Below are 43,914 nucleotides of genomic sequence, written 5' to 3'. Positions count from 1 at the left end.
AAAAATCCTCTTGATCAAAAGATCAAGAGGATTAAGTACTCCAAACGGGACAGATATCGAACTTTTTACCAGAAGATTGTGATCTAATTCTTCAATATTCTATCGTATTAAAAAATGCTTGTTTTCTATGAAAAACCATAGAAAACAAGCATTTTTTTTCTTCATTTATTCATCAAACATCATCCAAATGAAAACTTATTTTAATCATCACGATATTCATACCAATCACATTTTTGACTTTGAAACGGATTGTTTTTTTCACGATCCCATAGAATATAAAAAAAGTAAACTAGAAAAATACTTTCTTAACTGATCCAAAAACTGAAATTCAAAATAATATCCTCAGCGCAGTTAGAGGTATTTAAAAGTTATATACATCTAAAACTTGGTTTGAATCTTCGAAAAATTATACATATCTAAAAACATAACTTTGCGGTTTTGTAGTAAACCTATTAATCATGCCTTAATACATGACATACTACCAAGGATGAAACAAATTTTTGATCAAGTAGAGAATAACTTCGTTTATAAACTCTTATTTCTTACAATTTGTATAAAATTGCTGAGATAATATATTTGGATGCTAAAAATATTTTCAGTGAGATGTTCCTGCAGTATTAGCTTTTTTACTTGCAAGGGAATTAGTTCCCTTGCAAGTAAAAAAAAACTAATTAGTAGTAGTAACTGAAGCTACTATTTTTGGTTTTTGAGGCCCTGTTTCTGTTCTGTCAAGATAATATGCCAAAAAAGTAATGGAACTATCTGCCGGAGGAGCATCATTAGAAAAGAAACTAAAAGTTATATTTCCTGAATACTCAGCAGGAACTGAAGATTTTATTCCGAAACTGCCATTAGGGTCTGAAACTTTTGTTTTGTCTAATGTAATAACTGGGTTTGGACCTGTAGGATTATCAGAAGAAAAACTGATATATGTACCTATAGGAATATTTTTGCAGTTTAACTCAAAGCTCATCTCTCTTGCTGTATCACCTTGATTATACGCAAAAGTAGTTTTCCAACGTAATTCAGGTATTGGTGGTGGAGTTGGATTGTTTATGGTCACCTTTGTCCAGCCAACGTTAATATTATTAGCTACATATTTCTCAAAATCAGTAACTCCAGTAAAATCCGGAGTTTTTCCAGATGGAACAACAACACCTATGAGATTATAGGCAGTTCCGCTATCTCTGCTGGGTGGTGTCCATAAATAAGGATTTTGACCTACTAAAATAGAACCTTCACTTTGACCAAGAACAGCATTGAAATAGGAGTTTGCCGAAGTTTTTAGCATATTATCAGCCCATTTTCTTGGGGTATTCAGATCCGTATCTTTTGCGTAATACATATACATATCACCCTTTTGTATCCCTGTAACGAGATCTTTACCTCTCATGTATATGTAGTTTTGCTTAGTCGCCTCTAAATCAGTATTTACATTTTCATCATAATTCCCGATAAAAAAAGATACTGGATCCTCAGCTTTTTCAGTACCGAATGGTATTACATCGGGTGAGTTTGATAAATCCCCAGTACGAGGAGTTGTTCCGTCATCACTTAAAGACACACGGATTAAAATATTTTGTGTTATTGCGTTTTCCATAATAAAGGAGTATTTGTTAAAATTTTATTTCCAATCATAATTATTTTGCCCCACAACAATGAGTCTTTGCGGACCACTACGTACATCTGAGTTTAATTGGGCATGCATATCTGTAAGCTGCTCTAAATATTGTTCATGATGAGGTCTTAATACTTCTCCTTTTTGCTTATTTAAGCCTCGCATTAAGATTGCAAATACCTCATCGGCAGACGGCATTCCCAGTTCGGCTGGAGATTTTGCTAGTGTATAAAGTTCCGAAGTGATATGAGTTGGATACGCAGCTTGTATAGATACCTTAGCCTTTGATAAATCTTTAACCCCAGCTGGTGCCTGTAGGTTAAAATAGATGTCACTTACATAATTAGCAGGAACATCCGCGACAATACCAGTGGTAAAGCTTGGTCCTGTTGAAACAACAGTAGGATCTAAATTAATAGGAGGTATTGGACCAGGTGCCCCTGCAGAAAAGGAAACAGTTGAGCCTATTGGTACGTTCTCACAAATAATAGTAAATTGAATTTTTGCTGCTTCAGTTCCTTGTTCATAATACATTTTTGCTCCTGTAAGGGTAACTACATTAGCATTTTGAACCGATATATTACGCCATGCAATTCCTCCACTTTTTGCTACCCATCCGGCAAAATCACTTATCTGTAAAGTATCAGGTATGGCGTTATCATATCCAGGAGAGGGTACTTGAGCTATCATACAATAATGGTCTGCAGTAATATTATCAGGCACCCATATTAATGGCTCGCTCATAACTCCTACCGCTCCCGCTTCTGTTACCAATGAAACAGGTTTTCTTGAAGGAGTTTGAGTTAGTTCAGTCCACTTATTTGGATAAGAAAGTACAGAAGCAGGTGTCCAAAATAAGTGCGGTCGGGAATCTCCACTGTCATCTATTTTAGACGACGAAAAATTCTTTCCTCGCAAATAAATATAGTTTGTTTGCTGTGCTTGAAGTGTTTTACCTACGTCCTTGTCATAATTATTTTTGAAAAAAGTTTGAGGATCTGACACAGGCTCGGTTCCATAAGGGATAATGTCTGGAGAGCTACTTAATGCTCCCGGTCTGGGGATATTATTTGTCTGTCCAAGGGCAGATCGCATAAAAATTCCATTGTAAGTTGACATAATGTTTGTTTTTAATTAATAGTTAAAAATTCAAAGTTCTTTTAATTAGTTGCAGGTGAGTATGCCCATATATCTTTATTTGTCCCTTCGCTATTGGTTCCCCCTCCAATACACCATAAAGAGTTTTGGTATTCAAGACCAGAAGCTCCTTTGATATTGGAGATTCCTGATCTGGCACTCCAGCGTTTTGAGTTATTCATCATATTCAAATCATTAATTCCTTTTCCATCCTTTCCTATTCCTCCACTCAAATACAAACCGTTGCTTAATGCAGCAACTGCGGGATAATATCTAGCTTGCCAGTTTACTCTTAAAAGGCTCCACTGTTTACCGTTAGTACTATACCACACATCATTTGTTGGGGTTCCATTTTTCTCATCTCCTCCTGTTAGACCTCCTAGTATGTATGCTTCATTATTGTATACCGTAATACCAAATGCCCCACGACCTTTCTCGAAAGCCTGTTCGGTTTCATTAACCCATGTTTTACCGTCTATACTACTCCAAACATCTTTAAGGCAATTGCCTGTAGCGTCAATTCCTCCTACTATAAAAATTTTATCGGCACCAGGTAATACAAAGCATCCAAAGCTTCTGCGTGCAGGCCATGCGGCAGTTCCAGTTTCTTGTGCCCATGTTATTCCGTCTTCAGAACTCCAAACATCATTTAGACAATTTGCTCCACCAGGTATTTGCCCGCCCATTAACCACATCTTGTTTTTAAAAATTATTCCAGCACTATAGCTACGCGGTTGCCAGGCAGTTGCGTTGGTAGCTGGCAACCAGCTTACCCCATCAAAAGAATAGTACACTGAATTCATAAGATTACTGGCCATTGCCCACATATTGTTTTTATATTTTAATACCAATGGGGGCTCAGAAAACTGAAATGGAGCATTTGAGGTAGCTTTATACCATCCTAAGGGCAACGGGAGCAGTTGTAAGCTTGTCATTTCGCTTCCTAAAGCATTTTGTGCAATTAGGGAGTAAGCTATTCCTGTATTGGGTACTATTGTTAGTCTACCATCAGCCAAATTATTCTGTTCTACTTTATGAATGGTACCATATTGTATTGATGCCGATACAGCAGATTTAACATCCCACGAAAGCTCAATAGATTCTCCTAAACGAGCTCCATAATCTGGTGTAGCTTTAAAATTGGTAATACTAACAGGGTTAATAGTTATGGGAACTGTTTTTACGGATGTTTGGTTTCCTTTATTAGTTGCTGTGATAATAAATGTAGTATTCTCCCAAATTTGTACGTCTTTAGTGCCTTCCGCAGATAAGTCATTATAGTTACCTGGTGATATAGCTATAGTATCTGCATATTTTACATCCCATAAAAGGGTAATAGTATCCCCTGCGTTTACCATTTTTTCATTTGAGTCGAAGTTTACAATTTCAGGAGGACTTATTTGTATCGTAACTTGTTTGGATATATTGGGACCTTCGCCGTAGGCAGTTAGGGTATAGGTAGTAGTGATACCTGGGGTAACATCTACAGAATCATTTACTTTAATGGAAGAAAAATCTCCGGGTAAAAGAGTTACTCTAGCCGCTGCATTAGTAGCCCATGATAGTTTGCTAATAGCACCAGAATTTATTTCTACCGGATTGGCGGAATAAAGCGTAATATCTAAATCGCTAGCGATTTTAGTCACTTGCTTTTCCAAAGTAGGGAAATCATTTCCTGCATTTTCGGTAATAGTTAATAAAGCTGTGCCTTTTGCTTCATTTACGGTAATCCCTTGTAATTGAAATGTAATACTTTCTCCTGCCTTAAGCCCTGTTACCGGTGCAATAGGGCTTGACCTGAAAGTAGCATCAGAAAAGTTCTGAAAATCCCATTTTGTGGGTTGAAATGAAACAGGGGTAATGGATGAAGGGTCGCTAGTAAGTGCATTTGCATCCGTTTCGTCTACATTTACGGGTAATGCTATTTCAAAGCCCGCTAAATCAATATCGCTATCAGTGGTATTACTTACTCCAATGGTAAGTACAGCTTTTGACGGGTTGCTTGCATCACGCGTATAATATACCTGGGCAGGCATAACGCTATATTCCAGCTTTATTTTATTTTCGTCAGAAACACTCATTATTTTTTAGTATTATTTTTTATTGCATTTGATAATTTTAACCAGCCGTCTTTCAATACATAGTTATTACCAAAACGAGCTTTTGTATTGGCTTGTCCTATGTCTGTTATTTCTTCCCAAGTGGTTACTCCGGTATGTTGTATCCAGGACCATTTGCCTACTATTTCTGATGGGAGCGGCATAGATAGTTTAGCAGGATCTGTAATTAAAGGGCCTGTACGGAAAGTAACGTTCATGTTGGTTAGCGCATCCTCTACCAAAGGCCCTGGAAGTACATTTAGTTGTACTGGCAAGATGCCTGTTATGGCATTCATATCTCCTCTAGGATCAACCACAATAAACACTTCTTTATCGAGATCCGTTAGGGATAACGATACCGGAATATCTGTTATATAGTCAGACTTTGTTTTGTCTGGTTTTAATAAACTATTGAAAGATGAAAAATCATCGAAGAAATATCCGATTGTTCCATCTTGAGGGTCTTGTAAACAACCTATTTGAACAGGAAAAGGTACTTTTTCATAATCGCCTGTTACATTAAGAGTAGAATTGAGCCAGCTTTGATTATATGTTAAACCATCCCTCAAGGTATATTGCATTTTGGTACGTACTAATGCCAGAGGTCGCCCAATAAAAACCGAAATAAGTTCGTTTTGCCTTCCTCCAAGTGGCTCTACCGTCCAAAGAGTCTCATCGATAATAGACAAGAAATCATTAAAGGCTGCAGCATTATTAGTTTGTTGTAGCAACTTATCCACAAAGTTGAGCATATACTTATTCTCGATAGACTCACTTAGTGGAGCACCAACAGGTACATTTATACCTGGTGATGTATCCCAACGTAACGTTTCATTATTAAAATCTCCTGTAAGTAATAGTTCCCCCATTAAGTCTCCCGTAGGGGTGTATAATGAAAGTCCTTTGTCTAAATGGTTAGGCAATAACCATCCTGCTATTGGGTTTACTGTTTGGTTTTCTTGTAGCGTATCGGGTTTGCCGTCACCACTCAATAAATTAAAATCAAATCTAGCACTTTGTGTAACTCTCGGAGGTAATTGTACTAGATTGGGGTCATTAGAGGTAGTAACTCCAGTACCTAAAACCGGATGATAATTTGCAGGATCTTGACCTACTGCGGCTATTGGGTTAAATACTTGCCCGAAATCATCTATTATCCAAAGTTTGCTGATTTGGAAATGCCCAGCACGGATGGGATAAAATCCTGTAGCTTGATCAGGTACAGGAGATTGTTCTGTCATTTCATCGGTAAGGCGTGCAATATTCTCTGGCGGGGTATTTAATTGATCCGGGGTAAGAGATAATAGCATCTCATTTAGTCCGCTGATACTTTGTGAAAGAAAATCCCAATTACTTACCGTATTTAGAAAGCTTTTCAAACCTGGAAAGCTACCTGTGTCTTCAAAATATTTTTCAAGCTGAGCTTGCATGGCAAAAGTGCTTTTTGGGGTAATAATTGTACTACCGCTTAGCGTAACTCCCGAACCTGACACAGAAGTATTGCTGTTCCAGTCATACTCTAATGTTTCAGCATTAAATGTCCAATTTTTAAGCACATCGGAAGGGGTGGTGGATGAAGGAATCCATTTTATTTCCCACGACATATATAACGGAGACCATGGAGCTGCCCATAGCTGTACTGATATTTTTGAAGGAATAATACCTATAAAACCTGAAGCATCTGTTACTGCTTGTTTATCGAGTCCGTATATATCAGCATTCCAAGCCGATGTTTGCTGTGTGGCTACAATATCTGTATAGGAATCTGTAAAGTCGATTGAAAGTAGTTTGCATGCTTCTTTTGCTATTGTTTCAGCATTAATAGTGTCAAAAAAGTAATCCTCACCGTTTAATCCAACTGTTTCTTTGGGTACCAGATCGAGGGGTATATTTATGGTTGATAGTGTAACATCTGATGCAGTAACTGGCTGTTCATCTTGCTCTGGTAGAGCCACTTTTAAACCAGTAATATTTTGACCTGTAAAGCGGGTGAATAAGGCCCCATTTGAATCAAATCTACCGTCTTCACCATGTCGATACGACCTGTGTGCACCATATACCAGTACTACCGGGTCATTAGCTTCATGGTATCGGTTTCCTGTATTGCTTTTTAATGTCTGTGAATCAGGAAGGTCTTTCTTTATATCAATTTTAAGTTTATCTATTTGATTAGCAAGTGCATCTACATCTTGTTTTAGTTGAGTAACTGCTGACTCATTTGTAGGTAATATATTTTGCAGACTAGTTTGTATAGTAGCCCATTGTTCTTTGGTAACTCCTTGTGGCGGAGTTCCCCAAAATGTACCTGCTTTTCCTGTTTTCCACCAATTGCCAAAAAGGTTTTGGCGGGTCATTTTTAGTAAATGCGTTTTTGTATTGTATATGACTTCTTTTTGGTTAAGTGCTATCAATTGTTGGAGTTTTTCAGAACTTATATCTGGAGTTTCAGGCTTTTTAGTGTCTTCTATATACCAATAAGTTTCGGCATCGTGATTGGCAAACCATGCTTTAAAAACCGCTCTGTAAAGCTCATATTGTCCCCCTTGAGTTTCATATTTATCTAATAGATTATAGTTAAAAGCTTCTAAGAGTTCAGCCGCTGCTTCTGCTGCTTCCTCTGTTTCTCCTCCTTGTATCAATTCATACTTTACCAGTGCTGACAAGGCATCTATAGCGGTATTTGCTATCGCTATCTTGGGTTGCTCATTGGCAGGCATGCCCGGGTCGTATTGTGGTACACCACTTTGCAGTTTACCGTTTTTACCTAACCAGTTTACTTTGTATATCATACCATGACACAATGTGCGGGAAGGATATAGATCTTTTATTTTATCTGGGTCAACCATTATGCCATTGGTCGTTGCCCAAGTTATCCAATTGTTTACGGCACGCTGTAAATCGTTGGTATTACCTATCGTCCATTTTAGGTTGTCCATTAAAACTAACCACTCATCAAGGGTAGTAAAACTGTTCAAAGGATCGTTTTCGGCTTCACTGTACCATCCTGCAACCGAGTAGGTAACCTCCTGAGAGGTGTCTATTATATCGCTCATGTCATCACGAAATGAAAATACTCCATTTATGTTAGAGGTAAAGGCTGCAAAAGCAGGATTACCAGGTCCAATGGCTTGTAAAAACTTTTGTTGTGTAAGTCCTGCTTCTCCTTGCCATTCGCTTCCTGTTATTGTTTTTCCTAGTTTGGTAACCGTAGGTGTATTTTGTGAAGGATCTAGAAAAAGGTTTAAACCATCGCTAGGATTTATATAATCACTTTGCAATACCCACGTTTTGGTTTTGCCTCCATAATAGCGAATTATAAGCCATCGATTTGGTGCCATAGGATAATCGATATTGCCTAATTCGTCTTGTTTTCCATGGGTTAACCCATCTGGTAATGCCCAATGTAGTGTAACACCAATTTCAGGTTTAGTGCCTTGAAACATATTAGGTCGAACACCTTCAAACTTGTTGGTGTTATTGTATTTATAGACATTACAGGCCCAAGGTAAATTGAGAGATGGCGATGTTACCACAAGTGCCTCTAAATCTACGGGAACCATTAGCGATGGGCTGTCCCATAAAAACTTCGCAGTGTTATTGGCTTTTTCTTTTGTCATAGTATCATGCAATTGGTGGTGGTTTTAATAATCGATACAGTCTTTTGGGTTAGGTGTTGTTGGAGTATACCCACTTAAAAACTGTTGTTGCTCAGCTGATTTTATAAGTTGTAGCCCCATATCGGCAGGAGATAAATCGCCACTACTGCTTAGAGCATCGTGTTTTTTTAGTATAGCAATAAGATTGGTTTTAGTTCCGTTTATATCTATGACACCTTTATCACCACTACGGTAGGCAATTTTGGCTTTATTTTCTGGTGCTATACCTCCTACGGGTTGCCCCACAGGTTGACCGACATGATACCCCATATAGCGAGGTATTAAGAAGCCTGAATTCTTTTCCTTACTATCAGTTATACAACCAAATGATAGTCCTTCTTTAGGTTCGTTAAACGCTATCATTTTAGGCATTTTTGCATATAGACAAAGCATTACATCGGGGGCAAGGCGCTCCATGCGCAATGCAGGTATTTTATTAGTAGGTATTGCTTTATTGTTCGTATCGATAGTATAATCTTCATACGCTAGAATCTCTAGCCCTGGCCATCCAGATATAAGCTGCGACCGTATTAATAGTCCAGAAACAGCTAAATCAGTTGTTACTGTTTCGGGCATTTCAGCTTTTGCTATTTTACGACGTACCATTTGCATAGCTCCTTGTACATTTTGTTGCAGTTGAGTGTACACGGCTTCTATCTGTGCTGTATCACGTGAGGAGTGTGAACCAATGCTTAATGCGCCATCCAGCATACTATTGGTCCAGTTAGGATCTACATAAAAAAAACGCAGGGATTCTTTAGGTAGCATACCACTATTAGGTACTAAGTGTTCAAAAGGAACCCCATATAGTAGCGATAGTTTTCCTAACCAGTTTTCTAGGTTTTCGGGCAAGGTGCTTTCATTAAAGTTTGTAGTGACGTGTAAACTGTGTACTGTTTTGGTATTACCTTTTAAGGCTGAAATATATTGTGCGTTGCTGGGCAAGTTCTTTTTCATGATATTCTTTTTTCTATCCTTAAAATCGGTCTTAATAATTATGTTTTTCTTTTAATATTTCCTTCATTTTATGAGCGATATTAGAACCATGTTTTAATAGTTCCACAACCTGTTGTTGATTAAGTAAGCCCGGTAATCCTGCTATCCGGTTTTCTGTCCCTGTTGGATCTGCTTTTTTTACAAGGGGTTGTTTTATGTTATCTTGAGGGCAAACTTTTTGGACAAAGCTTGTGGTTAGGAAATCACGAATCATATAACTGATAGCCTTTTTATTGGGAGCTTTATTACCTAGCAAATTGATATTGGTTTCAAAAGCTCCTTTAAGACGATTATAGGCTTTTTGTTGTTCTAGTTGCAGATTTTGACCTACTTTTTGTTCTTTACGCCATTTCATCAATCCAACTGCAAAATCAGAATCCGATAATGCCAGTAGCCTCCCTATTTGCCATGCAACTGCATATGAAACATCAAATAAGCCCGTGGTTTTGTCATATATCATTCCTGTTTCGGCACTAAAAAAGGGCTCTAGGTTTGCATTGTTTAACTTTACGGGAATACAAGGTCCACGATACCATGCTGCTGTATGTTCACCACCTCGAGTATCGTAGTTTAATGCCACATAGCCATCGTGAAAGGCTGCTGCTACTAGTTTTTCTTCTTCACTTTCTGTTTGTTCCGGTTTGTTTTGTAAGCGTAAAGAGCAGTTATCTAGATTTTGCGCTAAGTTGCCAAAGGTTTCTCCTTTCGCAGGCAATACAGTAAAACTCCAAGTAGCCAATACTGCCATTCGTACTTTTTTATACGTATCTGGTATGGCGGTGCCACCATGCAGGTATTCGCTAAATCCTTCTAATGAAACCAGACAGGCTATATATGAAGTATTCTCATTTTTATCAGTTACTGGAAAGCGGTTACCTACTACTACTGAAAACCAGCCATCTTCGATATCGCCCCTAAGTTCTTTATTTGCCATATCTACTTCACGACAATGTGCTAAATACCGTAGTTCATCTTTAGCCGGTACTATGTCGTTGAAAGTATCAGTGGATACATCTACTATAAGGCATTGAAGGGCTTTTTGCTCATCGGTTACATCTTTAACATCGGGGGGTAGAATACTGTCATCATCCGGAGTAAGCAATTTCGCTACCGTTGAGTTTTGTGCTTTGCTTACTTCTTCTTCAGTAAAAAGCAACACTGCAAGCCAAGGTGTTGGTGGGCCAGTTTGCTGTTTGTCATCTATAGTGCGCTCCCAGGGCAAAGTGCGTTTGGTAAGCACTATATGTGGTAAATTGTTCTCATAATGCCCCTGTTTATTGGCAGGAGGAAAGATAGAGTATACCATTGAAGGATCAAGAGTAAAACGGGGACCGTCTACCAAAAACTGTTGTTGTTTATTGTAGGTTTCATTAAGTGATTTTTTGTTCCAAACTACTTGTTGTTCTGTTTCAATAGTATAGGTAGCTGAAGTTAGTGGAGGTAAGCAATAATCGTATAATTGCATTTGTGGATCCTCTTTTCCGTCTACTGTGCTTTTTATAAGAAATTCAGAGTTTTTCATTTGTTTATTTATTGTGCTATTGTTATTACAGTACCTTTTTGCGCAGGTGCATTTATGCTAGGAACTGGGGGTTGTAATACGACATCTTTCCATTGGTTTTTTACATTATCTATTTCTTCTGTTAGTCCTAAGACACCCGAAATCATGGTGTCATAATCTGTTGAAGTTGCGTATATAAGTGTATAAGGTCCTGTACTACTGGATATATCAAAAAGTAAGGCTGTTTCATACAGTCCGTCTATTACAGCAGAGACGATAACCTCTTTATAATCAATAATTCCGTTATTTAGGAATCCTATTTTTACTATTGGCGACTTGGCGGTGCAGGCTACATGATTATCTTTATTTTTAATCAATACGACTACGGTTTTTAAACCTTGCGGCAAAAGGGTTTCAATACCTGCAAAGTAGGTCTGATTATCCCCTTTAGTCATTACATTTGATAGTACCATATCCAACCCGTTTACCAATCCGTAACCTTGTGTATACCTACCTTTTTTTGCACGTATAGGGCTATCTGGCATTGCTATTGCCCCTACACCTGTGAGTGCATTAGGGTTTACCAATGTAAGTTCAGACGTAACGTGCCAACCATATGCATAGGGCAAGCGGAGTTTTGAAGTACTTAATCCAGTTAAAATCAGTTGTGAAACATACTGTGGCAATTCTGTTGTTTTATTCAATATTTTAGTTCCTTTCAGTTGATTATGATCATCGAACCATGCTCCAAATACCTTTGTATCACCATTAACAGTAAGAGTTGATGTGGATATGGGATCAATGTCTATAAGGATAGATACACCAGGGTTGATGTTAAAGTGTTGTTGTGCTGGGTTTTCATCAGTAGTAAGCTCCACACCTTGTTTTACAGCATTTTCTTTCCACCCATTGGTAAGTGATATATCGTAAAAACTCCCTTTGGAAGGTTGGGTATCTTTAACATCGGTAAGTGAAGCCGAGAAGAACACTGGTGATGGTAAGGGAGGGCGCGCATATTGGGTAGCTATACCACGTAGTTTTGCAGGTTGTGGTGTAGCTGTCACTGTTTTAAGCATTGGCTGTATTGTTGTTGTTTTCAGGCTTAAAGTCGAAGCACCCAAAGCTTCTACACTATTAACTAATGCTATACTGCCTAGTTCCCCCAACATAGGGGGCGACTGGAATGTAAATGAAGCATATGCAGCCATTTGGTCTAATCTACCCTCAACAGTTACGTTTATACCTGCACTTAGAACAGCATTAAGAATTGCTTTACGCTTTATAACGATGGTTGTATTCATAACCGTATTTTCTATTACTTCCAAAGCATTTATATCGGTATGTGCAGCTGCTGTTGGGTGGAGTTCAGGATTATTGGCAAGTGGTAATGTCCGGAATGCCCACCAAACATAATCAAGATTTGAAAGCGGGAACATAGGAGGACCACCTGTTGGCAATTTGTCATCTGTAGATTTTAGGGCTACAGAAAAACCTACCAATGCATTCGGTATTATTTTGGCTCCAATCTCCGTTTTACCATTATTAACTGCTCCCCACATAGATTCGGGAATACCATTTAGACCTTCGGTTATGTTCCATTTATCGAAATCGGTATACGGGCTCCCATCCTGCTTCATTGTGAATTTGAGGGTAGATATTTGCCCTTCTGTTCCGAATACTACGGAACCCATTGGACGAATCCCGAATTTTACATCACTCGTTATAACTTGATCTGAACCAGTAATTGTAATTTTATTAATTGGTATAACAGTAGTTACTTCAAAAGAAAATCCGGTATTACCTATTTGCCATAGGGTCGGACTGGTTTTGCTAATGATAGGATCAATGTTTGGTAACTCTTTCAGCAGACCTTTTAACTGTTTTATATGAGTAACCTGTTGTACAGGTAAATTCGATTCTGCCTTACTTACTGTAGTAACCAAACCTTTTGTTTGGTTTTGAGGTTGTTGTTGTGGAGGTGCGGGAGGAGCTTTTTCATCGGGCAAGAAGCCTGAATTAAAGTCTGTCCAATCAATAATTGTAGTAGTATTTGGGCTGGTACCTGATGCACCAAAGCTTACTGTAAATGATATTACCCACCAATGTATTGTAGCTTTACCTGCCATTTCAGGCCCCCACAAATGGATATTAGCTCCTAATTCTACTTTAAAAGTAGTAGTCCAAATTACTTTTACTGTGTAGGACGCTCCTACACTTATACCTATACTAATATCATAATGGAAAGGATTCCACATAATAAGAAAGTCAGCATACGCAGTGAACCATGCTTTAAGGTTACCGTCTTTGAATACAGCTTCTAATGAGCCGCCTGCCATTACAGCTGAACCTGTAAGGGCAAAGTATGCTCCACCTTTAATACTTATAGTATTGTCTACCTTCCAACTAAAGCCCAATCGGGGTTCGTCAGGAAAGTAAGCAGGCTTTTTAAAGGCAGGATGATATCCTCCCAGTGTAAATACAAACTCCCCAGCGCTGGCACCCGGTTGTGGTTGGTTTTTAAACCAAACGTAAAAGGCTAATCCACCAGTAAGTTTACAGTTGGGATCAATAACATAAGAAGCGGATGTAAGTACGGCTTCAATAGCCAGTAAACCTGATGATGCTTTATATGTGACTTTAAATGCCATTTCTGCACCTACATAGGTATGTCCTTTTTTTGGTAGTTTTAGACCTGAAATCCCTACTAAGGCTATTTCAAAATCATCGCCAAAAATCACCATTAATACCGCTTTTGATTGTATGAGCTCAAAAGAAGCTACATTGAGCCCTGCGGCTAACCAATATGACCCTAATTTTGGCGGTACTATTGTGGTGCCTAATGCTTTTAGAGCTTCTTCGTTGGTAGGAGGCTTGCCATCTGTTCCTCCCAATGCCGAAGGAGAATCAATACCCGCTACGAATGGGAAGTTTTCTATTTGATTCGCAGGTGGTATATTAATGGTACGGTTGTATCCGAATCCACCTGATAATCCATTGATGAAGAAATAAGGAGGTCCACCAATAGGCGCATTGAGGTAAGCAAAAATGAACAATGACGGATGGCTGTCTATCAATGCGTAAGCTCCAAAGGCTCCCACTCCAAAAGTGGATGTTTGTATATGGGCTTGTCCTGTATACTGAATATAACCTGCTGAATCGTCTTTCAAAAAGCCTCCACCAATTGATACAGCTCCTGCGTTGTAGGATATGTCAAGCCCTGCAAGGTCTAAGGTATATTTATCGAATGCAGTTGGATTGGAGATGGGTATTCCAATGTCCAATTCTACTAAATTCATCATCAATCCTGCTAATGAAACCTCGCCATCAAACAAGAAGTCAAGGCGTTTAGGGTCCACATCACCTTTCCACCCGATACCTATTTTACGGCACTGCAAGGGTCCGAAGGCACGCATTATGGAGATCCATATTTTGTCGGTTGGAATGTCGTTTGCATCATATAACTGGAGCTCGAAATTTTTTGAGTTAACCACATATGAAGCTGATATTGAAAACGATGGGTTTATAGGATCTGTTGTTCCTTTATTACCACCAGATGCAACTAAGTTTTGTGCTACCGGATTTGTGTTATCACTTTGGCTGTCAAAACCTGGTCCTAAGGGAACTCCTAAATGATATAGCATTATACCGCCACCAAAATCAGTTTTAAGCCCGTCAATATCTAAGGATACATATGCACGCGGTTGTACGGATTGGATACTTACTCCCTTGGTATTGATAAGTGGTTTTTGGTCGTTTGCACCTGCAAAGTCAAGCCCAATACTTATTAATTCAAATTTAGGAAGGAATGAAAGTGATTTAGTGTCGGTGTCTTGAGTGATAAAATATACTGCCATACCAGGTTCACTATCCAGTCCAGTCCAATTATTGTCTTTGGTTTGGTTTCCAAAATATTTACCTAGTTGTAGCAGTAGTTTAGCACCATCCGTATTTAGTGTGTTGGTAACTTCTATATCGGTAATTTGTATTAGAATACCATAACGTTTGTTGGTGTTTTCCGTTTCACTCTGTACAAATATTCCGCCAGTTTTTATAGGTACCACACATGTACCATCCAATATATTTAGCGCCGAGAATATAAGTTTGGTTACGATATCTAGCGGTTTGGAAAGATCGAAAGCTGTTTTTAGATTACTTAGATAGTAATTATTGTCTTGCTTAGTTAGCAATCCCCAATCGGTTAATACCTTTCCTGGGATGCCTTCTATACTACCAATAGTGGTTTTGTCGAGCCAGTTTTTTATGGATGTGATTGAAAGAGCAGTATTGGCTACAAATGGCACTAGGAATTCTACTCCAAAATTTATTATCCATTGCGCTACCGTTACATCTGTTCTTCCTGCAATTTGTAATTGAGGGGTAGGCAATAGTTCTACAGATAGTGTACCCTTTTCAGTTGAAACAGTTACAGGATAAAAATTAAGGTTAGGACCTTGTATGCTTTCCAAATCGCCTGTTAACCCAAATTCTAAAATGGGTTGTGGGGCATTCGGTATATTATACGCACTAAAGTTAGCGCCGACTGTAATGTTTATTTCGTATTTTAATTTAGGATTAAGATAATCTGGCATTACAACACCTACTCCAGTATTGCTTAGTCCAATTGAAATCCATTCGTAACTTGCAACAGGTTCTAACCATAATCCAAATACGATTTCACCAGCCATTTCTTTCAGGCCTATCAACACAGCTGCTTTTGCGCCTACATTAGTAAATGTATGTTCGTACTGTAATAGTTTATTGTTGCTTATAATGCTAAAACCTTCCAGTTTTAGTATATCGGTTACAAAGGTATTTATTCTTGGAAGGGTTTTAATAATGTTTGTCTCTGTAAATTGACCTAATGGATCTTTATAAATAGCATCAAAGAAATCGTATAGCGCTTGTCCATTAGTAATCCCTGTAAGAATAGAGATACTTTCAATAAATGGTTTTAGTCCTGAAGTGGGATTTTTAGTAATATACTCATTGTACGCTCCAAAAAGTTTGTCGCCAATTATTTTTAATAATGCCCCAACTGTTTCGCCGCTTATGAATTGGTTAAGTCCATCAAATGGCAGTAATTTAAATACCGTTGTATTTGCTTTTGCATTAAGAGTAAAAGCTTGTTTTTCATAGATGGTAGTTATACCCAGTGTATTGCTATTACCAATGTCGTAGGTCATATTTATGCTCCCGTCAATAGCAAGTCCATTGGAGGTGCCAAAACCAATACCTGTACCTAAATTTATGATTGGTGCTCCCGAAGGTAATTCAGGCATGAAGGTTCCTTGAAGATTTGCTCCTTCATCTTCATTAGCATATAATATGAACGATACGCCCCAAGGTAAACCTGTAAGTTGTACACCGTCTTTTTTACTGTCATGTTCGTAAGAACTTAGTTTAATGTCATGGTTTTCAATACCAGCGGCATCTGTAATGGCATATAGCAGCTTACCTAAAGTACCCAGTGATATCCCTCCATAACCATTGCCTAATACTGCTGGACTCATTAGCCAATCAACAGGATGCATTAATATGCCGGTTAAAGGTTTTATAAGTTCTATGCCTTCGACATCCGAAGTTAGACCTAGTACTTTAAAAATATTCTTAACTGCTGGTGTGTTTGGTACTACAAAATCGTTCAGGTATTTTGTGCTGAATGAACTTAACAGAGTAATTGGTACTTGTGTCCCAATTTGTTTTAAGTAAGCTGTAGTATCGCTAGGAAAAGGCCATAATGGTAAAGGCTCAAATGCTTGAGGGAATGTACCAGGCAAGCCTTGCAGGTAAAAACCGTAAATATTGCTTAACTCACCATCTTTAAAGCTGGGAGCATATTGGAAAGCCAGTGCGGATGATAACGTTTTTGATCCAACTGCTACATTATTGGTAATACTAAATGATTTTGTATTGATAATTGTACTCGCAAATAGTTGTATCTCATTACCAATTGTAATGGTTTTGTCTTTTGGTATTTGTATGGTAACAATAGTTCCACTGGTATCAACACTGAAGTAATTATTGGTTGACGGGATGACTTTGGTGAGTGCAGTTACCAGATGTTTTACCAAATCACCATCGTTAAAAAGCTTTGAAACACTTGTTTGCAGATAATTAACAGGGGTATTTATAAATGTCAGCCAGTTGTTAAACTGTGGTATGAAATAGTCATTATAGTCTTTTGTTAGTGATAAGGATTCAAGTAAGTACTGTATTCCTTGCCATGTTTCTGGTAAGTCAAAATTTTGATATCCCATTAGCTGTGCCAATGATTGTATCAGCCTCGAGCATTCTTGGTTGGTTTCCAATACCTTTAATGTTTTAGTAAAGAAATATCCACCAGGGTTTGCTAATACAGATGCCCATGCTCCTGGGTTAAATGAATATACTTTGGTTACAGTATCTTTATCCAGTAACTCTAGTAATGTAAGTATATTCAAAAAGGCTTGTAGTTGATCAAACTGTCCTGCATTTATAGTATCAGACAGTTTGCCCATTAGCGCATTTATTAATGAGTTGAACACTTCGATACCTTGTTCACATGTAAATTGTGGTTTGCCTTCAATCTGAACTATTTCAATAGTGGTAGGCTCTTGCCCTGCTTCCCATTTACTATCTAAAAACCTAAAAATAGGTAGTAATATTAAACTACCTTTTTTCAGTTGTAAAACACCTCCTATTTGTACTTTGCCAATGGTGATTTCTCCCAATTCGAACAGGGGGTTGCTTTCAGAAGGGTTTTGCATACAGTTTACCAACGAAATATTGGGATAATTGTTCGCTGCAGTTTTTGTGCTTCCATCCAATATAAAACCAGGTACATCAGCCCGTAGCAAGGTGGTTAGTTGCACCGAATGAGCCTCGTTTGTAGCAAAGTTACGTTGTACTCCAAAACCTGTTTGCTCATCTTGTTTCCAGGTAAGCACATCTATATTAAATACATCTGGCAGGTTGAATAACCAAGGGTCAGTCATGCTACCCGAAGGTATTATGGTTGGTTCAACAGGTACAGTATTGGTCATTGCCCAACCGATCATACGCATTAGTGGTTCCATGTATTTACTATCGACATAGAGTTTACTAAGTTGTGTTTTAATATTAGTCCAAGGGTTTTCGAAATTAGTTATGGTGAGTACAGGCCAGTCATCTGGCAATACCAATCCAACTGGGATGGGGAAGTTATAATTGGGATGTTCTTTACCGTCGATAATTTCAGGTAAGTTGGGTAACATACCTAATAGTGTGGTAAGTGTTATCCCCATACGTCCGCCATTTTCAAGCATGAGTAAACCAATTCCGTTTACAATGGCAGGAGTAAATTGTTTCAATTGTTCAGCACTCCATCCATCTGCACCAAATACCAAATTACCTAGTTCTATTTTGCCTGAAGTGGCATCAAGTTCTAGGCTTTCAATACCTGCTTCTACAAAAAAATTTTGGGTATTACGCCATCCACCTTGTACGTATATATCATTTGCTGCAATTAAAACCCCACCTATCGCAGGTGTTTGAAGTTTTTCATCGTTGTTGGCTTTAATTAGTAATTTTCCGGTAAGGGCTTGCATCCATGATGCATCCCAAGTACCGCTACCATCAGGTTGTGGTAGTTTCATTATCATCATTTCCGCCCCAAGATCAAACGAGGCGGATATAGCTTTATAGGTAAGTGGAATTGTAAAATCAAAAGATAAACCTAAGTCATTAGTTGATTTTATTGTAGTTGTAGGTTGCCACATGCCTAGATTAAGGGTAGCTGAACCTACTTTTAATATAGGAATTTGCCAAGGAGAACTATTGGTTCCTTTACCTGTAATAATAGTGCTATCACTACCCATTAGGGTGGCAAAGTCAGGTACTATGTATTGGAACAATGGATTGTTAGCATCATTATTAGTAGTAAGACATCGAGAATAATATGCTCCAATGGCGGCAAACGGATTTTTAATTAATAAATCCAACTGATCCGCAGAAAGTAACATTTTGTCTTTCAACGGCCAATCGCCAGTATAAGCTTTGGGTGGATCTATACCTAACACTGCAGTAAGAGCCTTCGCATATTTATTGTTTTCGCCAAAGAAGCTATTTATAGCATTACTTACTATTGGACCTATTGATTCTTCAATAGTTTTGGTACTAAAATTGGCAAGATCTATTAGAGGCCATGAGCCTATCGCAGTTTGTACGCCATATAATCTAAAATTAGGACTGGGTATTTCGCTGGTCGCTGTTTCAATATCGTATACAAAACCTACATTCATCTTGTCAATACTAAAAGGAGATGGATTTTCAGCATCTTCGATATGGTCTCCAAAAGTATCTGTTACAGCAAATAAAGGTTTTGTTTTATCAGTATTGGCGGCCGATGCAAGAATACTGTATTGAGGGAAGAATGTTATCTTGTTTTCTTGCGTCTGAGTAGCCGTAGATAATGGTATTGTGTAGCAAAGTATTTCGGCATTGGCTATTAGTGAAACTCCAAACTCAGGAATTGTGTCTATTGGAGTAATGGGAGATGATATGATACTAAAACCTGGGTATACGTTTATTTTATTATCTGTAGTTTTTTGCGTAGCAAAGCTTAAGTCTATATCAATATTAAACCCCCCTTCTGTATTAATATTTAACAAGTTAGACGTGAATGGTGAAAGCCTTGTACCATTTCCAATTATATATGATGTCCCATCAGTACTATCTTTACCTTTAAACAAGCAATACCAATCGTTTAACCAGGCTTTAAGCAAATCATTATTACTCATAATGTTTTGCAACCAGTTGGTAAATATGATGGTAACTTCTTCTGGTTTTTTCACTATACTATCCCAATCTATACCTGGTACTGGTCCCAGTAGACCTAATAATTCCATTACCGATTGTATCATTTTTCCTGCTGTGGCTGCAGGACCATCAAGTTTAGAAAGTTGTCCCCCTAAAACTGTAAGCGCTAATGTGATATTTTCTTGTACAGATGCATTCGCAATAAGATCGAATAAAGAACGGTTTGAACCTTGTTTTTCACCTGGTAATTTAAGGTTTAGAAAAGTAAGATCCAGTGATGGTATTTTACCATCGGTAAAATAGATTTGACTACCTGCCTTAAATCCATCGAACGATAGGCTGGCATTACCATTACCAGTGTTAAACGCACCATCTGAGCCAGTAATATCTATACCAGTTTCAACAGGATACCCGTTTTGACCTAAAATAAACTGAAAACTGTCATTAACATCTTTAGGTAGTAGTAATAATGGAAAATATGCGTAAGGCAAAAGCGTAAAGCTATCATACTTCCAGGTATAAAGAGTACCAAAGCCCATTTCTGTTGATTGCCCTTCAACAGGTTTAGTAGTTACTAAATAAACTCCTGTTGATTCAGCACCTCCGGTCTCGTTAGAGAAGGGATTTAATATAGGGTACCAAATACGATTTTCTATATGTTCCGGAGTACCTAATGCACTACCTGAAGAATCGCTCATTAATACGCTTACAAGTGAAAATAGTTCAGGTTTGCTAGGTACAGCACTTAGATATTTCCATGGATCTGCAAACCATTCTCCATTAAAAATATATTCTTCATTTTTTTTTATAAAAAGCCCTATAAGCTCTCCTATTTGGAGTGCAATAGGATTCATTTCATCCTGTGTTATTAAATCAGTCATATCTTGTTGAAGGCTTTACAGAACCTTTTGAATTTTACGTAATACGTTTTATAAAAATTAAAATCTGGATCAATAATGGGTATTTTTCAAATCCCCTATGTCTTTTATTCTTTGTTCCAGTAAAGGCTCAACTTCAAAGGATACACTTATCCTATTAGTTAATTCTCTTTCGTAATACATCAACTCTCCTAATACTGTATAAAATATAGTTAACTTGTTATCCGCATTTTATTTCTTATTGTTATCTCTAAATCTGATAATTCTAAAAAACAAGAGACGCTTAATCCTTAGTTTAAATATTGATAGGATAGTTTCTCAAACATTTATATTTAATTGGATACATAATTCAACTTATTATTAAATAATTAGTTATGTTATTAGGGGTACTTTTTTATGAATGCTATTCTACTAATGAAATTTGATATTGCAGATCTATTGTCCATTACCTACAGTATTTTAGGTCTCCGTTATTTCTGTTACTTGACCAATATTTTTGGAGTAGGCATTTTCTATAATACTTCCCTACTTTGGTATCTTATAATCATTTTAATTTTTAATTGAAAACTTAAATTAAAATAATCACTAAACAATATTAACTCATTTTGTACGAATAAAATATTTCATGATATTTCACTAATCCCTTAGAGGGTTCTGTCGCATTATCTCGAAGAGAATATAATTTTGAAAGAAGCTTAAAGATTAAGCAGCCAGTGAACAAAACGTTTTAAACGTTGAGGTTTTAGAGTTCTATATCTGTCCTTTTCTAATAATGTGTATGATTTCTATTCCTGCGAGTGTTCTTTGTGCTGATTCGAATTCTTTAAATACTGTAGTAATAGTGATTCTTCTTTTTATGTTACGATGATCCTGTTCTACGATGTTATTTAGATATTTGACTCGTCGAATCTTTATCTTTTTTGATGTCATATTCCTTTTGTTCCAAGTCTGTATCCCAGCCGTATTTGCTCCACTCTTATCAATATTAATAATGCGAGGTTTTCCGTTGTTGCCAATAGCTTTATTCAAGAACTTTTGAGCAGAACCTTTCATTCTACGTTTTGTTAATAGGAAATCTACAGTGTTTCCTTGTTTATCAACCGCTCTGTATAAATATCTGTCTTTACCTGCTACTTTGATATACGTTTTATCTAGTCTCCAACTATCTGTTACTTGCCGTTTACGAGTATTCATATTGTGCTCTATATCTTTAGAAAACTTAAACACCCAACGCTGAATTGTGGAATGATAGACTTTGACACCTCTAATAGACATCAACTCTTCTATATCACAGTAACTTAAACTAAATCGAAATTTAAAATATACCGCTTGTTGAATAATGATATGAGGATATCGATGGTGTTTGTACATGGAACTAATTTAGAAATCTCAAACTTATACGATTTACGAATAAAAATCTCGCATATAATCGCATTCTTTTTCTACTATATTTTCTTCATAAAATGAAACAATAGCTATGACTATTCTTTAATTTGATTCATCAATCTAGCGAAAAACCTTTGCAATTATTTATACGCAATTCTCATCCGTAAATCGTATTAAGTATATTTTAAAGAGTGAAATTAATGCGATAGAACCACATGAGGAACAATTAAAAAATATGATATCCAACAAAAGAAGAGCAAAGAAATACAAAAGAAACTTGAAGTACTAGAGTAAAGATTTATGTTTCGTAAAATCTCAGATAAGTAATTTCATAAATTTGAAGCAAAGTTAAAGCAGGAATTAAATACGATTCAAGTATACAATGCTAAAAACACCTTTAATTTATCGAACCTTGAAAAATCTATTAATTTAGCATTACAACTTTCTTGTAACTTACAGGAATTATGGAACTTAGGAGATTTAGAGACAAAAAAAGCTGTACAGCATATGGTTTTTCCTGAAGGAATTCTATTTGATTATGAAAATGACTGTTATCGAACCCAGCGAATTAATTCATTATTTGGTATAATCCCTTCATTATCAAATAATTTTGATAAAAATAAAAACGGGATAACACCTAAAAATAAGGAGTTATCCCGTCTGGTACTGAAGGCGGGACTTGAACCCGCACGGCCTAATGGCCATTGGATTTTAAGTCCAACGTGTCTACCAATTCCACCACTTCAGCTTGGTATATTTTTTTTCTCAGAGCGAAAAACGGGATTCGAACCCGCGACCTCCACCTTGGCAAGGTGGCGCTCTACCAACTGAGCTATTTTCGCATACTATAGAAAACAGCTTTTAGAGATAAAAACGTTTTGTTACGTTCAAAGGTCTTCTGCCAAAACTCCGAGAAGCTATTTTTTGTTATGTTTAATGAACTTCGCAATTCGTGATTGCGGATGCAAATTTAATACAATTCTACTAATACCAAAGTATTTTTCAAAAAAAGAATAAAAAAAATTACACCTGTGAGGCTTTCTTCCTGGTTAACATACGTTTAATCTCATTAAGTTTCATCAATGCTTCTACCGGAGTAAGCGTATCTATGTCAATTCCCAGTATTTCTTCTTTAATTTCTTCTAACAAGGGGTCGTTTAAATTAAAAAAACTTAATTGTAGTTCCTCTTCCTCCTGCACTTCCTTAATTTTATCGGTAAGCTCTTCGCTACTATGAGATTTTTCTAGCTTTTTAAGCATCTTATTTGCCCTGTGCAATACTTGCTGAGGCATTCCTGCCATTTTTGCTACATGAATCCCAAAACTATGCTCACTGCCACCAGGAACTAGTTTACGTAAGAAAAGTACCGTATCTTTCAACTCTTTAATAGATACATTATAATTTTTAATCCGACCAAAGGTTTCACACATTTCATTTAATTCGTGATAGTGTGTTGCGAATAGTGTTTTTGGTCTTGCAGGATATTCGTGTAAAAATTCACTAATTGCCCATGCAATAGATATACCATCATATGTACTCGTTCCTCTACCTATTTCATCCAACAACACTAAACTACGATCGGATATATTATTAAGAATACTGGCTGTTTCATTCATTTCTACCATAAAGGTAGATTCGCCCATAGAAATGTTATCACTAGCCCCTACTCTGGTAAATATTTTATCAACTATCCCTATTCTTGCTTCTTCTGCCGGAACAAAACACCCCATTTGTGCTAATAATACAATTAAAGCCGTTTGCCTTAATATTGCCGATTTACCACTCATATTTGGACCGGTAATCATAATTATTTGTTGTGTATCTCTATCTAATCTTACATCATTAGCAATATATTGTTCTCCTGGAGGAAGTTGTTTTTCTATTACAGGATGGCGACCATTCTTTATCTCAAGATCATAAGATTCATCTATTAAAGGTCGTACATATTGGTTTTCTGTAGCTAATTGCGCAAAAGAGCATAAACAATCTAATTGTCCGATCAAAGTGGCATTAAGCTGTACTGGTTTTATATACTCATGCATCCAAATTACTAAATCTGCAAATAGTTGTTGCTCCAGAGCCAGAATTTTTTCTTCTGCTCCAAGAATTTTACTTTCATACTCTTTAAGCTCTTCGGTAATATAACGCTCTGCACTTACCAAAGTTTGTTTACGGATCCAAGTATCCGGAACCTTGTCTTTATGTGTATTGCGAACCTCTATATAATACCCGAATACATTGTTGGATGCTATTTTTAGAGAAGTAATCCCTGTATTTTTTGTTTCTCTTTCCAGCATTTTATCCAGATAATCCTTTCCTGAAAAAGCAATAGATCGCAACTCATCTAATTCCTCCAGATACCCGGCAGCAATAGTATTTCCTTTTGCTATATTTACCGGAGCTTCTTCGTTTAAAGTTTGTTTAATTTTATTACGAAGTAACTCACAATCGTTAAGCGTATCTCCTATTACTTTTAAAGCATCATTATCACTATTAGATGCTTGCGCTTTTATAGGAATAATAGCTTCTAAAGAATTTTTAAGCTGAACAACCTCTCTTGGGCTCACTTTTGCCGTAGCTACTTTAGAAATTAATCGTTCTACATCGCCTATTTGTTTAATTTGATGTTGGATTTTTTGATGTAATGTGACGTTATCTAAAAAAAACTGTACAACTTCATGTCGTTTTGTAATAGTAGAAATATTTTTAAGAGGTAACGCTAACCACCTTTTTAAAGTACGACCTCCCATTGGAGAAATCGTTTTATCTATAATATCTAAAAGAGTTACTGCATTAGCTGCATTAGCATGGTATAATTCAAGATTTCGGATCGTAAAACGATCCATCCAAATATATTGATCTTCGGCAATACGCTGGATTGTGCTTATGTGTTGTAATTTATGATGCTGTGTTTCATTAAGATAATGCAAGATTACTCCTGCTGCAATAATACCTTCTTGCAAATGATCTATTCCAAAACCTTTTAGTGTTTTTGTGCCAAAATGTTTATTTACAGTTTCGTCTGCATAATCTGTTTTAAAAACCCAGTCTTCTAAAAAAAATGTGTGAAAATCGTGACCAAAGTCCTCCTGAAAATGTTTCTTTTTGGGCTTAGAAATAAGTACTTCGCTAGGATTAAAATTTTGTAACAGCTTATCCATATGTGCAGCATCTCCTTGCGCTGTTAAAAACTCTCCTGTAGAAACATCTAAAAAAGCAATTCCTACTTCTTTTTTTCCATAATGTAATGCACACAAAAAATTATTGGTTTTACTCTGTAAAACCTCATCATTAAGAGCTACTCCAGGGGTAACCAATTCTGTCACTCCTCTTTTTACTATAGTTTTGGTTTGCTTTGGATCTTCTAATTGGTCACAAATAGCGACACGCTCTCCTGCTTTAACTAATTTTGGTAAATAAGTATTTAAAGAATGGTGTGGAAATCCTGCTAAAGCAGTTTCATTCTCGCTTCCACTTCCTCTTTTGGTTAAAACTATATTTAAAATAGCTGATGCCTTAATCGCATCTTTTCCAAAAGTTTCATAAAAATCTCCTACTCTAAACAATAATAATGCATCAGGATACTTTGCTTTAATAGCATTGTATTGTTTCATTAATGGAGTTACCTTTTTACCGTCTTTTGCTGCCAATGAAGTATAGTTTTATGAATCCCGCTAAAGTAGTTATTCTACTATCTTTTTTAAAATATCATACTTAGTAGTTATTCATTTTTATTCACAATCCCGTTTCAATCACAAAATCAAAGAATGATCTAAGGAATAAATGATATTTTTGCAGTAATGAAGAACAACAGAAAACTAAAAAACAGCGAACTCGATCGCAAAACTGTAGACGAGTTTAAAGCATCCAAAAAAACGCCATTAATTATTATTTTAGATAATATTAGAAGTTTAAATAATATTGGATCTGTGTTTAGAACCGCAGATGCTTTTTTAATTGAAAAAATATACTTGTGCGGTATTACTGCGACTCCACCTCATAAAGATATTCAAAAAACTGCACTGGGTGCTACTGATACAGTAAACTGGGAACATAAGAAAGATACTTTAGAATTAATACTTGATCTTAAATCTCAACATGTAAAAATCCTCTCTGTAGAGCAAGCAGAAAACACAACCATGTTACATGATTTTATACCAGAGTCTAATCAAAAATATGCAATCATTTTTGGTAATGAAGTAAAAGGTGTACAGCAACAGGTAGTTTCAGAAAGCGATACAGTTATTGAAATCCCTCAATATGGCAGCAAACATTCTTTAAACATCTCTGTAAGCGTTGGTATTGTAACTTGGGATCTATTTAGCAAACTTTAAAAAAACAAATACAAGAATTTATCTTATTCACTTTCTTAAAGATATCATACCAGCTAACAAATAAACCATTACTACAAAACACAAGAGCAACTAGGGGGTAAATACATTTTGTTCGTCATAGTTTATAGACACTATTGTTTTAATTAGCAACCAATTTAAAACTATGAAAACTCAAAAAACCAGAAATTACAGCGCTAAATTCATTTTTTATACACCTGAACAACAAGCAGGCAAAGGATGTTTTTAAAAGACTTAAATTGATTTTTCTACACACAAAATCTTAATTTTTTAAAATCTAACTTATGAAATCAAGGAAAAGTATATTCCTTTTTATTCCTGTTTTGTTATTTTCGATATTCGTAAACGCTCAAAACAATTATGACAGAGAGAATATAAAAAATCAAACTAACTTACAGGCTCTACAAAAGATTATTAACAAATCTAATAGCCAAGATAAAATCTACAAAGCGATAGCTTTTAATCAAAAAATCTCATTAACAAAAACTACTGCAGACGGGCATCTAGGTGTTTTTTATTCTTTTAATGAAAACGGAGACCCTGTTTATGCTTACGACGACAATGTTGACGCGGCTACTTCTGGGCGCACAGATAAAATATGGACAGGAGGATCATCTGGATTAAACTTAACAGGAGCAGGGATTCAAATAGGAGTATGGGAAAGCGGAAGAGCCAGTACCACACATCAAGAACTTAAAGGACGTGTTTCTTCTGGAGATGGAGCTTTACCTACAAACCATGGAACACATACTGGAGGCACCCTAATTGGTAAAGGTGTTGATCCGGCAGCCAGAGGAATGGCCTCTGAGGCTACTATAAAAGGCTATACCGCATCGGGAATGGTTGCAGAAGCGGCCTCATTTGCTGCAGCTGGAGGCATTTTAGCTAATAATTCAAACTCCCCAATAGGTTCAAACGGTGTATATGACGCAAATGCCCGAGATATGGATGAGGTAACCTACAATGCACCTTTCTACTTACACTGCAAATCAGCTGGAAATAATGGTGGCCCATATAATTCAGTATACGGAAATCAGCTAGCCAAAAACCTTTTTGTTGTAGCCAATTCAAACGATGTTCTTAACTACACAGGACCATCCTCGGTGACAATGGCTTCTTCAAGTTCTTATGGACCATCTAATGACTGGAGAATCAAACCAGATATTACTAATAATGGTGTCGGAGTATATTCTTCAGATGCTATTAGCGACACAAGCTATAGTACTAAAACAGGTACCTCAATGTCGACTCCCGCAACAACAGGTACTATTGCCCTTCTACAACAACATTATAAAAATATTAATGGAACATACATGAGAGCCGCTACAGCAAAAGCATTGATTATAGACACCGCAGACGAAGTAGGAGCAAATGATGGACCAGATTTTAGAAGTGGATGGGGTCTAGTTAATGCCGAAAGAGCCGCACAAGTAATCACTAATAACGGAAACACATCTGCTATAGAAGAATTAGTCCTTAACAATGGAGGCACTTACACTAAAACCTTTACTTCTGATGGTGTAACTCCGCTAGCTATAACAATAGCATGGAATGACCCTGCAGGCCCAACCAACACTGGTAACAACCCTATATTGGTTAATGATTTAGACATGAGAGTTACAGGAAACAATAATACTTACTCGCCTTGGGTAATGGTTCCTAATGGCAACTTTAATAACTATACTGACGCCGCTCAAAAAGGAGATAACTACAGGGATAATGTAGAAAAAATAGATGCCGTTCTTGCTGCAGGAACCTATACCGTAACAGTAACTCACAAAGGGGCTTTAACGAACGGAGCTCAGGACTTTTCCTTAGTCATAAATGGTATTATAGGTGTTCCCGACACTCAAGCACCAAGTAAACCAACCAATCTAATCGCTTCAAATACTGGGGCTACATCTACAAATTTATCTTGGGTTGCTTCTACTGATAATGTGAGAGTATCAGAATATAAGATATTTGAAGGAACAACTACTATAGGAACCTCTTCTACTACTAATTTTAATGTAACTGGACTTAGTGCAAATACCACATATAGTTTTACTGTAAAAGCAAAAGATGCAGCAGGAAACTTATCAGAAAACAGTAATATCGTTAATGTGATTACAACCTCTACTCCTGCGTGTACTGGAATCAACAGTTTTCCTTACTCCGAAAGTTTTGAATCTAACCTTGGAGCATGGATCAATACTTCTGGAGATGACATAGAGTGGACAAGAGGCTCTGGAGGAACTCCATCTAGTGGCACAGGACCTTCTACAGGACAAGAGGGATCTTTCTATTTATACACAGAAGCCTCTACTAATGTGACTCCCCCAGGAAGTCCTAATAAAATTGCATTACTAAATAGTCCGTGTATCGATCTTAGTAATATTTCTAATGTATCTCTGGATTTTGGATATCATATGCTAGGTACTGCAATGGGGTCTTTACAAGTGTTAATAAGTACTGATAATGGAGTGAGCTACACTTCTATCTGGTCTCAGAATGGTAGTCAAGGAAATATCTGGAATCAGGCTAGCGTTTCACTTACTTCTTATACTGGTTCTGTAATTCAATTACAATTTAAAGCTACTACAGGAACAGGATGGAGTAGTGATATTGCTATCGATACTATAAAAATTATTTCTGATACCCGAGATAATCAAGCACCTACAGCACCAACAAACTTATCTACTGCTAATATTACAAATACTACTTTAGATCTTAGCTGGAATGCTTCTACAGATAATGTAGCTGTAACAGAATATGATGTCTACGAAAGAAATACAGTTATTGCTACCACGACTGGCACTTCATATCAAGCAACTGGATTAACAGCAAATACCTCGTATTCTTTTAGAATAAAAGCTAAGGATGCCAACGACAACCAATCTAGTTTTAGTAATACATCAATTGCAATCACACTTCCTGATATTGGAGGAGGAAACTGCACAGGAATATCAAAATATGTAACAGGAACTTCTTATAATCAAGGTGAAGAAGTACAAAATGCAGGAGGAAAATACATGTGTAATATCCCAGGATGGTGCTCTTCTACAGCAGCTTGGGCTTATGCTCCGGGCACAGGTTTATATTGGCAGGATGCTTGGTCAAAAACAGGTAATTGTAGTTCAAATGCATTATACTCTCTGTTTCCTACTATAACAAAAGATATTACCAGCCTTATTATAAAGACTGAGAATGCTTCATTGATAAAAATAAATCTATATGATTTTACTGGGAAGTTAATAAATTCTCAAACATATCAAGAAAATCAAAAGTCTATAATACAAGATTTGTCTGAGTTTAAAGAAGGCTTGTATATATTTAAAATATATATTGACAACAAGGTCTATACAGAGAAAATTATTAAAAAATAACTAATCAATAACCTCGGAGCAAGCTCACGAGGTATGCTTCCGCAAATATATTTTGTTTTCGAGGCAAGCCTCGAGAATTAAACTCCACAATGTGGATTAAAAAAGAGCCCTAAAAAAGCTTTTTTTTTAACTAAGATTTAGTTTTTATGATTAATTATCAGTCAAAGCATTATTTTCAAAATTTATGATCAAGATTAATTAAGAGTTTTACCATCCTGTTCATATTATCAATACCATTATTAACCATTTATACTATCATCCTAAGCTAGCATCTAGTTAACTTTCTAATAACAGGGAATTCACCTAGCCTATTTCGATCTGAAGTATTGAAAATAAACTCAAAAAAACATTGCTTTTGGATAAAAAAGACTTTGTGCCATTTTAAAAATATTTCACAAAAAAACGTCAAATGCATAAGAACTAAATTTGATTTTTAATCTTATGTATTTAACGCTTCAACTCTTTAAAATATACTTAACTAAGCTTGTTCTGGAGAATCGGTAGCATACGGAATATTTTGTAGCTGTTTTCTAAAAATTAATCTATTTATTAGATTTGAATTAGGCCGATCTGCTACCATTACAAACAAAGGAATCAAAGCATGTGGCAATCTTATAAACATCTCCCATGTCCATTGATTAAAAGTATTTCCTAAGAAATCCATATAAAAATGCCCTGTTAAACGTGCTATAGCAGTAAGACCTCCCCAAACAAAAGCATACACCAGAGCTGCATAAGAGATTCTAGGAACAAAAATAGCAATAGCGATTATAAAGTCTAGAATCCCAGCTATTTTTAAAAGTAAATGTGCACTTGGTTCATTTATTGGCAAAGAATTTAATGTCATATCAATAAAGTTACCTGGTCTTGGATAATACCCTATTGCATACAAACCATGACAACTAAAAGTCAATGCAATTGCAATTAACGCTATTAAACGTATTTTTTTGAAGTCTACAGTAGTAAACAAAATTAAATAAAGTAGTACCGGGCTTAAAAACTGAATAGTATATTCAAAAAATTGCCCTACATGAAAGAATTTTTCTTTGCTGTATAAAAATGCTAAAATAAAAAGACCGATACTCCCTCCTACCAAAAAGAGTTTACCTAGTTTTTTCATATTTGGTTTTATTAGTAAAGTAGCAATAGCGCATAGGAGATAAAAGACGCCTATTGTTTTTATAGAAAATGAAATTGTATTTGCAGCAGAAAGGCTGGTTACATAATCATTCCAAGTGCCACCGAAAATGTTTTCTACTACACCTTTTAACAGACCCTCATCCCATAAAAAAGCTCTATAAGGGGCGTCCCAAACAATATGCTGATAAGCCCTGCCTATAAAAACCAAAAAAGTAGACAACTTTAATATAGTGATTAATTGTTTTTTGGAGTTAGAGTATTGTGTCATGAATTTGTGTGTTTAATTAATAGTATTAAAAATAAGAAAAAAAAGTCTTTTATCAGCTCATAACCACCCATAATTCGCATATAAAAAGCTATGAAAATCACATCAAAAAAAACATATCTATCAGAAAACTAGTTTCTTTAAATATTATTTCACAAACACTATATAATTTTTGAGTTGTAGACTTTAGGTGTTTAAAGACATCCCTTTTACCCACTCATAAACTTCTGTTTTTTTTACAATCAACAACATTTAGTTTAATTTCTTAAAAATAAGAGACCATACAAAAAATGAGGATCTACAACTATAAAAAATCATCTACTTTAAAAAAATAGACTTTTAGGTTACACACTTAATGAAACAGTGTCTTAATGAAGTAAGTTATTTTAAATCACTGTGCTATTTTTTCTATAATAGACACAAAATCAGATCTATTTTCAATAAAATCTATTTCTGATACATCTACAACTTTTACATTAAACTCTGATTGAGATTTTATAAATTGCAAATAGCCTTTATTAATTTTATCCAGATACTCTGCTGGTATTTTTTGTTCATAATCCCTACCTCTTTTTTTGATGTTTTGTAAAAGACGCTCTGTATTTTGATAGAGATAGACATATAAACCTGGTTTTGCTAAATTTTTGTACATAAGATCAAATACTTTTTTGTACAGCATAAATTCGTCGGATTGCAAAGTAACCTTAGCAAAAATCAAGGATTTAAACACATCATAGTCACTTACTACAAAATCTTTAAACAAGTCAAATTGCGCTATATCTTCTTGTAATCTTTGATAGCGATCTGCCAGAAAAGACATTTCTAAAGGAAAAGCATAACGCTCCATATCCTCATAGAACTTTGGTAAAAACGGATTATCTGCAAAGCGTTCCAGAATAAGTTTTGCATTAAACTCTTTAGCTATTAACTTTGCTAAACTTGTTTTACCAGCACCTATATTACCTTCTATTGTGAGATACTGAAATCGAGATAAACTATAAGTATCTTTGGGAAATATTATCGTATCATTAAGTTTTATGATTTTTGAATTATCTGAGGTGGTTTCTAGTATTTTTTTTACTGTCTCCTTCAGTTTTGGATGCACAACATCTCCTGCAATTTCCGCCAATGGCTCTAATACAAATTTTCTATCTTGCATAGCTGGATGAGGCAGTATAAGTTTTTTTGTTGTTATAACACCTTCCGAAGAAAAAATAATATCCAAATCAATAGTCCTTGCTTCATACCCATTATTGCTGTCTGTTCTTTTGCGTCCTAATACATTTTCAATTTCTAACAAAATATCCAATACCTCAATCCCTGATATATTGGTTTGTACCGCAATACAAATATTATAAAAATCGCGACTATTAAAACCCCATGCTGGTGTTTGATATACACTAGATATCGAAACTACATCTCCAATTGTTTTATATATTTGATGAACCGCTTTTTGAATAAAATCTAAACGATCTCCCATATTACTGCCTAATGAAATATGTATAATGTTCGGTGTTTTCAAGATTGGAAATTTATATTTTAATAAGAACTTCTTAATTTTAAGAGCAAATTAAACAAAACAAAATCACTTCGCCTTATTTTTGCGTGAACTATTATTAACTATTATTTTGACTGAAATTACTCTATCTCTTAAAGACAAGCGTATTGCTTATAAAATATATCTAATCCTTGGTGCTCTTTTTATATCTTCGTTAGTTGTATCTAATCTCATATTCCAAAAATTTTTTTATTGGGATTTTTTCAGCATATATACTTTTGAAATCTCTGTTGGTATCCTACCATATCCTATTACTTTTTTGATTACAGATATTATAAGCGAAATTTTTGGTAAAAGAAAAGCTAACCAGATTGTTACTGCAGGTATTTTTGCCTCATTCTTTGCTTTACTTATCGTTTATGCTTCTTCTAAAGTCCCTGCAACTATATGGTCGCCTATAAATGATCAATTATTTAATCAGGTTTTTGGCGCTACTGCAATTGCAGTATTAGCTTCGATGATGGCATATCTATTTGCCCAGTATATTGATATTCAGGTTTTTCATTTCTGGAAACGAATTACTAAAGGAAAACATCTATGGTTACGAAATAATTTTTCTACTTTCTCTTCTCAGTTTATAGACACTTTAACTGTTCTTTTATTACTATGTTCTTTTAACATACTAAAATGGGATAGATTTGGAATATTATTATTAAATGGTTTTTTATTCAAAGTATTAGTAGCTGCTTTAGATACCCCTTTACTGTATCTATGTGTACATGTATTACAAAAACGATTTAAATTAAAACAAGGAGAAGAATTACCCCTAGAAATTTAAAATCTAACAAATAGTTAACTTAAAAAATGTAACACGTATCTTTGTAAATCGTTACTTTATCTCAAAGTTATTTTATAATGAAGTAAGTATAATTTATAAATTTGATATTCCTAAAAACTATTACTCTTAAATTTTACATAGATCTTTATAAATACAAGTCTGACTATTAAAAAATCATATATTAAAACAGATGAAAAAAGCCTTCAAAATTTTTGGTATTTTTATATTATTACTCATTATAGGTATTGTTTCTATCCCTTTTTTGTTTAAAGGAACCATACAGGATAAAGTGCGTTATTTGATAAATGAACATGTAAATGCAAAAGTAGATTTTGCTAATATAGACATCAGTCTTATTAGAAGTTTTCCTCAAGCCTCCGTAGTGATTGATAATTTTTCTGTAATTAACCATGCTCCTTTTGAAGGAGATACGTTGGCATATTCAAAAAGAATTGCTTTGGATATGTCTGTAAAAGAATTATTTAAAAGTGCTTCAGAACCAATTAGTGTAAAAAAAATAATTATTGACGAGGCTAATATTGCTATTAAAACAGATTCTTTAGGGAATTCTAATATAGATATTGCTAAGAAAAAAGACACTAATCCTGAACCTGTACTTGAAGAAAAAAATAGTTCCTTCACTTTTGATTTAGATCATTACGAAATAAATAATAGTAAAATTTTATTTAAAGATGATATAAGTAAGACTATATTATCGATGACACAACTCAATCATAGTGGAGACGGATCCGTATCTGGAGAAAAAATAATTTTAGACACAAAAACTAATACCGAAGCGTCATTTAGCCTCCAGAACACGGAGTACCTAAACAGAAACAAACTAAACCTTGATGCTAAAATAGAATTAGATCTTAAAAATCAAAAATACTCTTTTAAAGAAAACAAAGCATTGATTAATAGATTACCACTTGAGTTTTCAGGGTATGTTCAATTATTTAAAAAATATACTGATGTAGATCTAAGCTTCAAAACTCCATCATCAGATTTCAAAAATTTTCTAGCAGTAATTCCCGAAGCGTATGTTAAAAACCTGGACGGGATACAAACTAGTGGAGATTTTTTAATTGATGGCATTATTAAAGGAAAATCTGATGATACTTATATCCCTAAAATGGATATTAAAATTATTTCTAAAAATGCCTCTTTTCAATACCCTGATTTACCAAAAGGAGTTAAAAATATAAATATCAACACACAAATTAAGAATGATAGTGGATTGATAGATGACACCTATGTTAATATTGATGATTTAACTTTTAAAATAGGTCAAGATTCCTTTGCTGTAAGAGGTAGCTTAAAGAATCTTACAAAAAATATGATCGTCGATATGATGATGAAAGGTACTTTAAATTTAGCACATTTAAATCAAGCATACCCTCTTCAACTTGAAGAAAAATTAAATGGTATTGTTAAAGCAGATATCCAAACTAATTTTGACATGTTATCTTTAGAAAAAGAGCAATATCAAAACATAAAAAGCTCAGGAACTGTTAGTCTATCTCAATTTACATACGCTTCTCCTGATACTCCAAATGAAATCAAAATAGAAAATGCTAACGTAAGTTTTAATCCTGGAACTATCACATTAGATAAAATGCAAGCATCCACAGGAAGATCAGATCTTAACGCTACAGGAACCATACAAAACCTTATGGGGTTTTTATTTGCTAAACAAGATTTAAAAGGAAACTTTGATGTTAATTCTAATGTTTTTGCTGTAGATGATTTTATGGTTGGTGAAAAAGAATCCGAAGATGAGATAGCGAATTCGAACACTAAAAAAGTTACGGAAGATGAAACAATGAGAATCCCTTCATTTCTAGATGCCACGTTAAACTTTAACTCTAAAAAAGTATATTACGACAACCTTGAGATGGAAAACACAAAAGGAACTGTAAAAATAAAAGAAGAAACTGCATTTTTAGAAAATGTAAGCTCTAATATTTTTGATGGTGGCATAGCGCTTAACGGTAATGTTTCTACCAAAAACAAAGTTCCTACTTTTGATATGGCTTTAGATTTAAGTAAAATAGATATTGTAAAGTCTTTTAACAATCTGGATTTAATAAAAGGCCTTGCCCCTATTGCTAAAGCACTTACAGGAAACCTTAATACTACTGTAAAATTAAATGGTAACTTAAACGAGAACCTTATCCCTGTCTTAACTTCTTTAAAAGGAGAAGCTCTTGCTGAAATCCTAAACGCACAAGTTTCTACTACTAAAACTCCTTTTTTATCTAAATTAGATAACCAGCTTAACTTTATAAATATAGATCAATTAAATCTAAAAGAAATTAAAACAAATCTAAGTTTTAATGATGGAAAAATAAATGTAAAACCTTTTGAATTTGATGTAAAAGGAATAAAGATTACTGCTGGAGGCCAACATGGATTTGACCAAAACATGAATTATAATATCAAACTCGATGTTCCTGCTAAATATCTAGGTAATGAGGTAGCAAATTTGATATCTCAATTAGATCAAAAAGAAGCCAATGCAATGACTGTCGGTATCCCCATAGGTATCTCTGGAAATTTTAAAAATCCAAAAATAGATGTAAACCCAAGTCAAGCAATAAAACAGCTTACACAACAAATAGTTGAAAAACAAAAAGATAAAGTTAAGGGTGAAATAAAAGATAAAGGAGCAGAAATACTATCTGACCTACTAGGTGGTAAAAAAGAGAAAGATTCTACTAAAACAAATACCGAAGAAACTATAAAAAATACAGCAAAAGATATTTTAGGTGGCTTTTTTGGCAAAAAAAAGAAAAAAGATTCTACCAAAACAAATAACTAATACCAGTTGTTGTTTGAGTTTACTGGAAAATAAAATTAAGATTTTTTGTTTCAGTGAAGAAGAAAAGCTTGTGCTAGACTTGATCTGGTATCAAGCATAGCTAAGACTACGGTTTATATTTATTCTGAAATTGAAGAATAAAAAGAACATTTTATTCTGGTAAATTCAAATGATAAATGGTATAAACAATACTCCTCCCTTAACAATATATTTAAAAAAAAACATAATTAAAAAGCACTATTTATACTCTAGAATATAAATAGTGCTTTTTAATTATGTCTAATCGATCACAATAAATTTAGTAAAATCAGGTTAACAATTTAGTAATCTATAACCTACAATATAAGTATATATATAATCATAATTTTAACCCCAAAATTAAATTTCCCCTCAGCTATGAACTCAAACAATATCCTCTTAGTTTTTTCTTGTTTTCTTTACTTTACTTCTTTTTCCCAAGCAAAGATTGATGACAATCAAATGACTTGGACTAAAGGCTGGACAAGTTTTGACCCCAATAACCAAGAATACCCTGAGCCAGAAAAAATACTCCCTAACATTATAGACTCTGATCTATACCTAAAAAACGATACGACTTATTTATTATCTGGAAATGTATACGTAATCAATAATGCCACTTTAACAATACAAGAAGGGACAACTATAAGATGTAATGTAGAAAACGTAGCCAGTTTAGTTGTTACAAAAGGAGCTAAACTACTTGCAAAAGGGACAAAAGGATTCCCTATTGTTTTTACTTCAAATAAACCAAAAAAAAATAGAAAATCGGGAGACTGGGGTGGTATTATAATTGCTGGAGCTGGAAAAATAAACTCCCCTTCCGCTTCTAAAATCATAGAAGGAAATTTTCTGCCTCAATATTCATTATATGGTGGCGTAGACGAGCATGAAATGACAACAATAATGACTTATGTCAGAATCGAGTTTGCTGGAAAAAAAATTAACCAATCTAAAGAATTAAATGGTTTATCCCTTTATGCATTAGGAAGCAACTCTATTATCAATAATATTATGATAAGCTTTTCTTCAGATGATTCTTTTGAGTGTTTTGGAGGAAATGTAAATATGCATAATCTTATTTCATATAAAGCAAAAGATGATGATTACGATTTTACATTAGGGTATAAAGGACAACTAGACAATATTTTAGCTATCAGACATCCTTATATTAGTGACGTTAGTGGTTCTTTTGCTATCGAAGCAGATGGTTATGATAAAAAAGAAGGCTTTCTTATTTCAGAATCTTTATCCAGTATACATATTAAAAATGCTACATTAATAAACTTATCTAATCAAAGTAATTATAAGTACACTACCGCTGCTGTTTCTTCTAAAAACTTAGCTAATCTTAATATTGTTGATTCTCAAATATCTGGATTTGCAAACGTTGTTAAATTTGATAAAACATACCAATCGTATTCAGATCTTCAAAAATATTTTTCCTTAGAAAACAGTGTTTTTAACGTTCACAGCATGTCAATTATAACAAAACATAAATCTAAAATAAATGGAGATCAGATACTTAAATACAACATGTATACAAACAATTTTAGAAATGCAGAGGATTTATTTACAGATCCTTTTAATGAAACGAATCCTAAGTTTACATTAAAAGATTCTGAAAATTATACTGTAATGCAATAAATTTAAATTTCTCTAATAAAATTACTCCAATGATAAAATTACTTAGCACATTTTTTTTCTCTCTTTTTTTAATAGGTACTAGTTTTGCCCAAAGTCAAAAAAACATATTTTTTGATCAAAAAAACTTAGTTAATAAGTTTCATACAATAGATGAATTAGAGGATTTAAAAAAAGGAGACCTAATAAAGCTTTATACGGAACGAATTAACGAAATCACTATCATTCTACCTTATTTAGCCTTAACAAATGAAGCTGGGGTCAAGTTATCAGATATTGGTATAAAAGAAAATTCAGATCATTTAAAATCATTAGACAAGCATCATACAATAACTATAAAGGCATTGGAAAACACGAAAGGTGTAATTGCAGAATTTATACCATACGCTGATACCGAAAAAATTGTTTGGGCTATTCTATATTTTGAAGAAATCATCAAGAAGATTAGAATAGGTGTTAATGGAAATTTTTAAGTTTCCTTCAGAAATAATCATTTTACAAAATTAACTATCTGACAATCTTATTTTTTGTATCACTCTCATATTCAAAATAAAAACATACTATTTATAGGATATAATTTATTATTATTTTCATTTTAAACAAGTGTTTAAATATAAATTCCTCTAAAAGCAAGCATTAAGATACTGTAAGAAATCATCCGTTTTTTATAAAAAAGATTCGAAATTTTAAATAGGTCATTAAAACAAACACATATATGTAGGAATAAATCCTACGTATATGTGTTAAATTATGTTAAAATATCGATGAACGTACAAAGTTTGCGGTAAAAACGTAACCAAGTTTACCTAAACTCTTTTATCTTAGTATTCTATAAATTGGCAGAAAGAAATTTCCTCCAAAAGTTTTAACCCCCAAAAGAAACCACTATCATGAAAAGATGTTCTCTAATAACAACTTTTATTTTACTGTTAACTTTCAATTGCACCTTAATTAATGCTCAACAAGGTTTTAATGAAAATAATGACAGATGGCTTAAAGTATGGACAGATTTTGCTCCTAATAATACTGGTTATCCAGAAGCAGAAGAGAAATTACCTAATATAATTTCAGAACACACCTATCTAAGAAGTGATGTTGTTTATTTATTATCTGGAAAGGTATATGTAACCAATGGAGCATCTTTAACCATACAAGAAGGTACCATAATACGATGTGACTATAAAAATCCTGCAAGTCTAATAATGACGAAAGGATCAAAACTAATCGCTGTAGGCTCTAAAGCTTACCCCATTGTTTTTACATCCAGTAAAGCGTCTAGATCCAGAAATAGTGGAGATTGGGGTGGCATTATAATTGCTGGATCTGGAAAAGTAAATAGTATATCTGGAAGCGGTATAATCGAAGGAGATTTAAATCCAATTTATTCGGTATATGGCGGAAATCAAGTAGATGAAGAAACTACAATATTAAGACATGTAAGAATCGAGTTTCCTGGCAATATTTCAAAAAATGGCATAGCATCTAATGGACTGTCATTATACGGTATAGGAACCTCCTCTATCATAGAAGATATTATGGTTAGCTATTCTGGAAATGATTCTTATAATATTCGTGGAGGTAAAAACAACATAAGCAAATTAATTTCCTTTAAAGCTCAAGGAGATGACTACCAAATCACTGAAGGCTTTAAGGGTAATCTAAATAACATTCTTGCCATTAGACACCCTTACATAAATAGCCCTCAAGGATCTTATGCTCTTAAATTAGATGGATTTAATGAAGATACTGGCTTTATAAAATCTAGTGCTGTAACTGATGTTACAATAACCAATGCTAATCTTATAAACTTATCAGACAAAACTAATTATCAACATACAACAGCAGCCATATCAGCTTCTAACTCTGCAATTACTTATATACATAATTCCAAAATATCTGGCTTTTCTGATGTAGTAAAATTTGATCAATCATACACCTCTCTTGCTATAATTCAAAAAGCTTTTATGATGGACAATAGCTTTTTTAATATTCATGGCAAAGGTATTGATTCAAACAACAAAGTAATTAACGGAGCTTTAAACATCTTGAAATACAATAGATTTACTGAGAAATTTGTAAGTGTAAATGATTTATTTAGTGATCCTAATAGTGTTATTGCTCCCAAATTTAAATTAAAGCGTTCCCTAAACAACTATATGGTAATGCAATAAATTTTTATTCTAAATTTCATAAAAATAAATTTAAACCTAAACAATATACACTATAAATACTATGTCAAAAATATTTACCAATTTTATCTTTATTGTTTTTATTGCAATAAGCCCTATTGTAGTTGCTCAAGAAGTATCTGATGCTATCTTTTTTACAAAAAAAAGTCAAATAACTAAATTTCATACAATTAGTGAATTACAAACTTTAAAAAAAGGAGATCTTATAAAATTGTATCAAGATAGAGTTGAAGAAATAATGATTATACTACCCTTTTTATCTTTAGTTAATGAACCAGGAATAAGACTAAATGACATTGGCATTAAAGAAGATTCAAGACATGTTAAAACCTTAAGAAATAACACTCATTCTACTCAAAAAAATTTAGAAACAACAAAGCAAACCATAGAAGAATTAGTACCATATGCAGATACTGAAAAAATAATTTGGACCATTCTATACTTTGAAGAAGTAATCAAAAAAATGAGAATCGGAATTAACGGTAACTTTTAAATAATAATTTGTAAATATTCCTTTACATCATATCCACCCAACATTCAGTTTAATAATTGTTATTTATTTTTATAAACCCTGAATTTTTGCTTGTAAGATTATTTATACGATACTACTAAGTAAAAAAACATATTATTAACAATATATTTTGCTGATATTTTTTATCTATTCCAAGGTACTAATATTGGTATTATTAACCCCTTCATAAAAGAAAACATCTTCCCTAACATCCTTTCTTTAAATTTTAACCCAGAATCATCTGATTTTTTTTTCAGGATAACCGATGGACACAAATTACTTTTTGGTATACATTTTTTGATCTTCGTGTATCTCTTGTATTTTTTACAAATAAAAACACTACAAAACCCAAACTTTCTGATTTAAAGTTAATCATAGTTTTTTTTTATTAGCTATACCACATCCAATAGTAATACCATTTATCATTTGAATTTACCCGAATAAAATATTCTTTTTATTCCTCAATTTCAGAATAAATATAAACCGTAGCCCAACTATGCTTGATACCAGATAAAGTCTATCACAAGCTTTTCTTCTTCATTGAAAAAATATTTAGAGCTACAAAAATTGTATTCATTCTTATTTCTGCTTTTCAAATTATTAAACTATTAATAGATTTTTAGTATTATAAAATACTATTTTTTAAAACATTTATACAAGTATTTTTTATTTTATCTATTCTATATTTGCTGATTAGTTTAATAAATATATTGTATTGTGACTAGAGATGACCTCAATTCTAAATTAAGAATATCAAAAGAAGAAATGCAACAATATGGATACAAAATTATCGACCATATTGTAAATCATTTTGAAACTCAAAACTCAAAAAAACCAGTAACATTTGCTTCCAGAGAAGAAATGGATTCATTACTGACTGAAAATATTCCTGACAACCCCACACCTGCAAATGAAGTTCTAGATTTTGTAATGAATAATATCATACCAAACAGTAACATTGTATCGCATCCAAAATCCTATTCCTTTGTACCTGGCCCCAGTAACTACATAAGCGCCATGGCGGATACTATTGCAACAGGGTTTAATATCTTTTCTGGTGGTTGGGCAGCTTCACCAGCCGCTGCAGAATTAGAAATAATAGTAATGAACTGGTTACTTAATATTTTTGGATTCCCTACAAAAAAAGGGGGTGGTATATTTACCAGTGGTGGATCAATGGCAAATCTTACAGCATTAGTTACAGCTAGAAGAATAAAATGTGGAGATGACTTTTCTAAAGCTATAATTTATCTATCAGATCAAGCACATTCTTCTAATATTAAAGCTATAAAAGTAATTGGTTTTAAAAAGGAACAGATTAGGATCATACCAACAGATATAGAATTTAAAGTTGCTCTAAATAAGTTAAAAAATGTGATCGCTAAAGATCGACTCGAAGGCTTACAGCCTTTCTGTTTTATTGCTTCTGCTGGAACCACAAATACTGGGACAGTAGATCCTTTAAATGAAATTGCAGATATCTGTGAGAAAGAAGGTTTATGGATGCATGTAGATGGTGCTTATGGAGGTGCGGCTATACTATCGAGTAAAGGAAAACTACTTTTAAAAGGTATAGAACGAGCAGATTCATTAACCGTAGACCCTCATAAATGGTTCTATCAACCCTACGAAATAGGCTGCCTATTAATCAAAGACCATAGTTGGCTAAGTAGTACTTTTAGTGAAAAACCAGAGTATTTAAGAGACATAGAAGGAAATGAGTCTGAAATTAATTTTTATGATCATGGCATCCAATTAACCCGACGTTTTCGTGCTCTAAAATTTTATATGTCTATAAAAACATTTGGGCTGGAGTCATTTAAAAAAGCAATACAATACAATATAGATCTTGCCGAGCAAACAGAAGATATTTTAAGAAACAGTGCCTATTGGGAAATTACTTCTCCTGCTACACTAGCAATAATAAACTTTAGATATAACCCTATTGGACAAGGTTTATCTGAAAAAGAACTAGATTCTATTAATCAAAATATTTCTAAAAAGATAGTAGATTCAAGAGAAGCGTTATTAGTAACCACCGTTTTACAAGGTCAAATTGTATTAAGAATGTGTCTTATAAACCCTAGAACAACTATTGATGATATAAACAGTACATTACAACAATGTGAAGTATATGGGAAAGAAGAACTAAAGCTGATTCAGAAAAATCCTACTTAGAAAATTTTCATATTAACTACATATCCTTCATTATTTCTAACATTAAAAACAGTGTTATCTTCAAAAATAAGATACTGCCCTTTTATACCTTTAAGAACACCAGTAAACTCTGGTGTTTTTTCTAGGTTAAGACTTTTTAACTTATTTGGATATTGCAATACAGGAAAATGAATCTCTGTTTCTTTTCCATTTTCTATAAAATACTCCTTTACTTCCTCTGGTATAAAATCCTTTAATTTATTTTTAAATTCAACTAGATTTTCATCAACTATTTCATTCTTAAGCATAGTCCTCCAATTAGTTTTATCTGCAACCTTTTCTTTTAGGGCAACTTCGGTGATACCTGCTAAATATCGATTAGGAACCTCTACAATCTCTATTGCTTCATGCGCTCCTTGATCTATCCATCTGGTAGGTATTTGTGATTTTCGAGTTACCCCAACTTTAACATTGCTAGAATTAGCTAAATAAACAATATGCGGTTGAAGCTGTGCTTTCTTTTCAAACTCAATATCCCTATCCTCTATATCCAAATGTGCAGTACTTAATTCTGGTCGCATTACCCAATCTCCTACTTGTGGTTTATTATAAAAATCATCATAACAATATCCTTGTCTAAATATTTTTTTATTTTTTCCACAACCAAGGCATTGATATTTCACAAATTCTATTTGAATTTTTTTATTTAACAATTGGTTCATATTAATGAAATCAGATTCAAAAATTAAATAATATTGAATCGGATCTTCTAATTCTGTCCGCATTTTTGTAAGCACCCCTGTATATTGCATAAAAATCTCGTTATATAACTATAGTATAAGAAGAATGTGATTATTTTTATTATTTTAGTTTTTAATTCACACTTACCAAAAATAGTTTGTCTCAATTTAATAATAAAATGAGTTAATTCTATTTTTGGTTAAATATACATCAAAAAATGCCAATCCCATTAGTTAATTCTATAGCCAGCTGGTTTCTAAAAAAGCGTTTTCATCAAATAGAACTATTCCTCAAATATCCAAATGAGGTTCAGCTAGAGTTATTGCAT

General features: G+C 34.3%; 22 protein-coding genes and 2 tRNA genes (1 of these 24 running past the window's edge). 10 read left to right on the top strand and 14 right to left on the bottom strand.

Translation table 11 applies throughout. The annotated features are described in order from the left end of the window. Positions 1-667: 667 nt before the first annotated feature. The 11 genes from H527_RS0104145 to mutS form a co-directional block, all read right to left on the bottom strand. The gene (locus H527_RS0104145; protein WP_027411534.1) at positions 668-1,600 is read right to left on the bottom strand and encodes a hypothetical protein; all 933 of its coding nucleotides are present in this window, start codon (positions 1,598-1,600) and stop codon (positions 668-670) included. Between the two features lie 24 nt (positions 1,601-1,624). Next, on the bottom strand, positions 1,625-2,737 hold the full coding sequence (locus tag H527_RS0104140) for a hypothetical protein (protein WP_027411533.1): 1,113 nt from the start codon (positions 2,735-2,737) through the stop codon (positions 1,625-1,627). A gap of 41 nt (positions 2,738-2,778) precedes the next feature. After that, positions 2,779-4,836 carry a Kelch repeat-containing protein gene (locus H527_RS0104135; protein WP_027411532.1) on the bottom strand — a complete coding sequence of 686 codons (2,058 nt, stop codon included), beginning with the start codon at positions 4,834-4,836 and terminating at the stop codon, positions 2,779-2,781. Next, positions 4,836-8,471 carry a hypothetical protein gene (locus H527_RS0104130; protein WP_027411531.1) on the bottom strand — a complete coding sequence of 1,212 codons (3,636 nt, stop codon included), beginning with the start codon at positions 8,469-8,471 and terminating at the stop codon, positions 4,836-4,838. Before H527_RS0104130 ends, H527_RS0104135 begins: the two co-directional genes overlap by 1 nt. Positions 8,472-8,495: 24 nt before the next feature. Beyond that, on the bottom strand, positions 8,496-9,467 hold the full coding sequence (locus tag H527_RS0104125) for a hypothetical protein (protein WP_027411530.1): 972 nt from the start codon (positions 9,465-9,467) through the stop codon (positions 8,496-8,498). A gap of 31 nt (positions 9,468-9,498) precedes the next feature. Further along, positions 9,499-11,028, bottom strand: a complete 1,530-nt coding sequence (locus H527_RS0104120) for a hypothetical protein (protein WP_027411529.1) — start codon at positions 11,026-11,028, stop codon at positions 9,499-9,501. A gap of 8 nt (positions 11,029-11,036) precedes the next feature. Further along, the gene (locus tag H527_RS21390; protein WP_035087340.1) at positions 11,037-20,663 is read right to left on the bottom strand and encodes a DUF6603 domain-containing protein; all 9,627 of its coding nucleotides are present in this window, start codon (positions 20,661-20,663) and stop codon (positions 11,037-11,039) included. 747 nt (positions 20,664-21,410) lie between these two features. Next, positions 21,411-22,040, bottom strand: coding sequence for an IS6 family transposase (locus tag H527_RS21385; RefSeq protein ID WP_373297436.1), 630 nt, complete (start codon positions 22,038-22,040; stop codon positions 21,411-21,413). Positions 22,041-22,707: 667 nt separating this feature from the next. Continuing rightward, positions 22,708-22,794, bottom strand: a tRNA-Leu gene (locus tag H527_RS0104105). 21 nt (positions 22,795-22,815) lie between these two features. Further along, positions 22,816-22,888: transfer RNA gene (locus H527_RS0104100), tRNA-Gly, on the bottom strand. 181 nt (positions 22,889-23,069) lie between these two features. Beyond that, positions 23,070-25,661 carry a DNA mismatch repair protein MutS gene (mutS, locus tag H527_RS0104095; protein ID WP_035087372.1) on the bottom strand — a complete coding sequence of 864 codons (2,592 nt, stop codon included), beginning with the start codon at positions 25,659-25,661 and terminating at the stop codon, positions 23,070-23,072. Between the two features lie 186 nt (positions 25,662-25,847). Here mutS and H527_RS0104090 point away from each other — a divergent pair, with 186 nt between their 5' ends. Together H527_RS0104090 and H527_RS0104085 are read left to right on the top strand one after the other, a co-directional pair. Then, positions 25,848-26,381 carry an RNA methyltransferase gene (locus tag H527_RS0104090; protein ID WP_027411527.1) on the top strand — a complete coding sequence of 178 codons (534 nt, stop codon included), beginning with the start codon at positions 25,848-25,850 and terminating at the stop codon, positions 26,379-26,381. Between the two features lie 302 nt (positions 26,382-26,683). Further along, positions 26,684-29,764: a S8 family serine peptidase gene (locus H527_RS0104085; protein WP_027411526.1), complete on the top strand. Its 3,081-nt coding sequence runs from the start codon at positions 26,684-26,686 to the stop codon at positions 29,762-29,764. 478 nt (positions 29,765-30,242) lie between these two features. On the opposite strand, the gene H527_RS0104080 is transcribed toward H527_RS0104085, so the two are convergent. Both H527_RS0104080 and folK read right to left on the bottom strand, forming a co-directional pair. After that, positions 30,243-31,172 (bottom strand): hypothetical protein, encoded by a 930-nt coding sequence (locus H527_RS0104080; protein WP_027411525.1) that lies wholly within the window; start codon positions 31,170-31,172, stop codon positions 30,243-30,245. Positions 31,173-31,560: 388 nt separating this feature from the next. Further along, on the bottom strand, positions 31,561-32,691 hold the full coding sequence (gene folK, locus H527_RS0104075) for a 2-amino-4-hydroxy-6-hydroxymethyldihydropteridine diphosphokinase (RefSeq protein ID WP_027411524.1): 1,131 nt from the start codon (positions 32,689-32,691) through the stop codon (positions 31,561-31,563). Between the two features lie 79 nt (positions 32,692-32,770). On the opposite strand from folK, the gene H527_RS0104070 reads away from it, so the two are divergent. From H527_RS0104070 to H527_RS0104040, 7 genes are all read left to right on the top strand, one after another. Then, the gene (locus tag H527_RS0104070) at positions 32,771-33,505 is read left to right on the top strand and encodes a queuosine precursor transporter (RefSeq protein WP_323054112.1); all 735 of its coding nucleotides are present in this window, start codon (positions 32,771-32,773) and stop codon (positions 33,503-33,505) included. Between the two features lie 190 nt (positions 33,506-33,695). Then, positions 33,696-36,326, top strand: a complete 2,631-nt coding sequence (locus H527_RS0104065; protein WP_027411522.1) for an AsmA family protein — start codon at positions 33,696-33,698, stop codon at positions 36,324-36,326. 480 nt (positions 36,327-36,806) lie between these two features. Then, complete coding sequence (locus H527_RS21380) at positions 36,807-37,991, top strand: hypothetical protein (protein ID WP_051316624.1); 1,185 nt, start codon at positions 36,807-36,809, stop codon at positions 37,989-37,991. Positions 37,992-38,020: 29 nt separating this feature from the next. Next, positions 38,021-38,461, top strand: coding sequence for a hypothetical protein (locus H527_RS21375; protein WP_051316623.1), 441 nt, complete (start codon positions 38,021-38,023; stop codon positions 38,459-38,461). 417 nt (positions 38,462-38,878) lie between these two features. After that, a complete protein-coding gene (locus tag H527_RS21370; protein WP_051316622.1) occupies positions 38,879-40,159 on the top strand; it encodes a hypothetical protein in 1,281 nt (426 codons plus the stop codon). Positions 40,160-40,220: 61 nt separating this feature from the next. Then, positions 40,221-40,670 (top strand): hypothetical protein, encoded by a 450-nt coding sequence (locus tag H527_RS0104045; RefSeq protein WP_027411521.1) that lies wholly within the window; start codon positions 40,221-40,223, stop codon positions 40,668-40,670. A 783-nt stretch (positions 40,671-41,453) separates the two neighbouring features. Continuing rightward, complete coding sequence (locus H527_RS0104040; RefSeq protein WP_035087361.1) at positions 41,454-42,866, top strand: pyridoxal phosphate-dependent decarboxylase family protein; 1,413 nt, start codon at positions 41,454-41,456, stop codon at positions 42,864-42,866. On the opposite strand, the gene H527_RS0104035 is transcribed toward H527_RS0104040, so the two are convergent. After that, positions 42,863-43,657 (bottom strand): DUF2797 domain-containing protein, encoded by a 795-nt coding sequence (locus H527_RS0104035; protein WP_027411519.1) that lies wholly within the window; start codon positions 43,655-43,657, stop codon positions 42,863-42,865. The two genes, H527_RS0104040 and H527_RS0104035, sit on opposite strands and share 4 nt — an antisense overlap. A gap of 146 nt (positions 43,658-43,803) precedes the next feature. Here H527_RS0104035 and H527_RS0104030 point away from each other — a divergent pair, with 146 nt between their 5' ends. Beyond that, on the top strand, positions 43,804-43,914 hold the beginning of the coding sequence (locus H527_RS0104030; protein WP_027411518.1) for a GH3 auxin-responsive promoter family protein. It continues 1,419 nt past the right edge of the window; the window shows 111 of its 1,530 coding nt (coding positions 1-111); it begins with the start codon at positions 43,804-43,806; the stop codon falls past the right edge of the window.

This window comes from Aquimarina muelleri DSM 19832 (assembly GCF_000430665.1).
Taxonomy (GTDB): domain Bacteria; phylum Bacteroidota; class Bacteroidia; order Flavobacteriales; family Flavobacteriaceae; genus Aquimarina; species Aquimarina muelleri.
This window is presented reverse-complemented; position numbering and strand designations above follow the sequence as displayed.

Excerpts from the sequence above, each read along its gene's own strand:
- H527_RS21390 (WP_035087340.1), bottom strand. The coding sequence starts at position 20,663 with ATGACTGATTTAATAACACAGGATGAAATGAATCCTATTGCACTCCAA.
- H527_RS0104040 (WP_035087361.1), top strand. The coding sequence starts at position 41,454 with ATGCAACAATATGGATACAAAATTATCGACCATATTGTAAATCATTTT.
- H527_RS0104035 (WP_027411519.1), bottom strand. The coding sequence starts at position 43,657 with ATGCAATATACAGGGGTGCTTACAAAAATGCGGACAGAATTAGAAGAT.
- mutS (WP_035087372.1), bottom strand. The coding sequence starts at position 25,661 with ATGAAACAATACAATGCTATTAAAGCAAAGTATCCTGATGCATTATTA.
- H527_RS0104080 (WP_027411525.1), bottom strand. The coding sequence starts at position 31,172 with ATGACACAATACTCTAACTCCAAAAAACAATTAATCACTATATTAAAG.
- H527_RS21370 (WP_051316622.1), top strand. The coding sequence starts at position 38,879 with ATGAAAAGATGTTCTCTAATAACAACTTTTATTTTACTGTTAACTTTC.
- H527_RS0104065 (WP_027411522.1), top strand. The coding sequence starts at position 33,696 with ATGAAAAAAGCCTTCAAAATTTTTGGTATTTTTATATTATTACTCATT.
- H527_RS0104130 (WP_027411531.1), bottom strand. The coding sequence starts at position 8,471 with ATGACAAAAGAAAAAGCCAATAACACTGCGAAGTTTTTATGGGACAGC.
- H527_RS0104120 (WP_027411529.1), bottom strand. The coding sequence starts at position 11,028 with ATGAAAAACTCTGAATTTCTTATAAAAAGCACAGTAGACGGAAAAGAG.
- H527_RS21380 (WP_051316624.1), top strand. The coding sequence starts at position 36,807 with ATGACTTGGACTAAAGGCTGGACAAGTTTTGACCCCAATAACCAAGAA.
- H527_RS0104135 (WP_027411532.1), bottom strand. The coding sequence starts at position 4,836 with ATGAGTGTTTCTGACGAAAATAAAATAAAGCTGGAATATAGCGTTATG.
- H527_RS0104045 (WP_027411521.1), top strand. The coding sequence starts at position 40,221 with ATGTCAAAAATATTTACCAATTTTATCTTTATTGTTTTTATTGCAATA.
- H527_RS0104140 (WP_027411533.1), bottom strand. The coding sequence starts at position 2,737 with ATGTCAACTTACAATGGAATTTTTATGCGATCTGCCCTTGGACAGACA.
- H527_RS21375 (WP_051316623.1), top strand. The coding sequence starts at position 38,021 with ATGATAAAATTACTTAGCACATTTTTTTTCTCTCTTTTTTTAATAGGT.
- H527_RS0104125 (WP_027411530.1), bottom strand. The coding sequence starts at position 9,467 with ATGAAAAAGAACTTGCCCAGCAACGCACAATATATTTCAGCCTTAAAA.
- H527_RS0104085 (WP_027411526.1), top strand. The coding sequence starts at position 26,684 with ATGAAATCAAGGAAAAGTATATTCCTTTTTATTCCTGTTTTGTTATTT.
- H527_RS0104145 (WP_027411534.1), bottom strand. The coding sequence starts at position 1,600 with ATGGAAAACGCAATAACACAAAATATTTTAATCCGTGTGTCTTTAAGT.
- H527_RS0104090 (WP_027411527.1), top strand. The coding sequence starts at position 25,848 with ATGAAGAACAACAGAAAACTAAAAAACAGCGAACTCGATCGCAAAACT.